Here is a 57,671-nt window from a genome sequence, read left to right as displayed (position 1 = left end):
CTGTTCGAGGAGTTCGGCATCGAGGAGTTCGACGAGGTCCTTGAGGAGGTCCCGAACCCACACTACCTGATGCGCCGAGGCGTCATCTTCGGCCACCGTGACTACCGGCCGGTGGCGGAGGCCCTGCAGAACGACGAGCCGGCGGCCGTCCTTTCGGGCTTTATGCCCACCGGCGATCCCCATATCGGCCACAAGCTGGTCTTCGACGAGATCATCTGGCATCAACAGCAGGGGGCCGACGCCTACGGCCTGATCGCCGACCTCGAAGCCAACGCCGCCCGAGGGATGAGCTGGGCGGAGATCGACGAGCACGCCCGGGACTACCTGCTCTCCCTGCTCGCGCTCGGCTTCGATCCCGAAGAGGGTGAACTCTACCGACAGTCGACCAACCGCGAGCTACAGGACCTCGCCTTCGAACTCGGTGCCGAGGCCAACTTCTCGGAGTTTCAGGCGATCTACGGGTTCGACGGCGAGACCGACGTCTCCCACATGCAGTCGGTCGTCACCCAGATGGCCGACATCCTCTACCCGCAACTCGAGGAGCCCAAGCCGACCGTCATTCCCGTGGGCCCGGACCAGGACCCCCACGTCCGGCTGGCGCGTGACCTCGCCGAACGGATGCGCTTCTTCAAGGTCAGCGAGGCCTACGCCAGTTTCGAACTCGAGCCCGACGAGCGCGCGCTGGTCGCCGCGTTCTACGAGCGACTCGAGCCCGAGGCGTTCGACGACGAGCAACTTCGCTGTGTCCACGTCGCCGAGGCGCTCGAGGAGACGCCACTGTCGGAGATCGAAGCCGATGCGGACACGCTGCGTTCGGTGCTGACGAAGCTCGAAGAGGCCGGCATGGAACCGGTCCGGCCCCGAACCCGCTTTTTCGATCGGCGGGCAACCGACGAGGCCTTCGATGCGCTGATCGACGCCATCGACGGCGAAAAACGGGTCTACGAGAGCCACATCGACGCGTTCGAGATCGACCGCGCCGCGGCGGAGGAACTCGCCCGCGAGGTCGAGGTCGAGACCGGCGGCTACGGCTTCCAGCCGCCCTCGTCGATCTACCACCGGTTCATGACCGGGCTGACCGGCGGCAAGATGTCCTCCTCGATCCCGGCGAGTCACATCTCGTTGCTGGACGATCCCGAGGACGGCTACGACAAGGTGAAAGCGGCCACGACCGGCGGCCGCGAGACCGCCGAGGAACAGCGCGAGAAGGGTGGAAAAGCCGACGAGTGTCCCGTCTACGAACTCTACGCCTACCTGCTGGCCGGCGACGACGACGAGTTCGCCAAGCGCGTCTACGACGAGTGCGTCGGCGGCGAACGCCTCTGTGGCGACTGCAAGGAACAGGCCGCACAACTCATGAAAGAGTTCCTCGCGGAACACCAGGAAAAGCGGGCGGAAGTCGAAGACCTGCTCGAGGAAGCGGACATCGAACTCGAGTCGCCGCGGCGTCGTTAACGCGGAGCCGCTGCGGACCGCCCCGGCGGCGCGTTGGCCATCAACGGGCCGTCGAGAAGCGGACCGAATGGGTTCGGCGGATATGGTAGCGTCTGACGAACATATATACGGGCAGTCGTGGAACCGTGAGCCACGATGGGACCGGCTCGCCGTGGCGCGCCCGACGACCGCCTGGTCTGTGCGGACGTCCTCGGCGCGTTCGGCGTCACGGCGGCGGACGTTCGACGGAACGCGGCCGGCGACGACGATCTCGAGGCGGCGCTGGCCGACGCACTCGCGACGGGCGTCGATCGGACGACGGTGCTTCGCCGGACGATCGCACGGAGCGACCGCGGCCTCGCGTGTGCGGCCCGGTACTCGCGGGCCGACCTGGCAGCCGAACTCGCGGCCGTCTTCGACGCGATCGGCTGGTCGCTCGAGCGATCGGCCACCCGCAACGGGCTGACGCTGACCGCGTCGGACCCCAGCGGCCGGGCGCGGACGGCGACGATCACCTATCCGGAGACGCCGCTCGGGAGCGACAACCTTCCTGCCGTCCTCCGGACGATCAACGACGCGATTCTCGCGGGGACCGACGCGCGATTCGTCCTCCTCTCGTCGGGCGTCGACCGCTGGCGGGCCGCGCTGATCGAGCGAAGCGAGCTCGACGCGCTCCGCGAACGCTACGGCCAGCGACTCGAGGCCGTCGATCGACCGCTGCTGCCGGCGCACGGACTCGCGGCGTACGTTCCCGCCGACGACGTGACCGGGTCGATCGAAACCGACACCGGCACCGACGGCGACGAGCCGTGGCCACCGTGGGCGCTCGAGCGCGGGACGCGTCGCTCGAGGGAGTCGACATCGACCGTCGACTCGCTCATCGACGAAGCCGAACCGTCCGCTCATGTGGACGCAACCGCGGACGCGACGGAGCCGTCCGCGGACCGGGCGAGCGATGCGACGGCCGACGCGTCGGCGATGTCCGGTGCGGCGCGATCGACCGCGGCAGCGCCCGCCGGCGAGCACGACGGCTTCGAACTCCGTGGCTCGCCCGACGTATCGCGGCGACACGACGGCGACACCGACCGGGAAACGGAGCGTGGCGCTGAGACCGCGTCCGATCGATCGGGGTCCGTAGGCTCGAGTCACGGGGGTCGATCGACGGCCGCGGACGAGGAACCAACGGATACGGACGGGTTCGGGACGCTCTCGGGGCCCAGTGACACGGCACGAGTCAGCAACGAATCGTTCGGCACGGACCTCGCCCCGCAGGCCGACGACGAGCGCTACCGCGCGCTCGGTGCGGCGCTGGACGCGGGCGGGACCGTCTCCGTTCGCGGGCTGCTCGAGGACGACGACTTCCTGCCCGAACTGCCGGCCGCCGAGTCCACGGAGACTCGTATCGAGTTCGCCGCGGACTTCGATCCCGCCGCGGTCCCGGAGGCGAAAGCGACTGCGGAGGAGTCGGGGTTCGAGTGGGTCGATTCCGGCTCGCTCGACACGACGCGCGTGTCGAACTCGTAGGGGAGACCGACCACCGATCGGTCCCATGGCCGGCTGCACACTACCGATTCGATCGGTATGTCACCCGCTCGACCGACACCGGTCGAGACCGCAGTGTTACCGTCCCGCAATACTTTTGCTCCCGCCACGATATCGAACGCGTATGGCACCCGAATCCCACGTCCGTGCCAGTCTCGAGACCCAGCCACAGCACCGCCGATCGGGATTCGGCTTCTTCTTCGCCCGGTGACTCGGGCCGGTGGACCCGGGGCCGACCCGATCGGTCGCCCGCGGTGAAACCGTCCGCGAACCGTCGTCGACTCGAGCGTCGGCGTCGAACGGAGTCGGAACCGCTAACTGACCGACCCACGGCAATGCAGGTAAGCGAATGCAACTTCCATCACAACAGGTCGCGGTCTTGGAGGCCGCAAGTGCGGACGAGGGAATGTCCGTCGACGCCCTCGCCGCGGCGACAGACCTCCCGCCCGAAACCGTCACCGGGGCGGTCTTCGAACTCGAGACGGAGGGCCTGGTCGCCGTCAGCGAACGCGTCGACGAAACGGTCGCGCTCACCGACGAGGGGCGCGACTACGTCACCGAGGGACTGCCCGAGGTTCGGCTCTACGAGGCCGCGCTCGAGGCCGGTGCCGACGCCGACCCCGTTTCGATGGGGCGGGTCATCGGCGCATCGGGGCTCGAAGGCGGCGCGGTCGACATCGCGCTCTCGAACTACGCGCGCAAGGGGTACGGCGCGATCGACAGCGGCGAGATCACGGCCGACCCCGACGCGGACCCGGACGCCGACGCGGAGGCGAACGCGCTCGCGGCGCTGGCCGACGTCGAGGACGCGCCGATCGACAGTGTCGACGTGGATTCGGACACCCTCGAGTCACTCGAGCGCCGCGGCCTGCTCGACCGACACGAGTCGACGGTCCGCGAGGCGACGCTCACCGAGCGCGCCGTCACGGAATTGATGGCGGGGATCGAAACCGCCGAAACGGTCGGCCAGGTCACGCCCGAACTGCTGACGAGCGGCGAGTGGGAGGACGTCGAGTTCGCCGACTACAACGTCGAGGCCGACGCCGAACAGTTCGAGGGCGGCAACGTCCACATCCTGCGCCAGACCGCCGAGCGCGTCAAGGACACGCTCGTCGGGATGGGCTTCCAGGAGATGGACGGACCCCACGTCGACGCGGACTTCTGGATCAACGACTGCCTGTTCATGCCCCAGGACCATCCTGCGCGCACGCACTGGGACCGGTTCGCCCTCGAGCAGCCGACCCACATCGACGAGCTCCCCGCGGATCTCGTCGCCCGCGTCGAGCGGGCACACAAGGAGGGCGTGGGCGAGGACGGCGAAGGCTACCACTCGCCGTGGGACGAGGACTTCGCCCGCGCGCTCGCGCTTCGTGGCCACACCACCTCGCTGTCGACGCGCTACCTCTCGGGCGAGGCGGTGGGCGACCTCGAGCCGCCACAGCGCTATTTCAGCGTCGAGAAGGTCTACCGCAACGATACGCTCGATCCGACCCACTTGCTCGAGTTCTTCCAGATCGAAGGCTGGGTGATGGCCGAGGACCTCTCGGTGCGCGATCTGATGGGGACCTTCGAGGAGTTCTACGCCCAGTTCGGGATCGAGGACATCCAGTTCAAACCCCACTACAACCCCTATACCGAGCCCAGCTTCGAGCTGTTCGGCACCCACCCGACGACGGGCGAACTCGTCGAGATCGGGAACTCCGGCATCTTCCGCGAGGAGATGCTCGAGCCGCTGGGGGTCGACTGTGACGTGATGGCCTGGGGACTGGCGCTCGAGCGACTGCTCATGCTGATGTACGGCTTCGAGGACATCCGGGACATCCACGGGACGCTGTGTGACCTGGAACTGCTGCGCAACACGGAGGTGACCTACTGATGCCCACGGTCGATATCGATCCCGACGAACTGCGCGACCTGACCGGTCACGACGAGAAGAGCGACGAAGAGCTACAGGAAGACCTGTTCGGGCTCGGCCTCGAGTTCGAGGGGCGCACCGAGGACGGCGCGTTCGAACTCGAGTTCGCACCGGATCGGCTCGATCGCCTCTCCGTCGAGGGCGTCGCTCGCTCGCTGCGGTACCAGTACGGCGACGCGCGGGGCGTTCACGTTCCCTCGCCGAACTCGCCGGAGTGGACCATCGAAGTGGACGACTCGGTCCCCGACGAGCGCCCGTACGTCACCGGCGCGGTCGTCCGCGACGTCGATCTGGACGAGGAGGGCCTCGAGTCACTCATTCAACTCCAGGAGAAACTCCACGCCACGATGGGGCGCAAGCGGGCGAAGGGCGCGATCGGGATTCACGACCTGACGATGCTGAAGGGTCGCGATGCGCGGAGCGCATCGGAAAACGAGAGTAGCGCGGAACGAAGTTCCGCGAACAGTCGAGCGGCAGAGCCGCGAGACAGCGGCGACGAGCCGCGAGCGAGCCCCGCGGCGGACGGCAATCCGACCATCCAGTACGTCGGCGTCGAACCCGACGGGGACCGGTTCGTCCCCCTCGACTCCGATCGGGAGATGACGCCCGCCGACGTGCTCGAGGACCACGAGACGGGACGGACCTACGCCGACCTGGTCAGTGAGTACGAGCGCTATCCGGCGATCTACGACGATCTCGGGCTGTTCTCGTTCCCGCCGGTGATCAACGGCCGGCGGACGGAGGTCTCGACGGACTCGAGAGACCTGTTCGTCGAGATGACGGGCACCGACCAGTGGACGATCGATAAGATGCTGGCCATCGTCTGCTACGCGCTGTCTGCTCGGGGAGCCACGCTGGAGGAGGTGACGGTCGAGTACCCTGACCACGAACTCGTCCGCCCGGATCTCTCGATGAAGACGAAGACGGTCGCACACGACCGCATCGAGACCATCCTCGGCATCGGGCTCGATCCCGACGAGGTGCTCGACCTGGCCGAGCGGTCCGGACTCGAGGCCGAAACAGAAGAGAGCGAGGACGGCGATCTCGTCTACGAGGTGACGATCCCGCCCTACCGCGTCGACATCCTCCACCCCCTGGACGTCATCGACGACCTCGGGCGGGCCTACGGCTTCAACGAGCTCGACCCTCGCTACCCTGACGTCGGGACCGTCGGCGGCCGCCACGAGCGCTCCCGCCTCGAGAACGCCGCCCGTACCCAGCTCGTCGGACAGGGCTTCGAGGACCTGCTGAACTTCCACATGATCAGCGAGGAAGAGAACTACGACCGGCTCGATATCTCGCCCGGCGACGATATCTACGGGGCCGGCGAGCCGGCGACGATCAAGGAACCGTACAGCGAGGACTTCACCATGCTGCGGACGTGGGTGATGCCCTCGCTGTTGATGGTTCTCGAGCGGAACACCCACCGCTCGTACCCGCAGCACCTCGCCGAGATCGGCTTCGCGGCCGCGGTCGACGAGAGCGAAAACACCGGCGTCGCCGAGAGCCGCCACGTCGGAGCCGTCCTCGCACACCACGAGGCCGGCTACGAGGACGCCAAGGCACGGCTCCAGGCGCTGGCCCGTAACTTCGACGTCGACCTCGAGACGCCGCCGACCGACCACCCGACCTTCATTCCGGGTCGAACCGCGGCGATCGTCATCGATGGCGAGGAAGTCGGCGTGATCGGCGAGCTCCATCCGAAAGTGCTCATCGAACACGACCTCGAAGTACCGGTGTCGGCCTTCGAGTTCGATCTCGAGGCGCTCAGATAGGGCCGCGAGGGAAGCGAACGCGATTCTTCGGGGGTTACCGGATCTCGCCGTAGGTCCGGACGAGGTCGCCATCGAGATAGCGCCGCTGCTCGAACCCGAGGGCGTTACACAGGAGCGTATGGCCCATAAACGAGAGGGAGTAGTCGGCCATGCCGAACGGATGTAGGACCGTCTGCTGTGCGGGCGGCAGGATCGAGCCGAGGACGTTGATCTCGGCGTCACCCGCAGTGAGCGTCCCGACGCTGACGTCATCATCGGTCGTTCCGGCGGCGCGACCGCCGGCAGCGTCGAACGCGTCGCCGTCGACGACCGTCGCCGGCTGGTCGGCACCGGTGGTGTACCCGAGTTGTGGCCCTTTCCACAGCTCCTGTTGTCGCGGGCGGATGCCATCGAGCAGCGGGTGTTCGAACTCCCTGTCCTCGAGGGTCGCGTACCGGACCGTGACGGTCTCGAGGTCGGCGGGATCGATCGCCGCCGCGTCCCCGACGTCGAGCGCACCGAGGAGGTGGACGCCCGTATCGGTCAGGACGAGGTCGCCGCCGGCCGCGACGAACGACTCGATCGCCGCGATGTACCGCGGGTTCTCGAGACCCTCGTCGTGAGAGACGACCAGTTTGTCGTAGTGGCGTTTGCCGGAGTTCCCGCGAAGCAATCGACCGTTACAGACGTCGCGAACCCTGAACGCGTCCATGTCGCCGTCCTCGATGTAATCGGAGAGATCGGCGAAGAACTGCATCGGGTTGACCGTGTACTCGCGTTGCTCGTACCCGAGTACCGCTCGCGGATCGGGATACTCGTCGTCGGTGTCCAGAACGGTCAGCTCCACTTCGATGTCGGCGTCGCTTTCGACTTCGACGTCCCACTGGCCGGCGTCGGGTCGATGGCGGAACCAGCCCTCGAAGTCGTGGGGCCGGGGCGTCGGGTCGTCAGGGTCGGCCTTCGCCGCGAGGTCGATTTCGTGAACGATCGTGCCGTCGGGATCGGTGATACGGATGTGACCGTCGCTGGCGGCCCCGAGGCCGGTAAACCGGACCGACAGCGAGTGGGACGAGCCGGTCGTTTCGGTACCGACGGTCCCGCGGTCGGCCGATCCGGATCGGACGACCTCGTGACGGCTGTGGACCTCGGTCGCGCGGTCCCGGCCGGGCCCGCGACCCTTGCCCGGGTGTTGATCGGTGTACGGCAGATCGGCGGACGACCGCGTGAGCGCGTCCGTCGTCACGTATGCGGTGTCCTGACCGCCGGTCGCGACGGTGGTATCGGTCTCCGCTGCGGCCATCTCGGCGTACTCGCGCATCGAGATCCGGTAGGCGGTGACCAGATGGCGTTCGATGTAGGGTTTCCACTCGATCCGGGCGTCAGGAGTGTGGTTCGCGAAGATGATTTCGGGAACGACCGTGATCGCTCCGAGCCCGCCGAACGCTTCCGGTTGGCCGGCCCACCCCAGAAGCGAGCCGGTCACCTGATAGGCGAGTGAATCGTACACCGTGCCGTAATCGAACAAGCCAGCGGGAACGTAGTCCGAGGCACCGTACTGCTCCTCGCCGGCGCGTTCGATGTCGTCCGCGATCGCCTCGATGTCGCCCCAGTGGGCCTCCATCCCTTCGCCGATGCGGATGTTGACCTCGTCGAGATCGTGGGTTCCGTCGTGACCGAGCGGGGCGTTCGTCTCGAGGTTGAACACCATGTGATCGGCGGCGTACATCCCGTGATAATCACAGAGGTACGTCACGTTCTCGTACTCCCGGAGGTGATCGACGACCGCGAGCGAATCCGGGACGACGTCGTAGTAGTCGTCGGGTGCGCCGTCGGGTTCGGCGGGCCGGAACGCCGGATCGACCCAGCCCATCGTCGGGTACTGCCGGTTGGTGTCGACATCGGCCGCGTTCCCGCGCCGGAAGTTAAGCCGGGTTTCCCCTCGCGGAATGTCGAACTCGGGCTCGCGCGCCACCCACCCGTCGGGGTTCGTGAACACGAAGACGAACGCGATATCGTCGAGCAGGTCCTCGAACCCGTCGGCCTCGCCCCGAGCGAGGTCCTCGAGGAGTCGGGCACCGGTCTCGACGCCCGCGCGCTCGTCGCCGTGGATCGAGAGGGAGTAGACCACCGTCTCCTTGTCGGCGAACGACGCCGCGTCCCGGACGTCGTTCGTGACATCGACGACATAGATGTCCTGTGGGTCGGGGTCCGTTCCGGTGTACCGGTTCGGCCAGCCCGGCGATTCTTCGAGGGTATGGACGCGCACGCGGTCGGGGCAGGCCGCCTCGAGATGGGCGATCCCCTGACAGACCTCGGGGTAGGAGACGAACGATCGGGCCTCCTCGACCGGCGGAAAGACGCCGTCGGCGTACGGGGCCTCGAGTTTCCACCACGGGTTCGCCCCGGGTGAGACGTCCAGTCGCTCGACGCCATCGATTTCGAGGACGGCCGCCACTTCGTCGGCGGTGAGATGCGCATGCGCCGCTGGCGTCGGTGACTCTCGAGTAACTGCCTTCGGTGGCCGGGACAGGTCGGGATCGGGGGTTTCCTCGTAGTCGGCCGCGAACGCCTCGAGTGCGGCTCGGTCGGCGAATTCGATGACGGTCGCCGCCTCGTACCCCTCGGGGGTGTGGTTGACGACGAACTCGAACTCGTCGGTCATCGGTTCGCCGCGGACGTCCGCGGTGGCGGAACCGGGAAGTGCGAGCGCGGCACCCGTCGTCGCGGAGAGCGAAAGGAACGTCCGTCGGTCGATAGGGCTGTCGGCGAACGCGTCGCCGGAACCGCGGTCGGCAGCATCATCGGTCGGACGGTCAGCGGGTTGTCGTGGTTGTGCTTGGTCTGGGCCGTTTGACATTACCGATCGTGGGGGAGGTCCCCGGACACGGACCACAATAGTACGAAATAAATAACATATCGAACGAGAGAATGTCTCTGAGAGACGTAGATTTATGTGCTCGAGGGTGGAGTGGACGAGCCATCGGCGGCCGCTATTCGAACCAACGGAACGGGGACTGCTGGCTCACAGCCGTCGGAAACGTCCGGAAGACCCTCACTGACGGTAGCGAGATAGCAAGCGGCCGGTCGAGACGCGAGGGCAGACGCCCGGACGGTTAGAACTCGTGTTCGACGTCGTCTTCGTCGGCCTTCTGAATGATTATTTTCCCGTCCCGGACCCGGACGAAGACCTCATCGCCGATATCCATGCCCGCGACCTCGAGTTCGTCCTCGTGGAGGTTGAGGTGGACGTTGTGGTAATTCCCGTCGTCGTCTTTCGCACCGCTTGGACTCAGCTTCTTTTTCCGTACCATCGCGGGATTCTATTCCGAACTTCGCCGTAGGATATACTTAAGTGTTTTCGACGACCGAACGACTGACCGCGCGACGGACTCGGTGGCGCGACAATCACGGGACGGCGGCGAGCGAGCGACGCGAATAGTGCAGGAAAATCGCGTTGGCGATACACTTAAATATACCGCCGCAGTCGGTCGATTTGCGGGGATATCTTTATCACTGGTCGTGTGCTGACTTGACACGGAGGCGAAAATCATGGTACGCGAAGACGGGAAACGAAACTTTGCACTGCGCGAATCGGGCGGTGACGAGTCGAGCGTCTTCTCGGGTAACACGCCCCGACAGGCGGCGCTCAAGGCAGCCCGACGGCTCGAGCCCGGCTCGAGCGAGGACGAGGCGGAACGGGTCGAACTGAAACTCCGCGAGAAAGGAACCGACAAGGTTCACATCTACGATGGCTGGGCGTGGGAGGAGACGGCCCCCGACGACAAGCCCGACTGGATGCCCGGCGAGATCACGGAGGCGAACGTCTCGAAGAAAGGCATCGAGCACCTCGACGAGTAAGTCGTCAACTCGACAGATTTCTCCAGCACGAGCCCGTCCGAGAGCGGTGCCATCGCCCGTCTCGAGTGTCGAAATCGGACGGTCGACGGCGAGAGCGTCGAAAAGGGATTCCATCTCGTTCAGTGCCCGATAATAGCACGTTTGTTCGATGACTAGACGGCATAATACGGGATGGGTTTGGTGGGATACTGCCCAAGAGGTGGAAAGACGCTAATAATCAGATTGTATGTGTTTACCCCCAGAAATCGCAGGAAGACAGTAGGTTCAAAATCGGGGAATTCAATTAGAAATCCGTAAAATTCGACCGCCGTCANACTGAGAGATATATAAATCAAATAGAGGGTGCTGTTTTCAGCCGTCTCAGTGGCTCAGCCAGGAACTCTATGGGGGTAAACACATGCATCAGATTTATACGACAGTCGGCGGTCGAGTCGGTACGTATGTGGATGAGCGTCGAGAGAATTCGGGTCTTAGGACCAGTTAATAAAACTAGTTCGGCCATCCCCCGAACATGTGGGCCACTAACGTCGAGAAGAGTACGATCTGATCAACTGGAGCGTCCCAGTATCCTCGTGGGTGAGGTGCCATGATTCCGATGACCAAGTGGCGGACGCTCGGACTGGCGACGATCGGGTTCAATTTCTCGTTTCTGATCTGGTTTTCCTTCGCACCCTTCACGGGGCCGATGGCCGAGGAATTCGGCCTCTCGGTGACCGAAATCGGAATCCTGGCGAGCGCAGCGATCTGGCTCGCGCCGTTCGGCCGGGTTCTGACCGGTTGGCTCTCCGATCGCTGGGGCGCGCCGACGGTGTTCGCAATCGTCTTGGCCTACGTCGGCGTGTTCTCGATCGCGTCGGCGTTCGCCCGATCGTATGCGGTCTTCTTCGTCGAGCGCCTGATCGTCGCGACGGCGGGGATCACCTTCGTTATCGGCATCCAGCACGTCTCGGAGTGGTTCGACGAGGAGGAACTGGGCACCGCGGAAGGGATCTACGCCGGCGTCGGCAACGCCGGTGCCGCTGGCGGAGCGCTCATCCTCCCCCGGGTGTTCACCGACGGGTGGAACGGCCCCCTCTTCGAGAGCAACTGGCGGGCCGCCTTCTTCTACACCGGGATCGTCTCGATCCTGCTGGCGATCGTCTACTACACCGTCGGCGAGGCGGCCAAGACCGAGCAACGTCGTCGGGCGACCGCCGAGAGCGCGACGCTCAGGCAATGGCTTCACACCGCGACCCGGTACGGAACCGTGGTGCTCGCGCTGGCATATGTGATGAGTTTCGGCCTCGAGCTATCGATGAACGGCTGGCTGGCGACCTACTACCGCGAGGGGTTCAACACGGACGATCTCGTGCTCGCGAGCACGTTCGCCGCGACGTTCTCCGTCGCCGCCGGCCTGTTGCGGCCGATCGGCGGCTACGTCAGCGACCTGCTCGCTCGCAGGGAAACGAACATCCTGCCGATCTTTACGGGTCGGTACCGCGAGCAATGGACGTTCGTTTCGCTGTGTTTCATCGTCGTCGCGATGGTCGGGATGACGCTGGCCGGACTGACCGGGCGAGTGCTGCTGGCCGTCGCCGCCGGCTTCGTCGTCGGGATGGGCTGTGCGTTCGCCGAGGGGGCCATCTTTGCTCAGGTACCGGCCATGTTCCCCGACAGTTCGGGCAGCGTCGCCGGCGTCGTCGGCGGCGTCGGGACCGTCGGCGGAATCGTCTACCCGCTGGTGTACGCCGCGCCGGTGCTGCCGACCCTCCATACCGGCTATGCCATCGTCGCGGCCACGATGCTCCCCATCGTCGCGCTGTGTGCGTGGGTCTTCCAACCCCACGTCGCCGCTCGAGCGACCGACGACGGCTTCGTCGCGGCGAGCGAGACGCCGCCGCACACACCGAGCGACGACTGACGCCGCTTGCGCGCGACCGGCCACGCGAGCGAAATTTCGCGGTACCCGACGGTCTTTTGACCCGTTCGTCCCTATCGGTGGGTAATGGCTGCAGTTACGCTCGGCCCCGAAGGGACCTACTCACACAGAGCCGCGAGCGCGATCGCCGACGACGATGAGATCGACTTCCGACAGTCGGTCACGACGATCGTCGACGCCGTCGCGAGCGGGGAGTACGACCGCGGCGTGATTCCGATCGAAAACAGTATCGAGGGCTCCGTGACGGAGAGTTTAGATGCCGTCGCCGACTACGACGTCGCCGTCGTCCGCGAAATCGTCACCCCGATCAGACACGCCTTGCTCGCCCAGGGGCCGACGTTCGACACCGTCGCCAGCCACTCCCAGGCCCTTGCCCAGTGTCGGACCTACCTCGAGCGCGAGTATCCCGCTGCCACCCTGGAGGCCGTCGCGAGCACGGCACAGGGCGTCGAGTTCGCCCGTGACGATCCGTCGGTGGCGGGCATCGGCCATCCGGCTAACGCGGGAGACGGGATCGAGGTATTGGCCGAGGACATTCAGGATCAGGACTCGAACGCGACGCGGTTCTTCGCGCTCGCGCCGGCCGAGCAGCGCTCGAACGGCGGCGGCAAGACCTCGCTGGTGGTCTACTCGAACGCGAACTACCCCGGCCTGTTGCTCGAGTTGCTCGAACCGTTCGCGGATCGCGACATCAACCTGACCCGCGTCGAGTCGCGGCCGAGCGGCCAGCGACTGGGCGACTACGTCTTCCACGTCGACTTCGAAGCCGGCCTCTACGAGTCCCGAACGAGCGACGCGATCGCGGACCTCGAGGCACTCGCCGAGAACGGGTGGGTTCGGCGGCTGGGATCGTACGATACCGAACACGTCGTCGAGTAAGCGTGGTGCTTCGGGACGGCGTCGCGACGAGCGACGGGACGGCCCGCGAACCACGGCCTGGCACCGGCTTCGACGGCGCGGCAGTCCGGGTGCGAGAATCGAACTACGCGTCTCAGCCTGCACAGGCTGAAGGATGACCACTACCCCAACCCGGACACGGACACGGCGCACTCGAAGCGACCACGGCCGACTCCTAATGTACTGGGAGAGTCCTCACGAGCTGTGAATCACGGCGAAATACTTGACGCGGACCGAAACGGGGCTGCGATCAACGGCGCGCAATCGGGTGTCGAGTGGCTCGCTCCCGGACCACAAACGGTTTTGTCGCGTCACCCGGTACCACGAGTATGCCACTCGCTGCAGGCGACGACGCCCCGACCGTGACCGCACCGAATCAGGACGGCGAGGCGGTCACCCTCGCGTTCGAGGAGCCGACAGTGCTGTACTTCTACCCGAAAGACGATACTCCCGGCTGTACGATCGAAGCGACCCAGTTCCAGCGCGAGCGCGAGACCTATCGAGACGCCGGCGTCGATGTCTACGGCGTCTCGACCGACGACGTGGAGTCCCACCGGTCGTTCTGTGACGCCGAAGGCCTCGAGTTCGATCTGCTCGCGGACCCCGACGCGGAGATCGCCGAGGCCTTCGATGTCGAACTGCGTGACGGCGTGACCGCGCGGACCACGTTTTTGCTGGCGGACGGCGAGGTCACGGCCGTGTACGAGGGCGTCGATCCGGACGGACACGCTCGCGATGTCCTGCTCGACGCGCTCGACGACGGACTCGTGACCCTGCCCGAGTAGCCGCTCCTTCTGTCGTCGTCCCGCGGGCAGAATTTATCCCCGTCGGGCACCTACTGCGACGCATGCGAGGCAATCCGTTCGACGAAATCGAAGCAATGCTCGACCGCGTCAGCCGCCAGGTCGAAGAGGGAATGACCGCCGGCGGGCTGCAGGTACCGGGCTCGGTGCCGGTCAACGTCGCCGACATGGACGAAGAGTACGTCGTTACGGCCGACCTGCCCGGCTACGAGACCGACGATATCGAGTTGACCCTCTCGGACGGCACGCTCCGACTCGAGGCCGATCGGATGGACGACGACATCGCCGCCGACGGGACGTATCTCCGGCGCGAGCGGACCAAAACGTCGGCGAGTCGTCGGATTCGACTGCCGGAGCCGGTCGACGAGGAGTCGGTGGCCGCCGGATTCGAAAACGGCGTGCTGACGGTACGGCTGCCGAAAGTCGCGGGCGGCGAGGACTCGAAGCGGATCGATATCGAGTAGCCGTCGCGTCCCGCCGCTCAAGCCCGGTCCGGGGTGACTTCCGTCGCGGTCGCGAAGCGGCCGGACGGGTCGCCGCTCGAGTGCGGTGTCGGACCGACGGCCGCGAGCCCGCGCCGATATGGAACCGTGCCGGAGATCGTTCGGGTATTGTGTTCGGATGATAACTGTCCGGTCATGGTCCAAGTGTTCGCACTCGTCGTCGCCGGGGCGTTTCTCCTGTTCGGGGGCATCGTACTGTCTCGAGCCGGCGACCTCGACGATCGCGAGGAGACGATCGGCGAGCTCGCGTCGGCGACGGACGAACGGATCGAACCGGGCGAGGAGACGACGATCAGCGGCCGGGTCCGCGTTTCCGACCCGGCGACGCCGACGCGGACCGGTCCTGATTCGGACGGGAACGAACCGGCCGCGCTCTGGGCATGGCGGGTCCGCCGGAAGCGGCCCGCGGGGAACGGCACCCGGTGGCGGACCGTCGAGGCCGAACTTGCGGTCGGCGAGTTCGACGTCGATCACAGTTGGGATCGCGTCCGCGTGGACGCGGCGACGCTGGCGACCGACGCGGACGACGACCCCTTCGATTCGTCGGCGCTGTTCCTCGGCGACCCGGCGACGGAGTCCTATCTCGGCGACCTCGGCCCGATCAATCGCTTCCTCGAGCGGACGGGGATGGCGGACGAGGACGGGATCGTCAGCGACCTGGAGGTCACCGTGAGCGTTGGCGGGCGGACCACCATGCCCGACAAGTACCAGGCCACCGTCGTCCGGGACGGCGACGACGTGGTCGTTCGGGGCGAACTGACCGAGACGGCCGACGGCTACGTCCTCCGGGGCACCGACGAAACGCCGCTTGTCATCGCGACCGGCACCCTCGAGACCCACCGGGAGCAGGTGCGATCGGCGAGCCGAGTCCAGCAGGCCGCAGGAGGGCTCCTCGTCGGTCTCGGACTGCTTGTTGCGATCCTCGCCGTCCTCTGACGCCGCGTCTCGAGCCGAGCGACGCTAGTACCAAGCACCGCCCGACGAGACGTTGATATCCTGTCCCGTGACGTGTCGCGACTCGTCGCTCGCGAGGTGGACGGCCAGATCGGCGACCTCCGCGGGCGGCACCAGGTCGTCGAGCATGAGGCTCTCGAGGACCTCCCCTTCGACCGCTTCGACGGGAACGCCCGCCTCCTCGGCTTGCCGTTCGAAGACACTCCGAATGCGATCGCCCTCGACCGGGCCGGGACAGATCGCGTTGACGGTCACCCCGTCGTCGCCGAACTCGGCGGCCAGTGCACGAGTGACTCCGATCAGTCCCATCTTCGAGGCAGCGTAGGGAGTTCGGTTGGCGTACGGCCGCTTGCCGCCGATCGAGGCGATGTTGATGACGCTCCCCTGTGCCGACTCCCGGAGGTGGGGGGCTGCCGCCCGCGTGACGCGAGCGACACCGATGACGTTGACATCGAGGGTCTCGAGCCACTCGTCGTCGCTCGTCTCCTCGAGCGGCGCGGTGGGGCCGGCGATCCCGGCGTTGTTCACGAGGCAGTCCAGCCCGCCGAACGAATCGACCGCCGCGGAGACGGCGTCTTCGACCGACTCGGGATCAGTCACGTCCGTCTCGACCGCCAGCGTTCGATCGGGAGCGTCGATCAGTTCCGCGGTCTCGTATATCCCGTCGCTCCTCGCCGCGAGGACGACGGTCGCGCCCTCGTCGGCAAACGCGACGGCGATTTCGCGGCCCAGACCCTGACTCGCTCCCGTGACGAATACAGTGTCGTCTGCTATCACAGCACGTGATGGATCGGGTCGAAAATAAAACCACCTGTTATCGGACGGTGGGGTCGATATGGTTCTGCATTTCTCAACTGGTGTGTTTCCGTTGAGGGCACTGTCTAGTTCAGCACCCCCTCGACCGGCGTCGTTCCGTCAAGAGCTTGATGTAGTCTCCGACGGTTGTAGTAATGCATGAACTGTTCAAGCCACTCGCGGACGCTTGACCGACTGCCCACCCACGAAGTATGGAAGCGGTCGATCCGCATTTTGAGTGTGTGAAACCTCTTTTCGATGAGGTTCGGTCGGTATAGTTGGCCCGACCGCTCAATCCTAATCAAGCAAGGGCAGTCCGATAGCCGACCTGATTGACGAGAAACGCAGCCTCGGAGAGATCATGGTTCTCGTCGAGTCGATGCAAAGACGCAACCGCCGGAGCAGTGCCATGCCGACCAAATAACGCGATGTCAGGGGTGCAATATGAACAGCGCCGCCCGTCGCCGTTCAGAGGCGGTCTGAACGGTGAACTGATGCCGGTTCGGTGGAATCGCCGTTGCTGTGCGCTCGAGCGTACCACAGATATGCGATCAGTGTCTAGGGATAGCAGTGAGCCGATGCGACTGCTGCTGGAACCGGCTTGTGCGCACACGATTCGAGCGGTCCCGTCAGCGGAATCCAATACCAGGGTGACTTATGTGATTTAGTTTGAAACGTTACGGCGATGCACTTCATCGTCGTCGGGGCAGGGAATGTCGGACGCCTGCTAGTGGATATTGCATCACGATCTCGAAACGACGTGGTGGTCGTCGAGCACGACGTGACGAGAGCGAACGACATCGCGAACGAGTACGATTGCCTGGTCCTCAACGAGGACGCGACGAGGGAGGAGACGCTCAAAGAGGCGGGCGCTGCTCGGGCCGATGCGCTCATCTCGACGCTCGAACTGGACGCAACGAACCTGTTCGTCTGTCTACTCGCAACCGAACTCGGGATTCCGACCGTCGTGTCCGTTCTGCACCAACCCGAACACCGGGAGCTGTTCCGCAAGATGGGCGTCAACGCGGTCAAAAGCCCCGACCAACTCGCCGCCGAATCGCTCTACCGGACGGCACGACAGCCCGCGATTATCGACTACATGCCCGTCGAAGACGATGCGGAGGTCTTCGAGATCGAGGTCTCCGACGCCGCACCGATCGCCGGAAAGACCCTCGAGGACGCCAGATCGGGGGGCTTGATTCCCGACGATGTGCTCGTCGTCGCTGTCGTCCCCCAGGACGGCAGCGGGCCACGGATCGCTCGGTCGACAACCGAAATCGGGGCCGGAGATCGGCTCGCCGTCTACTCCGGACGCGGGACCGATCCGGCGGTGACGGATCTCTTCGGATTCTTCGACGATTACCGATGAGAACCACAGTGGCACCGATCGGACGCGATCTCGGGTGGATGCTGCGGGTTTTCGGGGGGCTGGTCCTGGTATCGATCCTCGTTCCGCTCGTCTGGGGCGAGTACTACGCGATTCCCGGCCTCGTCGTCTCGGGGGTGATACCGGTAACGATCGGGTGGGTGCTCTCGACAGTGTTCGCCGATGCCGCTCCGCCGGACAAACTCCACGGCATGATGATCGCTGCCATCGGCTGGCTCGCCATCGCAGCGTTCGGCTCGCTGCCCTTTCTTACGACCGCCTGGATCGTGACGCTCGCGCCTGCCGGGCTCGAGACACCACCCCCAGAGAGCGTCGACGCACTCGCGAGTCCGCTGAACGCTCTCTTCGAGAGTATGAGCGGGTTCACCGGGACGGGGTTGACTATGATCACAGACGAGGGCTCGCTCCCCCGGACGCTACAATGGTGGCGGAGTATAATCGAATGGGTCGGTGGCGTTGGTGTGATCGTGCTGACGACAGCGATCCTCGCCCGTCCGGGGAGTGGTTCGTTGACAGTGTACGAAGGCGAAGCGCGATCACAGAAGATACACCCGAGTATCGTCTCGACCGTCCGCACTATCTGGTGGATCTTCCTGCTTTTCACGTCGATCGCGATCCTGTCGCTCTGGCTGGCCGGAATGCCACCGTGGCAGGCGATCAATCACGGCATGACGGGTATTTCGACTGGCGGTTTCTCGGTCATCGACGGTTCGATCGGCGCATACGACAGCGTCGTCATCGAAGCCGTTTTGCTCCCGATCATGATCGCTGGCGGCATTGCGTTCCCGATCCACTACCTCGTCCTCCAGGGGGATCTGCGAGGGCTGTACACGGACGTGCAGACGCGATGGTTGGCCGCGGTTCTCCTGCTCGGATCGGCGGCGCTCTGGCTATCGGTCTCGACAGCGTACGATTCGGTCACGGACGCGCTCCGATACGGCGTCTTCCAGTTCGTCTCAGCAGTGACCGCCGCGGGCTTCCAGACGGCAACCGATCCGACGCCCCTCTCGCTGGGGGACTGGCCCACGAGTGCGCTTCTCACGCTGGTCTTCGCGATGGTCGTCGGTGCCGCCGCCGGCTCTACCGCGGGCGGCATCAAACTCATTCGATTGATAATGCTGGTGAAAGGGATTCGATTTCGAGTCTCCTACGTCTTCTACCCCGACAGTACCGTCCATCGGTTTCGGATCGACGACCGCGTCCTCGACGAGGAAGACGGCCCTCGAGAGTTCGGAGAAGCGGCGATCATCGCGCTTCTCTGGTTCGTCTTCCTCGCGGTGAGTGTCTTCGTCCTTTTAGCGACGCTCCCGAGCGGGGCCTATCCGCTGGAACAGATCCTCTTCGAAATCGCGAGTGCACAGGGGAATGTCGGTCTCTCGACCGGGATCACCGGTCCCCACTCGCTGCCGACGGCTGGCAAGGTCGCGTTCATCCTGAACATGTGGATCGGGCGACTCGAGATCATTCCCATCCTCGTGACGCTTCGCGCACTCTTTTGGCGGGGTGGTATCTACGAATGAGTCGGCGTCGCTACCGCAGCCGGCTTCTTACGTGGATCGTCAACGCGGGACCGAGTGATACGGTCTTGAATCTCTATCTGGTTCTCGGCCCGCTCCTGATCGTGCTCGTCACTGTCGTCGGCAGAACTGGAGCGACGACGCTCATCGTTGCGGGCTACGTCGTCGGATTCGTCGGTTACACGATCTACAACGCCCTCACGACGACGGGACGCCCCGACTGGATACGACATCCATGACATCCGCCGCGCCATGAACGGAGCGGTTTCCCGAGCGTTGGGAGAGTATGGTTCGCGAGTTACCTGTTCTTGTGGGGCTACTCGCTCGTCGTAAACGACGGGATTCGCTCGCTGTATTAAGATAGCCCGTGTTGGTCGGAGGGCGAGCCACATCGGCAGCGATTGATCGTCCGTGTGAGAGCGCTCGCGACGACGGTCCGCGGGTCGGCGTCGTCGATGAGGTCACACGCCGATTAGGCCCCAAGTAGTGCTTTGAGCCGCGCGGTGCCGGTCGCATCGGACGTGACACCCCGATCCCAGAGAACCAATGCAGGCGGCAGGGCAACGATGGATGCGGCAAACGAGTAGAACACGCTCAACGCGATCAGGAGCCCGAAGTCACCGAGCACGGGCGTAATCGCGAGCATCAGCGCCCCCGTTCCGATCGATGTCGTGAGCATACTGCCGGTGAGCGCACCGCCGGTACTCGACAGCGTCGTCGTAAGCGCCGATACCGTCTCCGGGTGTGCAGTATACTCGTCGACGAAGCGATGCATGAAGTGGACAGCGTAATCGACGCCGAGTCCGATAGCGAACGACAGGAGTAGCCCCGTGACGGCATTGAGCGGCATATCGAGCAGCCGCATCGTACCGAGAAGACACGACACGGCGATCATGATCGGAAACACGTTGATGAGTCCGATCCACGGTTTCCCCTCGAGAACGCCGTACACGATCACGAGAAAGACCGCCGAGAGCACGATAGCAAGCACCATCCCCTGGATCGATGATTCGAACAGGCTGTTGGTGATCGCGTTGTAAATGAGGGGCGTGCCCGTCGCAGTTGCGGTGTAGCGGAAGGAATCGGCGTGGTCGGCTCCGTCCGCTGCGATTTCGTCGATCGTGGCGTCCGATTCGATGGTGTACTCGACTTGGGCCGCTCGCCGGTCGGGAGTCAGGTACCGCTCCGCCGCTGGCCCTGCCGGCGACGCGAACAACTCGTCGTAGATCCGGTCGAGGTTGCGGTCGGGAATGCCGTTCCCGTCTCGGTCGTTACGGGCGACGAGCGCAGCGAACTCGGGGTCCGCGTCGGCACGGGACTGAATCACGGAGACGATGCTCCGTGATTCCGCCCGTCCGTTCGGCCCGACGGCGAGCGTCTCCGGTGGATCATCGTCAGGGGCCGCCAGTGCCTCGAGCGCGTGGTCTTCCTCGAACGGTCCCTCGACATACATCGTTATCGACTGATCCTGATCGGCCGCGAACCGCCCTTCAAGCAGGTTGAGCGTCTCCGTGGCAGTGTACTCGCCCGGGGCGAACGGTTCCGGGATGGAATCGACGTACCACGCTTCCTCTTCGGGCGGGAGGAAATCCTCCTCCTCGAACGTGGTTTCGACGCCGGTGCCGTACGCACCCATTCCGGCCCCGAAGAGCACGAGGAGAACGACCATGAGGAGCGGAGCCCGCTTTCCGACGGTCGCGGAAACAGCCAGCAGCCGACCGAGCAAGGATTCCTCGGAGGCGATCGGGGTCGAGTTGAACTCCCGGACGTCGTGTCGGTCCCGAAAGCGGTCGGCTTGCAACTTCATCGCGGGCAAGCATCCGCTGAAGATGACGAACGTAAAGATGATTCCGGCGGAAGCCACAAGGCCCATCTCCCGCATCGGCTCGAGTTCGGCGAAGACGTTCGCTCCGAAGCCGAAGACCGCGGTGGCGGTCACGATGAAAAAGGCGGCCGAGAGCTGGCTGGTCGCGGTACGCATCGCGGGGACCGTCTCGTCGCCCCGGATCTTTTCCTCGCGATAGCGGTTGATAATGTGGATCCCGAAGTCGACGCCGACGGCCAACAACAGGACGGGAACGATGATCATCTCCTGTCCGAACGGTATCCCGGCGTAGCCGAGGAACCCGAACGTCCAGATCATCGTCATCAGCAACGCGATCAGGCCGAGTAACAGATCGAACGGGTCTCGATAGGCGACGGCGAGGAAGCCCAAAAGCAGCGTCACGACGACGGGCATGACCATCACGAACGAATCGGTGATGACGTCTTCGAGTTCGGAGTCAACGATACCGCTACCGAACGCGCGGATATCGGCCGGCTCGTCGGCCGCCATCGTATCGATCGTCGTCAGGATGCCGTCCATGTCCTCATCGTCGAACGCGGATGGCACGTCGTGGGAGATCACCGTAATCGACGCCGATGCCGACGCCCCATCGCGGTTGAAGTCCTCCGAGACCAGCCTCGAGAACGACCGCCTCGAGCCGACCTCTCGGACCGCCTGCCGAATTTCGGTCTCCGTCGCCCGTTCGACGGCCCGGCGCTGTTCGGTCGGCGTGTCCGCTCCGGGCTCGAGCGCCTGCGCGACCATCGTCGCGGGGCCATCCGCGGACTCCATTCTGAGCGTCGGCCGATCATCGATTCGCTCGAGCAGGCGGAGAACGTGGAGGAGTTCCTCCCGTGTGAGGACATCGGTCCCGTCGTGGACGAGTCGCGTCGTCTCGTCCTCAGCCGTGAACGGTCCCTGAAAGTCCGCTTCGACGTCGTCTTGTGTTTCTTTGACGTCGAGGCCGTCGGAGTAGCGCTCGCGGAGATCGGTCTCCGTTTCGACCAACGGGATTCCGGCGGCGAAAAACGCGGTCAGGAGTAGGAACACGATCACGATCGTACGCGGGCGGGAAACGATGAGGGCGGTCGATTGCGCGATCGCCTCGTCGATCCAGTGTCCGACCCTAGTCATGGAGACGTGCTGCTCGTTGTTCGACCGACGGCACTGTCACGCTCGCGGGGTCGAGTCTCGAGTACCGTGCGAGCGGTCGCGGATCCCGACGCGATCAAACCGCCACGGCCCGCCACGAATCGGCACCCCGCGCTACCTGCGGGCCGTCGTCCGGCGACGGTAACGTTGCCCCGTGGCGACGGGACCAGTCCGATGGCGCTACGCGGCGGTTGGACGTTCCGTCACCCCCCGTTCACTCGTCCGTTCGAGCCCGAACGAGCGGTGACTCCGGTGCTGGCAACTGTTCGGTCGGATCGTCATGCGTGGTACATGAACATATTAGATCAAAATACTTTCGCCAATATCAGACTGAATGGGAATTTGAGAAAGGCACAAACTCGTTCGTGCGTTCGTTAGAAGGGGTAGAGACACATTCATCACCATTTGAATGTCATTTTAATACGTCGCTCGAGTGATTGCCACAACGCGGGCACGGCGCGGTCATCACGGTCGAACGGACACCGCTGACGGAGGGGGTCGAGGCACTGGCACGGAAGCGGCGACGTGGTATCGGCGAGGGCTCCTGCGGTGCTCGAGGGCGAGCCATAGTCGTCACTGCACATCTGACCGCATGCGGCGTTGGGGCCAGTGCAGGAATCGTTTCAGTGCTACTATATATCGGCCGGCCGACGGACGCAGCCGTCTCGAGGCTGTCATCGGTGGTCCGAGCGAAGCGAGCTAGTGTATGGAAAGGTATAGGGTGGCGTCCCGTTCTAGAGGTATATAAGCAAATGAGCGACGCGGGATACGACCACGCGACGGTCGAACGGCGCTGGCAAGAGGCGTGGGACGACGCGGACGTCTTTCGGACGCCCGACAACGTCGAGGACCCGACGTACGTCCTCGGAATGTACCCGTATCCGTCGGGCAAACTCCACATGGGCCACGTCCGTAACTACACGATCACGGACGCGTACGCTCGCTTCCGGCGAATGCAGGGCGACGATGTCCTCCATCCGATGGGGTGGGACGCGTTCGGCCTCCCCGCGGAGAACGCGGCCAAAGAGCGCGATACGAATCCGCGCGACTGGACCGTCGACTGCATCGAGACCATGACCGAACAGATGGAGTCGATGGGCTTTGGCTACGACTGGGACCGGGAGATCACCACCTGCACGCCCGACTATTACCAGTGGAACCAGTGGCTGTTCTCCCGGTTCCACGAGGAGGGACTGGTCGAGCGCCGCGATGCCGACGTCAACTGGTGTCCCCACTGCGAGACCGTCCTCGCCGACGAGCAGGTCGAGGGCGAGGCCGAACTCTGCTGGCGCTGTGAGACGCCCGTCGAACAGCGCGAACTCGAGCAGTGGTTCCTGCAGATCACCGAGTACGCCGACGAGTTGCTCGAGGACATCGACGACCTGGAGGGGTGGCCCAACTCGGTGCGACAGATGCAGCGCAACTGGATCGGCCGCCAGCACGGGACGGAACTCGAGTTTCACGTCGAGGACTACGGCCCGGTCGAGGCCTTTACGACCCGTGTCGACACGATCCACGGAGCGACCTTCTTCGCGCTCGCGCCGGACCACCCGATCAGCGAGGAATTGGCCGAGGAGGACGACGAGATTCGCCGGTTCGTCGATCACGAGGCCGATCCCGACGGCGACGAACCCAACGGCGTCGAGACCGGCCTGACCGCCACGAACCCCGCGACCGGCGAGGAGATTCCCGTCTACGTCGCCGACTTCGTCCTCTCGGACGTCGGGACGGGCGCGCTGATGGCCGTGCCGGCCCACGACGAGCGCGACCACGCCTTCGCCGAAAAGATGGGTATCGACATCCGGCCGGTCATCGCCCCCGAACCCGACGGTGACGAGGAACCGACCGCGCCCGACGTAAGCGAGTCGGCCTACACCGAGGACGGTGTCCTGATCGACGCCGCCGAGTACAGCGGGCTGGACAGCGAAACAGCCCGCGAACGGCTGACCGCGGACATCGACAGCGCCGAGGAGGCCACCCAGTATCAGCTGCGCGACTGGGGAATCTCCCGGCAGCGTTACTGGGGGACGCCGATCCCGGTCGTCCACTGCGACGACTGTGGCCCCGTGATGGTCCCCGACGAGGACCTGCCGGTCGAACTCCCCGAGTTCATCAACACGACCGGGAATCCGCTGGACGCCGCCGAGGAGTGGCAACGGACCACGTGTCCGGAGTGTGGGGCCGACGCGACCCGCGAAACCGACACGATGGATACCTTCGTCGACTCCTCGTGGTACTTCCTGCGGTACGTCTCGCCGGACCTCGAGGACGCCCCCTTCGACCGCGAGCGGGCCAACGACTGGATGCCGGTCGACCAGTACGTCGGCGGCATCGAACACGCCGTGATGCACCTGCTCTATTCCCGGTTCTTCACGAAGGTGCTGGCCGACAACGAGGGCCTCGAGCACCGCGAGCCGTTTACGGACCTGCTGGCACAGGGAATGGTTCAGTTGGAGGGCGAGAAGATGTCCAAATCCAAGGGGAACGTCGTCTCCCCCCAGCGGATCGTCGAGGAGTACGGCGCGGACACCGCACGCCTGTTCATGATGCAGGCCGCCCAGCCCGAACGCGACTTCGACTGGAGCGAAGAAGGCGTCCAGTCGACGTACGCCTTCCTCGAGCGGTTGCAGGGGTTGGTCGAGGAGTACGCGGCCGAGACGCCCGACGGCGACGACGACGCGATCGCGAGTTACGTCGACGCGGAGATCGACGCGACGATCGCCATCGCCACGGCGGAGTACGACGACCTGACGTTCAACAAGGCGCTGCGGGAAACGCAGGACCTCGTGCGAACGCTGCGCCAATACGCCGACTACACCGAGCCCCACGCCGAGACCTACGAACGCGGACTGTCGGCCGTGGTCCGTTTGCTCGCGCCGGTCGCGCCCCACATCGCGGAGGAACTGTACGACGAACTGGGCGGCGATGGGTTCGTCGCCGAGGCCGCGTGGCCGACCGCCGAGGTCGACCGCGACTACGTCGCCAAACGCCGTCGGCTGGTCGAGAACACCCGCGAAGACATCCGCGACATCGTCGACGTCGCCGGGATCGAGGACCCCCTCGGAATCGACGTGGTCGTCGCGCCCGAGTGGAAGTACGACGCCTTGGAGATCGCGATCGAGAGCGACGCGGATAACCTGATCGGCGAACTCATGCAGGAGGGTCATATCCGCGAACAGGGCGACGCCGCGGCCGATTACGGCCAGGACCTGCAGGCCGAGCGCGAGGCGCTGTCGATGACGCTCGAACCGGACGCCGAGTACGCGGCCCTCGAGTCCGCGGCGTGGCTGATCGAGCGCGAGTTCGGCGCTCCGGTTCGCGTCGTTCGCGCCGCCGAGGCCGACGAGGACGTGCTCGCGAACGCCGAGCCCGGACGACCCGCGATCGAAATCGACGACTGACGGCACGCCGATCGAACCGCTATCGGAACCGACAGCAGGCGGTCCGATTTATACCCCGGCTCGTGGTGGGAGCGCGACAGCACCGGATGGCTTCGAGAATGAACGCATACCGTAAGCTCCCGTTCGAGGGCCGGTCGTGGATGGTACGTCGCCGACCAGCCCACACCTTCGATGACGTGGCGTGACCGGCTGTTCACTCACTGGCCGGTCACCCCCGACGCGCTTCGCCCGCACGTCCCCGGTTAGGTGACGCTCGAGACGCGGGACGCCGTCGGTCACGCGGCTGGCCGTCGGCGAACTCAACGGTCGACCTCCGTCAGGTATTGGGGCCATCCGGGCCTGTTTTTTTAGCATCGATGTCGGAAACTCGTTCGTCGCGGCGACCGTCGGCCGGGCGACGAGAGTGCCCGTCTACCGTGCCCGGATGCAGGTCGGGGCCACCGAAGCGAATTACGTAGCGTTTCGCAGGAACGACAAACGGGTGAGACGGCGCACGACGCTCCCGCCCGATTCGACGCCGACCGGCGACCCGACCACTGACCGTGCTCCGACGGAAAGCCACGGCCACCCGGTACGGGACCGTCGATGGGCCGTCAGACCGCCGAAACGGTCCCGTACCGCGTCTCGAGCACGAACGTCACAGACCTGTCGTGTGTGGACGGGCATCGTTAGGTTTGTTAACTACGGTATGAAACAATATTTCCACATAGTATCGATGTCAATGACACGCACAGGAACGACCGGCAACGATCGGAATTCGTTCATCTACGTCGTCGCGGCGTTGGCCGCGCTCAACGGGCTACTGTTCGGGTTCGACACCGGCGTCATCTCCGGCGCGATGTTGTACATTCGAAACACGTTCGAACTGGCGACCGTCTTCGGCTATTCGATGAACGCCTCGCTGATCGAAGGGATCATCGTTAGCGGGGCGATGATCGGTGCGATCATCGGGGCGGCGCTGGGCGGCCGACTCGCGGATCGACTCGGTCGACGACGACTCATCCTCGTGGGTGCCGTCGTCTTCTTCGTCGGGTCGCTCATCATGGCGATCGCGCCGACCGTCGAGATACTGATCGTCGGTCGAATCGTCGACGGGATCGGCGTCGGATTCGCCTCGGTCGTCGGTCCGCTGTACATCTCCGAGATCTCGCCGCCGAAGATCCGCGGCTCGTTGGTCTCGCTCAACCAACTGACGATCACCAGCGGCATCCTCATCGCCTACCTCGTGAACTTCGCGTTCGCCGGCGGCGGCGAGTGGCGCTGGATGCTCGGCCTCGGCATGGTCCCCGCCGCGGTCCTGTTCGTCGGCATGCTGTTCATGCCCGAGAGCCCCCGCTGGCTCTACGAACACGGCCGCGAAAGCGACGCCCGCGAGGTGCTCGCCAGTACCCGCGTCGAGACCCAGGTCGAGGACGAACTGCGCGAGATCAAAGAGACGATCCACACCGAGTCCGGGACGCTCCGCGACCTCTTCGAGCCGTGGGTGCGACCGATGCTGATCGTCGGCGTCGGCTTGGCGGTGTTCCAGCAGGTGACCGGCATCAACACGGTCATGTACTACGCGCCGACGATCCTCGAGTCGACCGGCTTCGCGAACACCGCCTCGATCCTGGCGACTGTCGGTATCGGTGTCGTCAACGTCACCATGACCGTTGCCGCGGTGCTGTTGATCGACCGTACGGGCCGCCGTCCGCTGTTGCTCCTCGGACTGGCCGGGATGAGCGTCATGCTCGCCGTCCTGGGCATCGCGTTCTACCTGCCCGGTCTCTCGGGTGCGATCGGCTGGATCGCGACCGGGAGCCTGATGTTGTACGTCGCGTTCTTCGCGATCGGACTGGGACCGGTCTTCTGGCTGCTGATCTCCGAGATTTACCCGACGGAGATCCGCGGGACAGCAATGGGCGTCGTCACCGTCGTCAACTGGGCCGGCAACCTGCTCGTGTCGCTGACTTTCCTGCGACTGATCGACATCGTCGGGCAGACGGGGACGTTCTGGCTGTACGGCGCACTCTCGGTGCTCGCATTGCTCTTCTGTTATCGGCTCGTGCCCGAGACCAAAGGGCGGTCGCTCGAGGAAATCGAAGCCGACCTCCGCGAGACGGCGTTCGGAGCCGACGCCGGCGAGCGTCCACAGGTCACGAAGACGGACGACTAACGGTCGAAAACGGCGTTCCGATCGAAAAGGATCGCAATCGCGACAACCGGCGAGTCGGCGTCTACTGGTCGGTATCGATCAGTCCGAAGTCGGTGCCGGCACCGTCCTCGCGGGCGGTTTCGTAGACGACCCGCGCGGCCGCGACGTCCTGAATCGCGAGCCCGGTCGAATCGAAGACCGTAACGCCCGTCTCCTCGGTTCGTCCCGCCTTCGAGCCGACGACGACTTCGCCGATTTCGCCGTGGATGTCCGCGTCGGTCAACACGCCCTCGTGGTAGGGGACGTTGATCTCGCCCGAGTGAGTACACTGCTCGTGGTCGTCGATGACGATCCGCGCCGCGTCCAGCAGTTCGTCGTGCAGTTCGTGTTTCCCCTCGGCGTCGGCCCCCATCGCGTTGATGTGTGTGTGCTCGCCGACGTCGGAGCGTCCCACGATCGGATCCTCGACCGGCGTCACGGTCGAACACACGTCGCAGTGACCGGCTTCGGAAATCGAGCCGCTGCGGATATCGAAGCGGTCCTCGTAGGTCTCGACGAACCGCTGTACGCGCTCCTCGTCGGGATCCGAAACGATGACTTCCTCGATCGGTCGAATCTCGCTGATCGCCTCGAGTTGCGTGTACGACTGGACGCCGGCCCCGATGAGTCCGAGGCTCGAGGCGTCCTCGACGGCGAGATAGTCGGTGGCGACGGCGGCCGCTGCACCGGTTCGTTTCATCGTCAGTGCCGTCCCGTCCATGATGGCAAGCGGGATCGCGGTCTCGGGATCGGAGTAGATCATCGTCCCCAGTACCGTCGGGAGATCGTGATCCGCGGGGTTGTCCGGATGGACGTTGACCCACTTCAGGCCGGCCGCGTCCCAGTCGCCCGTATCGAGGTAGGCGGGCATCGATCGGAAGTCACCGTTGTACTGCGGGAGATCGATGTAGGACTTCGCGGGCATCTGTGTGGTGCCGCGCTCGAACGCACCGAAGGCCTGTTCGATCGCATCGATGACAGCGGACATTCGTGCGCGCTCGTTGACATCATCGCTATCCAACAGAAGCGTATTCATATCCGCGGATATTGCGGGCTACTACTTAGTTTATCGTGGTTCAAGGGGCGTATGCGGTATGGGAGCATTATGTACACTAAGCAACACTAATGGGCAGTGGTAATAGGCCCCACGGGACAGGGTATCGGTGTATCGGCACGTCGAGCGCAGGTGTCGTGTCGGAGCGACGGCGTTCGTCGTCCGTAGATAGTATCGTGAAAATATATGAGCGTTTCGAGACGGCCGGTCACGAGTGATCGCCCATCGAGAGGCCGAGCGCAGCGACTCGAGGATCGGATTCGGGAGCGAGACGAAACGGGAACTGGAGACGGGCCGACTCGAAACGGCGGACAGAGCGGGCCGACCGGTAGTGTCTTCCACCGATTGTCCCCGCGAGGACCGCCGACCCGAGCGGGCTGACGGTCGACGCGGAGGGACGAAAAGCGTCCCGGAACGAAGAGTGGTATCGGGCCGACTTCCCGTTCCGTGATGGCGTCCCGCCCCGGAACGGGAAGTCGGTTTCTGGCTCGTGGCGTCGTCTCGAGGTCGCTGGTGTGCTCGGACCTCGGTTACATCATGCCGCCCATGCCGCCGCCCATACCGCCCATACCGCCGCCCATGCCACCGGGGCCACCGGCAGGCATGTCTTCGTCGTCGTCATCGTGGGAGACCGCGAGGTCGCCCGCGGCGATGACGTCGTCGATGCGCAGCAGCATGACGGCCGCCTCGGTGGCGGACTCGATGGCCTGGGTCTTCACGCGAAGCGGCTCGTAGACGCCCTCGGCGTCCATATCGATGGTGTCGCCGGTGTAGGCGTCGAGCCCGGCGGCGGTGTCGCCGCCGTCGTGGGCACTGCGAAGCTCGACCAGCGAGTCGATGGGATCGAGACCCGCGTTCTCGGCCAGCGTACGCGGGATGACCTCGAGCGCGTCCGCGAATGCTTCGACGGCGAGTTGCTCGCGGCCGCCGACGGAGTCGGCGTAGTCGCGCAGCGAGAGCGAGATATCGATCTCGGGTGCGCCGCCGCCGGCGAGCACCTTCCCGTCCTCGACGGTCGTCCGGACGACGCCCAGCGAGTCCTCGACGGCGCGGTCGATCTCGTCGATGACGTGCTCGGTACCGCCGCGGAGGATCAGGGTGACGGCCTTGGCGTCGTCGACGTCCTCGACGAAGATACGCTGGTCGCCGGCGATCTCCTTCTGTGCAACGCTACCGGCAGCGCCGAGGTCGTCCTCGGTCAGGTCGTCGACGCTCGAGACCGGCGTTGCGCCGGTCGCGCGAGCGAGCTGAGCCTGGTCGCTGGACTTGACGCGACGGACGGCGATGATGCCCTCCTGTGCGAGGTAGTGCTGGGCCATGTCGTCGATGCCGCCATCGACGAAGACGACATCGGCACCGGCGTCAGCGACCTGTTCGGCCATCTCGCGCAGCTGTGCTTCCTCCTGTTCGAGGAACTGCTCGAGCTGGTCGGGGTCGGTGACGTTGACCTCGGCGTCGATCTCGGTCTCTTTGATCTCCAAGTCGCCGTCGACGATCGCGATGTCGGCGTCCTCGGCGAAGTACGGCATGTTCTCGGAGACGCGCTCCTTGTCGACGATGACGCCCTCGACGAGTTCGGAGTTCTCGACGGAGCCGCCGACGACCTTCTCGACTTTGATGTTGTCCGTGTCGACGCCGTCGTCGTCGGCGACCGCGCGAACGGCCTCGACGATGAGCCCCGAAAGCAGGTCCTTGGCGTTCTCCGCGCCCTTGCCGGTCATCGCCGTCGCGGCGATCTGCTCGAGGATTTCGGTATCGTCTTCGTCGACATCGATGGCGATCTCTTCCAGGGCCTCGGTGGCCGCTTCGGCGGCCTCTCGGTATCCCTGGGCGAGGGTGGTCGCGTGGATGTCCTGGTCCAGCAGGTCCTCGGCCTGGCTGAGGAGTTCGCCGGCGACGACGACGGCGCTCGTCGTTCCGTCACCGACTTCCTCTTCCTGCGTCTCGGCGACTTCGACGATCATGTCGGCCGCGGGGTGATCGATCTCCATCTCCGAGAGCAGCGTGACACCGTCGTTCGTGACGATGACGTTGCCCGAGGAGTCGACGAGCATCTTGTCCATCCCCTTCGGGCCGAGCGTCGTCCGAACCGACTCGGCGACGGCCTTCCCGGCCTGCACGTTCATCGACTGCGCGTCCTCCCCGGAGGTTCGCTGGCTGTCCTCCGAGAGTACGATAAGGGGCTGGTTGCCCATCTGCTGTTGAGCCATAGTCACTCGAAGGATTGATTGTGATTCTATATAAACCTTTCCCAATTAATCGGGCAGGGTGGCTCGAGGTACTCCCTGTCGTGCGTTTTCGATCCGACTGCTCGCCGGGTATATATAGTCACACTGTGTGAGAATCGGCAGGTAGATACCGCGTCACTGGGGATTCGGCGGAGAGTCGACGACCGATGGAAAAGCGGTTCGGACGATGGGCTCACATCGGGGAGCAGAGAACGAAACGACGCTACCGAAACAGGTCCGAGGTCAGGATTGGCCGCCGGGGAACCGGTGGTACTCCATCCCCTTGTGTTTCATCTCGTTGTGCTTCTCCTCGAGGAAGGAGTAGACCGCGCCGTGGGGCGCACCATCGAGGAGCATCTCGGCGGCGGTGCGGACGGCGTCGACCTCCTGTGGTGCGCCGATGGCCCCGAGCGTCGAGCCGTAGATGACGACGTCGGCCCCGGTCAGTTCCTCCATCAGTTCGCGGGTCCGGCCGCCCTCGCCGATCAGCCGCCCCTTCTTGCGTTTCATGTCGTTTTTGTTACGCGCGGCGGCGTCGATGTCGACGACGTCGAACAACATCATGTCGTCCTCGAGCAGCCGCAGGGCGTCCTCGGGCGCGAAGCCGCGGCCGATCGCGCGAACGATCTCGGGGCCCTTGAGGCCGAGCACGGGATCGCCGACCGTTTCGACGGCGACGGAGCCGTTCTCCGAGTCGATATCGAGTCGTACTTCGGCCGCCGCCTCGATCTCGCGCATCGTCTCGCCACCTTCGCCGATGAGAACGCCGATGCGGTCCTGCGGAATCTTCACGTGCTGCATATAGTCCGCTACTGGCTGGGTGAGGTTAAGCGCTTGGTCCGCGAGCACGGGTGCGTCGTGACATCGTCGCACGCACCGTCTCGAGTCGCGGCGGCGGTTCGGACGGGCCGGCGCGAGACGACGGCACGATCGAAGTCGGCGTCGCCACTCGAGGGTGGCGATCGCAGAGGACCGGAGCGCGTGTTTCCGACCGATTGCGGGCCGAGTTCAGTCCCGCGAGGGATCGGGCTCCGGGCTCGTGACGAACTCGAGGAGGTCGTCCGCCGTCACCTCGAGCCCTTGCCGGGAGAAAAAGCCCGCCACGTTTCGACAGTCCCGCTCGAGGAAGTCGCGGCTGTTCGGGTGATGGACCGTCACGGCCTGCCCGAGGTCGATAAACACGAGTTGGCCCTCGGTCTCGTCGAAGACGACGTTGTACTCGCTGAGATCGCCGTGGATCAGGCCGGCCGAGTAGAGCCGGCGCATGTATTCACGCATGACCTCGTAGGCGGTCTGCGGGTTCTCGATGTGGACCTCGCCGAGCCGTTTCGCGCGGCCGTCGTCGGTCCCGATGTACTCCATGACCAGGACGTTGCGTTCGGTCGCGATTGGCTCCGGAACCCGAACCCCGGCAGCCTGTGCTCGCCGGAGGTTCGCCAGTTCCTTTTTCGTCCACGCGAGGACGACGTCTTTCTTCTTGCCGCCTAAGCCCTCGAATCGGGGATCGCCCTCGAGGTACTCCCGCATCTGGGTGAAGTTCGAGGCGTTGATCCGGTAGATCTTGACCGCGACCTCGCGGTCGTCGCCCAGCGCGTGGTAGACGTTGGCCTCCTTGCCCGTCGAGAGCGGCCCGCCGAAGGCCTCGACGTAGCCGTCCTGAACCAGTTTGTACAGCGCCGCGAAGGTCGCGTCATCGAACACCGACTGCTCGACCTTGAACTGGTCGGCGTCCTTGATGCGCTCCTCGAACTGCTCGAACTCCCGGTCGCGCTTCCGTGCGATTCGATCGGCCTCGGTCTCCGAGATATCGATCTCCTCCCACTCGTCACCCGGGGTGTCGGCTTCCTCGAGGTCGACCAGTCCGAACTCCGTTCCCTGTCCCATCTGTCAGGCCCTACGCGCCGGGTGCGGGTAAATACTGGGACTTGGTCGATCGGGCGCACCGACGGCGGGCGACTGGACACGTCCACTCTTTTTTCCCTGTCCGTCGTATACCCGACCGTGAGTTCCACGACCGAGCGGCGACCGACAGCCGAGGGCCACCGATGACGAACTACGACGTGACACTCGAGTGGACCGACGGCCGGACGCGGACGATCGACGTCGACGAGAGCCAGACGGTACTCGAGGCAGCCCAGCGGCTCGGCGTCCGGTTGCCGTACGACTGCCGAGCCGGGACCTGCATCACCTGCGTGGGCCGATTGCTCGCGCTCGAGGACGACGATGAATCCGGCGACGACGGGACGGACCGGCCGCTCGACGTTGCGGACGCGTTCGGCTATCAGCGGCCGCCACAGGCACTGACAGACGACGAACAGGACGACGGCTACGTCCTGCTGTGTATCGCCTCCCCTCGAGCCGACTGCCGCATCGAAGTCGGACCGCGGGTCCGTGCCGAAGTCGGCGATAGTCCATGGAGCGATAGTTTCGGCTGAAAGGCAGGACGAACCGATCGAACGGCGGTTCTCGGTCGTCTGTCTTACGACTCTTTCCGGTCGAATTTCCGTCTATCGGGCGGACTGCTGCCGTCATCTCCGAACGGGTTGTCGAATCGTCTCGAGGCTGCCCGACCTCGGCGGACGAGCGACGTCCTGACTACGCACCGGGACAGCGAGAAGAGGTGTGGAACAGAGCGAAAGGTCCTAATGGTATTGTATTCTGTGCAGTCGACGAGGTACCGCTTGATCGGGATGATTGGTGTATGGGGCATAAGCCGGAGCGTGAGTACCGGTACCTGGTTGAGTACTATTTGAGAGGAATCATTACCCGTGAAGAGTTCTTAGCGGAGTATAGAAATCCTGACCATTATCAACCAGAATGCCCTCACGCGAGCAGTTCCGGAAAGCATGAAGAGATGGGTGAATACTGGGAAGAAAAATGGGGACCTCTGGAGTGAGAACCTATGAGTAATGATAAAGGATCCGACGACCTGTACAGTAGAACCGATATTGAGTCAGCGATCGTACAGGGCGATAGAGAGACATTTGATGAGCTGATTAATGATGCCGATCTAAGCCATCGATCTGATAATGGAAGTACTCTCTTGCATCACACGGCTGGCCGTGATCGTCCAGAAATGGCGAGAGAGCTGATTGATCGGGGGATTGATGTGGATGCTCAGAATGATGGGGGTCATACTGCGTTGCTGAAAGCTGTGGAACTTGAAAGCTATGACACAGTCGAGGTGTTGCTTGAGGGTGGTGCTGATCCGAATATCTTCGATAACAATGGGAGATGTCCGCTTTCGGTGGCAGTTACGCGGGGCCGAAAGGATCGGACAATCGTGAAAATGCTCCTTGAACACGGTGCTGATCCGACGGCGTCGGATGAGTCCGGGGAATCTGTGTTAGAGTGGGTGAGAACGCACGGGATAACAGACGTCGCGGAACTGATGGAATCCTACGTCGAAGAGTAGATCCGCTGGCTCACAGTAGAGCAGATTAATCGATATCAGGGGCACAAGCCCAGCATGAATATCTGTCTCTCAGAGAGTACTACCTACGTGGAATCATCTCATATGAGGAGTTCATAGACGGATTTCAGAAACCTCGATCACTATCGGCCAGAATCTCGTCGCGCGAGCAGTTCCGGAGAGCATGAAAAAGAAGGTCAGCATTGGGAGGAGAAGTGAGGTCAACTGGAGTGAGAACCTATGAGTGAAGACAACGGACCTGACGATCTGTACAGTAGCACCGACATCGAGAATGCGATTATCCAGGACGAAAAAGAGAAATTCGACGACTTCATCGACGACGCTGACCTGACGCATCGAGCTGATAATGGGAATACGCTCTTACATGAGGCGGCTGGCTCAGGTCGTCCAGAAATAGCGAGGGAGCTGATTGGTCGAGGAATCGACCTTGATGCTCAGAACAATGGAGGTCTTACCCCGTTGCTTACTGCTTTGGAAGTTGAAAATTATGACACAGCTGAGGTGTTGCTTGAGGGTGGTGCTGATCCGAATATCTTCGATAACAGCGGGAGATGTGCACTTTCGATGGCGGTGACGAGAGGACAAAGAGGTGGAAAATTAAAAATGCTCCTTGAGCATGGTGCTGATCCAACGGCATCGGATGAGTCTGGAGAATCGGTGCTGGAATGGTTGAGAAGGATTAGGAAAACGGACGTAGCAGAGCTAATGGAATCCAATGTCCAAGAGTAGATCGGCTGGTACACTGTAGAGCGGACTAATTGGTATCAATGGCACAAGCACCACCGTGAATATCTGTCTCTCAGGGAGCAGTATTGACGGAGAATCTATCATATGAGGAGTTCGTGGACGAGTTTCGGAAACCTAGTTCACTATCGCCTAGAATCTCGTCGCGTAAGTCGTTCCGGAGAGCACGAAAAAGATCAGTATTAGGTGGAGAAGTGAGGGCCACTGATGTATGAGTAGTGATAACGGATCCGACAACCTGTACAGTAGAACCGACATTGAATCAGCGGTAGTAGAGGGTGATAGGGAGACGTTCGATGAGCTCGTCGACAACGCTGACCTGACTCATCGATCTGACAATGGAAGCACCCTCTTGCATCAGGCGGCTATTTCGGGTCGTCCAGACATAGCGAGGGAGTTGATTGATCGCGGAATTAATCTGGATGCTCAGGACAGTGGTGGTAATACACCGTTGCTGACTGCGTTAGAAGTTGAGAACTATGATGTGGTCGAAGTGTTGCTTGATGCGGGTGCTGACCCGAATATCCTCGATAACAAGGGCCGGTATCCGCTTGCAATGACGGTTATAAACGGGCAGAGTGATCGGAAGTATATGGCATGTGTTTACCCCCATAGAGTTCCTGGCTGAGCCACTGAGACGGCTGAAAACAGCACCCTCTATTTGATTTATATATCTCTNGTCGAATTTTACGGATTTCTAATTGAATTCCCCGATTTTGAACCTACTGTCCTCCTGCGATTTCTGGGGGTAAACACATACAGTATATGAAAATGCTCCTCGAGAACGGGGCGGATCCGACTGCGACGGATGAGACCGGTCAATCTGTGCTGGAGTGGGTGACGGAACTCGGATATACGGACGCCGTGGAGTTGATGGAGGCCTACGTCCAGGAGTAGATCGTTCCAATCACAACAACGATGCCCTCGCGTTTAGTCGTTACCTGAATCAAACAGCAGACCAGCGCCGCGATCAGCATGATGCCCCAGGAGGGGCAGAGGTAGAAATTGATCCCGATCCGCGACTCGAGCGCGAAGCCGACGGGGCAACTCTCGAGTGAGCTACCGCTGAGTCAACTGTCGTCCGACGAGGATGCCAGCGGGAGCGAGTCAACTACCCCTGACCGATCGATGCGTGCCAGACTTATTACCCCGGTTGTGGTACTGGCCACCATGAGTGACGCCGACACAGAATCGGCAGGCGATGAATCGGCACATGAACACCAGTCCGATACCGCCCACGACCACGAGCACCACCACGAAGGGCCCGGCTACGCGACGCCGCAGGCCGCCATCGAAGAAGGCGAGCGAGAGAAACTGGCCTACGTGATGAGCCTCTACGTCGGCACGGACGTCGACGCGTCGGACTTCGTGGCGGTCGTCGATCTCGATCCGAACTCGGACACCTACTGCGAGATCGTCGATCGGATCGAGATGCCCGAACGCGGCGACGAGCTCCACCACTTCGGGTGGAACGCCTGCTCCTCGTCGTGTCACATGGAGGGCCTCGAGCGGCGACACCTGATCGTCCCCGGCCAGCGCTCCTCGCGGATCCACGTGATCGATGCCAAAGACCGGCGGAATCCCGAACTGGAGACGGTAATCGAACCCGAGGAGGTCTTCGAGTACGACCTCTCGGCACCGCACACCGTCCACTGTATCCCCGACGGGGAGATCCTGATCAGCATGCTCGGCGACGCCGACGGCGAGTTACCGGGCGGCTTCCTCGAGTTGAACGAGGACTTCGAGATCGAAGGGCGGTGGGAGCCGCCGGGCGAGATCGAGATGAACTACGACTACTGGTACCAGCCTCGCCAGAACGTGATGGTCTCCACCGAGTGGGCCGCGCCGAAGACCTACTATCCGGGCTTCGATCTCGACGACGTCGAGGCCGGCAACTACGGACGGCGGCTCCACTTCTGGGACTGGGAGAGCGGTACCGTCGAGCAGACGATCGATCTCGGTGAGGAGGGACTGATTCCGCTCGAGGTGCGATTCCTCCACACGCCCGAATCGACCCATGGGTTCGTCGGGACCGCGCTCTCGTCGAACATGTTTCACTTCTGGTACGACGGGGGCGCAAACGATGGGGACGGGGCGTACCGCGCCGAGAAGGTGATCGATTTCGAGAGCCGAGAACACCCCGACTGGGAGATGCCCGTGCCGGGGCTAACGACGGATATCCTGATTTCGATGGACGATCGGTACCTGTTCGGCTCGAACTGGCTCCACGGCGAGGTCTGGATGTACGACATCTCGGATCCGTCGAACCCGCGGCGGGCCGACTCGCTGTCGGTCGGCGGTACCTTCGGCGACGTGCAGGAAGTCCAGGGCCGCGAACTGAACGCCGGCCCACAGATGATCCAGCTCTCCCTCGACGGCGAGCGCCTCTACTGGACCACGTCGTTGTTCTCGTCGTGGGACGACCAGTTCTACCCCGAGGAGGGTGAGCAGGGATCGGTGATGCTGAAAGCCGATGTCGACCCCCGCAACGGACGGCTCGAGCTCGACGAGGACTTCCTCGTCGACTGGGGTGAGTGCCCCGACGGACCCGCCCGCGCCCACGAGATCCGGTGGCCCGACGGCGACTGCACGAGCGACGTCTGGCAGTGAGCGGACACTCGAACGACCGGCCGCCGAGCCACGCGGTTACCCTCGAGTGGCCCGGCGATCGGACGCGGACGGTCGCGGTTCGCGAGGACGAGACGGTGCTGGACGGGGCCGAACGGGCCGACATCGCGCTCCCGTTCGGCTGTCGGACCGGTGCCTGCGGAACCTGTACGGGACGACTGCTCGCGGTCGACGGAGCGGAGCCGGAACCCGATAGCGGCGATGCCGAGGGCCACGGCATCGAGACAGCCATCGCCTATCCCCGTCCGCCCCGGGCACTGAAGGATCGACACCTGTCGGACGGCTACGTCCTGCTGTGTATCGCCTCGCCGCGAGCCGACTGTCGGATCGCCGTCGGCTCGAGCGTCCATACCGAACTGGTAGATAACCCGTGGAAATAGCGCGTCCCGGCCCGATCCGGCGCGAATCGGTCGGTATCGGGTGCGCCGCGGTCAGTAAGGTTAACGGGGGCGGGCAGTTACCCTCGAGCAATGCCAGTCGTCGACGAGAACGAGGAAAACCCGTACCTCCGAGACCCGCCGACCGACTTCGGGCCGGTCGAAGCGCTTTCGGAGACGGCGGCCCGCGAGCAGGTCGAGCGACTCCGCGAGGCCATCCGCGAGCACGATCGGCGGTACTACGTCGAGAGCGAGCCGCTCATCGCCGACCGAACGTACGACGCCCTGTTCGGCCGCCTGCGCGAACTCGAGGTGGAATTCGATCTCTCCCATCCGGACAGTCCCACCCGAAGCGTCGGCGGCGAGCCGGTCGAGGAGTTCGAGACGGTCGAGCACGTCGCGCCGATGCTCTCGATCGAGGGGAGCGGCGACGTCGAGGACGTCCGCGAATTCGACGACCGCGTGCACCGAGACGTCGGCGACGTCCGGTACGTCTGTGAGCCCAAATTCGACGGCGTCTCCATGGAGTTCGTCTACGAGGAGGGGCGTCTCGAGCGCGCGGTCACCCGCGGAGACGGCCGCGAAGGCGACGATGTCACGCGCAACGCGCGCACGATCGGTGCCGTCCCGCAGCACCTCCACGGCGACTATCCCGACTTCCTCGCGGTCAGAGGCGAGGTCTACATGCCCAAAGACGCCTTCCAGGCGTACAACCGCGAGCGCATCGAGCGCGGCGAGGAGCCGTTTGCCAACCCGCGAAACGCCACCGCCGGCACGATCCGACAGCTCGATCCCGCTGTCGTCGCCGAGCGTCCCCTCGCGGTCTTCTACTTCGACGTGCTCGCGGCCAGCGAACTCGCAGACACCCAGTATGCCGAACTCGAGCGGTTGCCCGACTGGGGGCTGCGGATCGCCGACCACGTCGAACTCGCTACCGACATCGACGAGGCCATCGACTACCGCGACCGCATGCTCGAGGGCCGTGACGAACTGGACTACGAGATCGACGGCACCGTGATCAAGGTCGACGACCGCGAGGCCCGCGAGGAACTCGGCCGGACGGCTCGTCACGACCGCTACGCCTTCGCCTACAAGTTCCCGGCCCGCGCGGAAGTGACGCCCATCGTCGACGTGGCGGTTCAGGTCGGCCGAACCGGCCGACTGACCCCCGTCGCCCTGCTCGAGCCGGTCGACGTCGGCGGCGTCACCGTCTCGCGGGCGAGCCTCCACAACCCCGAGGAGATCGCCGAAAAAAACGTCAATATCGGCGACACGGTTCGGGTCCAGCGCGCGGGCGACGTAATCCCGTACGTCGAGGAGGTCGTCGAGAAAGACAGCGAGGGCCACTACGAACTCCCCGACGCGTGTCCCGTCTGTGACAGCCCGGTCGAGCGCGACGGTCCGATGGCGTTCTGTACCGGCGGCCTGGGCTGTGACGCGCAACTGCGCAGGTCGATCGAGTACTACGCCAGCGACGACGGCCTCGATCTCGAGGGGCTCGGCGAGCGAAGCGTCCGCCAACTCGTCGACGCCGGATTGCTCGACTCCGTCGCGGACCTCTACGAACTCGACCGGGCGGACCTCACCGATCTCGAGGGCTGGGGCGAGACCAGCGCCGAGAACCTGCTCGCGGAGATCGACGCCAGCCGCGAGCCGCCGTTGCCGGACTTCCTCTCCGCGCTGGGCATCCCCCTCGTCGGCCCGACGACGGCTCGCGAACTCGCCCGCGAGTTCGGGACCGTCGAGGCGTTCCGCGAGGCCGCCGAAACCGATCCCGAGCGACTCGAGCGCGTCAGCGATGTGGGCGACACGGTCGCCGAGACGATCCACGAGTTCTTCCTGAGCGAGGCCAACGCCGCCGTCGTCGACGACGTGCTCGAGCACGTCTCACCGCAGGCGGTCGCGATCGACACCGGCGACGAACTCGCGGGTCTGACGTTCGTCTTCACCGGCTCGCTCGAGGACATGACCAGAGGCGAAGCACAGGACCTCGTCGAGACCCACGGCGCGAACGCGACGAGCAGCGTCTCGGGCAACACCGACTACCTCGTCGCCGGCGAGAACCCGGGGGCGACGAAGCAGGAAGACGCGCGGGACAACGATGTCCCGATTCTCGACGCCTCCGAGTTCCGAACGCTGCTCGAGGAAAACGGGATCGACCACGAGTGACCGCTCCGATCGACCCGACCGAGCCATCGTCGGCAATCCGACCACGCCGAAGCGGCGCAGGCTATTTGATCCGGACGAGCCGCCCACCCCAACATTCCTGACAGGTCATCTCGTTGGTCTCGTACGTACACCCGCAGTTCGAGCAGCGATAGATTCGCTGTTCCATTTTCACCCGATACAACCACCGCAAGTACTTCTCGAGGCGCTTCACGTGGATCAGTAGCGTGCCAGCTACGACCGCGAACAGTCAGTGTCGGAGTATAAGTTTCGTGGTTATTGTATAATATCCCACAATACTTGCCGAGAGGAGATCACGATATGCGGGTGGCCGATAACCGAAGTACAACGACGAACGATGGGGGCATGCTCTCGCCGGTCCCGCTACGCGGAACGATGACGGCACTCTCTTACCAGGACTGACGACGACCGCGGCCTCACTCGCGACGGCTGAGAACCACGGCGACAGCGATGCCTGCGGCGACGACGCCGATCAACGTCGGGACGAGCCGTCCGGAGCCCCATTCCCAGCCGAGGACCTGCGTGCCGACGATGGCGACGAGCGCGACGGCGACGCCGATCCACGTAACGATCGGAGACGAGTTCCGGCCGAGCGGGAGCGACATACTGAAACGCAGACCGTCGAACGACATAATTCCAGTGCCGAAGCCGGCTCGGTCGCTCAGGCCGGCACCCGCTCGGCGATCACGGCCAGCGACTCGCGTCCCCCAACTTCCCCCTCGAGTTCGGGAAGCGTCACGATCTCGAGGTCCGGAAACGTCGATCGAACCTCCGCGAGCCGAGCCTCGTGGCGCTCCCGACGCGACCGACAGCGCGGACAGCCCTCGTGGGGTGCCTCGAGGACGCGGTTCACGATCAGCCGTTCGACCGGCACGTCGGCCTCGCGGAGTCGATCGACGAGCCGGGCGGATTCCGAAATCGCCATCGATTCCGGCGTGAGGACCACCCGAAACTCGGTCCGTGCCGGATCGACGAGGAGGTCGCGGGCGCGCTCGAGGCGGGCCTGAAACGCCTCCAGACTCTCGTCTTCGTCGTCGCTGTTGCCAGTCATCATCGACATCGGCCCCAGGACGGCCGTTCGGGCGGCGTTGCCGATCCGCTTTGCCTGCCCGCGAAGCGACCGCGCCGTCTCGAGTGCCAGTCCCATCATCTCGGGGGTGTCGAACAGCCGGAGGGTGTGCCCCGTCGGCGCGGTGTCGAAGACAACGGTGTCCCACTCGTCCGCGTCGACGTACTCGACCAGTAAATCGAGCGCCGCGATCTCGTCGCTGCCGGCCGGCGCACTCGTCGCGAAGAGCCGTTCGACCTCCGCATCGGACAGACTGATCCCGGCACGCCGGAGGTCGGCGGCCAGCGCCCGCGCCAGTTTCTCGTACCGCTCGCGTTGGGTCTCGGGATCGATTTCGACGGCCCACAGGCCGCCCGCCGGGTCCGTCTCCGCGGCGGGTGCCGTCGCAGTGTCACCCCGATCGTGGGCGACGGGTGCCGCGAGTTCGGTCGGTTCCGAACCGATATCGGCCTCGAGCGAGTCGGCGAGCGAGTGCGCTGGATCGGTCGAAACGACGAGCGTCTCCCGGTCGGCGGCGGCGAGTTTGAGAGCGGTCGCGGCCGCGCAGGTCGTTTTACCGACGCCGCCCTTGCCGCCGTAGAAGATGCAGTCGGTCACGGCCGCGCGTACGACGGCTGTGACCGTAAACGGAGTCCCCTGCGGAAAACGGGTCACCGACGCGTGCCGGGGACGAACTGCGATGGCTCCGCGATCAGATGTCACCGCGATCGAACAGGTAGAGCGCGACGGCGATCGGGACGACGATCCAGAACAGCAGGATAACGAGGGAGAACCAGTCCTGCAGATAGAACGGAAGCCCGTTGGAGAAGGCGGCCTCGTTGAACGTCGTCCCGATGTCCTCGCCCGAGAGGCCGCTGAACAGCGTGATGGTGTTCTGATACGCGGTCCCCGGGTCGATCATATCGATGAACAGCGCCCAGTCGGGCAACCGAGTCAGCTCTTGTTGCTGGCCGGTGAAGGTCGTCCCCATGTAGCTGACACCGTCGATGTACCCTCGCCGCATCAGGAGTCTCAGTGCGGACTGGATCGAGTTCCAGACGATGTAGAACAGAACGAAGACCCCGAACATCGCCGCACCGGCCATCGTCGTCGACCGCGTCACCGACGAGAGCGAGACGGCGATGCTCATGTACGCCAGTCCGTACAGGATCGTCATCGCCAGGAAGGCGACGTACGCGGGGAACGAGAACTCGGTGACGGCGAACGCGACGGCGAGCATCCCGATGACGAAGCCGATGCCAAGCGACAGCGAAAGCACCGCCGTTCGGCCCAGCAGCTTGCCGACGAGGACGTCCTTTCGGGAGTGTGGCAGCGACAGCAAGACCTTGATGCTGCCCGTCTCGCGTTCGCCGGCGATCGACTTCCAGCCGAGCACGAGCGCGATCAGCGGAATGACGAGCTTACACACCTGGCTGATGAGGCCGATAAAACCGAGCGTCGTCAGTTCCTCGGGCTGCGCCCACGCGATAAAGCCGGCCAGCGCGGCCATCAACGTGAAGAAGAACACGCTCAGCCCCCAGAACAGCCACGACCGGATCGAATCCTGGAAGTCCTTCTTCGCGATCGCGCGGACGCTCTCGAGGGCGAGCGAACTCGAGGCCGAGCCGTCCGCGGCCGCTGCTTCGGCTCCGGTCCCGGTCTCGGAGCTCATCGCGCGTGCACCTCCGTGTCCGTCGTGTACGACTGGAAGACGTCTTCGAGCGACGCTTCGGTGGTCGAGAAGTCCCGGACCTCGATGCCGCGGTCCTCGAAGGTCGAGAGGACGGCGGTCTTCGAGCCGTCGACCGTGACGACGATAGTCGGCGGCGTCCGGTCCTCGACGGTGGCGTCGGCGACGTCCGGCAGCGATCGGACCGCCTGCAGGGCGTCGTCGTCGATTCGGTCGACGGTGACGCGCAGCGTCGTGCCGCCCTCGACGGAGTCGCGCAGACCCTCGACGGAGTCGACGGCGACCATCTCGCCGTCGCGCAGAATGCCGACGCGGTCACAGACCGCCTCGACCTGCTCCATGATGTGACTCGAGAAGAAGACGGTCGCGCCCCGTTCGTTCTCCTCGCGGACGATCCGGCGCATCTCGCGGGCCCCGTTGGGGTCGAGGCCAGTCGAGGGCTCGTCGAGGATCAGCAGATCGGGGTCGCCGACCAGCGCCATCGCGAGCATGAGCCGCTGGGCCATCCCCTTCGAGTAGCCGCCGGCTTTCTTGTCGATGGCGTCGACGAGGCCGACGCGCTCGAGCAGCCGTTCGGGGTCGGCAGCCGCGTTTTTCGAGTCGATAACGAACTCGAGGTGTTGGCGGGCGGTCAGGCGGTCGTACAGGTCGACGCCTTCGGGGAGGACGCCGGTTCGGCGCCGGATCGCCCGGCTGTGTCGCCGGGCGTCCATCCCGAGGACGCTGACATCGCCGGTCGTCGGGCGGGCGAAGTCGAGAACGATGTTGATCGTCGTCGACTTGCCGGCACCGTTGGGACCGAGGAAACCGAACACTTCGCCCTCTTCGACCTGGAAGGACAGATCGTCGAGTGCAAGGGTCTGACCGAAGGATTTGGTCAGATTGTCGACTGTGATAGCGGGCATAGCTGTGTGGTCGCAGCGTTGCCCGAAAAGGGTTGTGACATCACCACTAACGGAGTGAGCCCCGAAATCGGCCATTTCGATGCCCCTGGGCCGTTATTTCTCCGTGCTATTCGCGGATAAAATCCCTATATCGGATCGTCCGGATCGTACCGCTGTGCGGTCCGATCGACTTCCTCGGCGTATCGTTCCCGGGTTTCCGCGTCGGGCACCGGCTCGAGTTCGGCTTCCGGAATGTCGGTCGCCGCGGTTACCGCAGACCCGGTCCGCAGCGCCGTCGACGACCGCTGGCGCTGCTGGAATCGCGACCCGTCCGGGGTCGCGTAGACGAGCGTCACGAAGTCCCGATCACCCAGTTCCCGTTCGACGAGCCAGCACTGTACCGTCGAGTCGCTCATACCCAGCGGGTTGGCAGTCGAGCACCGAGAATGTACCGAGTCGGTTCCGCACGAAGGCAGAGCTTACTCGGTCGAACGGGTACCGACGTACTTGGCGATCGGCGTCGGAGGGGTGACGACCACCGATGGCCCGAACCCGACGCGAGCGCGTCGAGCAGTGGCGCGATCACGTCGACGAACTCTGCCACGAGGGGGAGCACGTCGAACACCGGACGGACCTCGCGGACGCCACCGTCGCCGTCACGAACCAGCGCGTGCTGGTGTTGACGGCCGACTCGAGCGACGGGGCCTTTCGCCACGTCGACCGGCCGAACGTCGGGACCGTCACCGTCGAGACCAGCGCGCGGTTGCGCCACCTCTGTGCGGGACTCGCCGCGGCGTTCGTCGGGGTCGGCGTCCTCGGGGTGGCGACGAACGGCAGCGTCGCGACGCCGGGTCCGGCCATCGATCTCGAAGGCGTTTCGGTTCCGGGGCCGAACGCGCTGACGCGGCTCGCCGAGCGCGCGGTCGCGGCCGTCGAAACGATCCTGGTACTGGTCGAGTGGAGCGTGCTCCTGGTCGGCGTCGCCGCGCTCGCGCTCGCCGTCGGCCTCGTCGGCTCCTATCTGCGCTCTCGGTCGCGACGGCTCGTACTCCGGGTGAGCGGCGGCGATGACCTCGTGTTGCCGGTCGCGAACGTCGAGTTGGACGACGGAGCCGTCGCCGACCTCGAGCGGGCGATTCGGCCGGGTTCGGCGTCGGAACTCGCGGGCGCGGGCCGGAGCGACGGTGATCGAGCGGGCGAGGAGCGGCGCTCCGATATCGACCGGACGACCGGTGGCGGGGTCGAGGCCGATGAGTCAGGCTGAAGCCTCCCGCCGCCGTAGGCCCGCCGATGAACGCCGATGGGGTTCGCGAGCGCGCCGGATCGTTGCCCCGCGAGCCGGGGGTCTACCAGTTCCGAGACGAAGGGACGACCCTCTACGTCGGAAAGGCGGTCGATCTGCGCGATCGGGTTCGATCCTACGCCGATCCCCGCAGCGCGCGGATTCGCCGGATGGTCGACCGCGCCGACGACGTGGAAATCGCCGTCACGGACACCGAGACCCAGGCCCTGTTGCTCGAGGCGAACCTGATCAAGCGCCACCAGCCCCGCTACAACGTCCGGCTCAAGGACGACAAGTCGTATCCGATGGTGCAGGTGACAGACCACGACGCGCCCCGGATCGAGATCACCCGCGACCCGGACGAGTCCGCGACCGTCTTCGGCCCCTACACCAGCAAGACGCAGGTCGAGACCGTCGTGAAGGCCCTGCGGGAAACGTACGGGGTCCGTGGCTGTTCGGACCACAAGTACGCTGGTCGTGAGCGGCCGTGTCTGGACTACGAGATGGGGCTGTGCACCGCGCCCTGCACCCGCGAGATCGACCTCGCAAGTTACGGGGAGGACGTGACCGCCGTCAAACGGTTTCTTGAGGGCGAAACGGGGGTGCTCGCGGACCCGCTACGCCGGGAGATGGAGGCCGCGGCGCAGGACCGAAACTTCGAGCGCGCGGCGAACCGCCGGGATCGGTTGGAGACCGTCGACGCATTTCACGGCGAGGGCGGCGAAGCGGTCCAGTCGATCGGCGACGAGCGGGGCGTCGATGTCCTCGGCGTCGCCATCGAGGGCGCGGACGCGACCGTCGCCCGACTGCGCGCCGAGAACGGCAAGCTGGTCGATCGGGATCGGCACACGCTCGAGGCACCCGGCTCCGCCGGAACGGGGGCCGACGCGGCTGGCCGGACGGACGGCGTGCCGGCCGTGCTCGCCGCCTTCATCGTGCAGTACTACGCCGAGCGCGAACTGCCGGATGCCCTGCTCCTGCCGGAACGCCACGGCGACGAGGAGGTCGCGACCTGGCTCGCGACAGAGGGCGTCTCGGTCCGGGTCCCGGGTGCGGGTCGAGAGGCGAAACTCGTCGAACTCGCGTTGAAAAACGCCCGCCGCAACGTCGGTCGGCGTGACGAGTGCGGCATGCTCGCGGACGCCCTCGAGATCGAGTCGGCCCGGCGGATCGAGGGGTTCGACGTGAGCCACGCGCAGGGGAAGGCAGCGGTCGGCAGCGATGTCACCTTCGTCGACGGGGGCACCGAAAAGAGCGACTACCGCCGGAAGAAGCTGCCCGATCAGAACGACGATTACGACAACATGCGCGCACTGCTCGAGTGGCGCGCCAGCCGCGCCGTCGAGGGGCGCGACGACCGACCCGACCCCGATTTGCTCCTGATCGACGGCGGCGAGGGGCAGCTCGAGGCGGCCCGCGACGCGCTCGAGGCGGTCGGCTGGGACGTGCCGGCGGTCGCGCTGGCGAAGGCCGAGGAGCGCGTGGTCACGCCCGAGCGGTCGGTGTCGTGGCCCAGCGACGCGCCGCACCTGCATCTCCTCCAGCGCGTTCGCGACGAGGCCCACCGGTTCGCCGTACAGTACCACCAGACCGTCCGCGACGAAGTCACGACCGTGTTAGACGACGTACAGGGGGTCGGCCCCGAAACGCGCAAACGGCTGTTGGGGCGCTTCGGCAGCGTCGAGAACGTCCGCGAGGCGAGCGTCGCCGACCTCCGGACCGTCGAGGGGGTCGGCGAAAAGACGGCGGAAACGATCAAGTCCCGACTCTAGCGGGCCGTCGAGGACGCCGCCGACGGCGACCGAGGTCACAGCCGCTCAATCACGCGCACGTGCGGAAAAATATTGGTTGGTCCGCACCGTTGGTGGTACCGACATGGACGACAATGTGCCTCGGCGACGCCTGCTCGGTGCCGCCGGCGCGGTCGCGGTCGCCGGCTGTCTCGACACGGACGGTTCGAGAGAAACAGACGACTCGAGGGATACGGGCGACGAGATGTCCGGGCATGAGGAGGGCGGCGACGGCGCGGAGACGACTGAGTCGACTGCGAACGAGTCGGACGGCACCGCGGCAACGGTTCACGAGGGCTACGAGACGACCGTGGTCCGGGCCGTGGAGGCCGACGGCGACGAACTCGGGAAGGTGACGGCGGCGATCGCCGACACGGATGATCTCCGGTATCTCGGACTCAGTGACACCGACGAACTGCCGCCCGACCGGGGGATGCTGTTCGTCTACGGAGCGGTCGCGGAACGGACCTTCGTCATGCGGGAGATGGACTTCGGCATCGACATCGTCTACGCCGACGCGGACGGGACGATCACCGGTATCCATCACGCGCCGGCACCCGGTCCGGACGAGAACGGGAACGACCAGCACTACCCCGGACGGGGACAGTACGTACTCGAGGTCGCCTACGAGTGGACGAGCGATCACGGCGTCAGCGAAGGGGATGTCCTCGAGTTCGCTCTCGGGGAGTGATCGGTCCAGCCGGCGGAGCAGCCACACCGACCGTTGCGAACGCAAGGAGAGGGCTATCCGACCGCCCACCCTATGCCGCGGCATGGCAGATGATGACGAACTCGACGAGCTGCTCGACCAACTCGACAGCCAGGGCGACCTCGAGACCTCCCAGCAAGTCCTGTCGGTCCGGACGGAGAGTCGTCGGTACGACAAGCCGGTGACGATCGTCGAGGGGTTTGACCTCGGGCCGGACGAGATCAAATCGATCGCGTCCGAACTCAAGCGGTCCATGGGGACGGGCGGGACCGTCGACGAGGATCGGATCGAACTACAGGGCGATCACCGAGACCGGGTGCCTGCTCTCCTTCGCGAGCAAGGGTTCGACGTTCGCGAGTGACCGGTGGTCGACGGACGCGCCATCCGACCGCGAGGGCGCTCGCTCGAGTCCCGATCGCCGTCCGATTCCACGAGCCCGTGTCGGCGAGTTATTTATGTCTCACGTTCAATGATGAGGTATGAACGTTCGATCCGCGACGGCCGAGGACTTCGAGGGGATCACGGCCGTCGCTCGTGCCACCTGGCACGATACCTACGACGAACTCGAGGCGGACGTGATCGACCGGACCGTGGATACCTGGTACACCGACGACTCGATGCCGCTCGAGGCCTCCTCGACGGTCGTATTCGTCGCCGAACGAGCGGGCGACCTCGTCGGCTTCACCCACGCGGTCGCTCAGGGCGAGACCGCCGACATCCTCCGGATGTACGTCCATCCCGAGTACCAGGGTGAGGGGATCGGGAGCGAACTCCACGAGCGACTGATGGCGGCCCTCGAGACGACCGATGCCGAGCGGGTTCGGGCGTTCGACTTCGCGTTCAACGACACGAGCCGCACCTTCTACGAGGGGTTGGGCTTCGAGCGGACCGACGAGGGAACCGTCGAGATCGACGGCGAGGACTACCCCGAGGCGGTCTACACGCTCGAGATCGACTGACCGGCCCCGCCGGACGGCACCTAACTGAGACGGTGGAACTACTTTGGTACCCAATGACATAGCATGGCGTATGGAAATCAGACCGGCCAACCGCGACGACCGCGAACGGATCAGGAGCGTCGCCCGCGAAACGTGGCACGAGACCTACGACGAACTCGACGGCGAGACCATCGATCGGACCATCGACGAGTGGTACGGCGACGAGGCGCTCGAGACGGCGCTCTCGAAGCCGGGTACTGCCTTCCTCGTTGCCGAGGTTGACGGGGAGGTCGTCGGCTTCACCCACGGCGTCGTCACTGTGGACGAAGGTGACGTCCTCCGCATGTCCGTGCATCCGGCCCACCAGGGCGAAGGGATCGGGACGGCGCTGTACGAACGGCTCCGCGAGGACCTGCGGGACTTCAACATGGAGCGGATCCGGGCGATCGACCTCGCCTCGAACGAGGGGGGGCGGGAGTTCTACGAGGCACACGGGTTCGAGCCGACGGACGAGGACGAGGTCGAGATCGGCGGCGAGCAGCGGCGGGAAGTGGTCTACACGCTCGAGTTGTGAACCCGTCGTACTGAGCGGACCGGCTCGACGGGCACCGTCGCACGGGATTGGATAACCGGTGTTCGGGTTCGGAGACGTCGTTCAGGGGCGGAGAGGGCGGCGCGCTCGGGCGCGAGTGGGAGATCGGTCGGCGGCGACCTGGACCTTGCAAATTCAGTGCACGGACGCAAGTGAGCGGCCGATGTGTTCCTCCGTAGCACGATGGGGACGAAAACGCCGAGCGAGGCCGATATCTTGCGGCCGATCGGAGCAGTGTCGAAAACGTACATCGCGATGGTCGGGATCGCGGGGCTGGCGCTCGTCGCGTTCCTGATCGGGTGGGCCTACCAACTCCAGCAGGGGTTGGCCGTCACCGCTCTCGGCGACTGGGGCAGCGGCGGCGGCGTGACCTGGGGGGTGTACATCGGCGCGTTCATCTGGTGGGTCGGCATCGCCCACGGCGGGATCATCCTCTCGGCGGCAGTCAGGCTCCTGGGAATGGACCGGTACATGCCCGTGGCGCGACTCGCGGAGTTACTGACTATCGGCGGCCTCTCCGCGGCGGGCTTCTATATTATCGTCCACCTCGGTCGGCCGGACCGGATGGTCACGAGCGTCATCGGCCACTATCATATCACGATTCACAATTCCCCGCTGGTGTGGGACGTGACCGTCATCACGGCCTACTTCGTGTTGACGGCGACCTATCTGTCGCTGACGCTGCGCTACGACGTCAGCCGACTGCGTGAGCAACTCCCCGACCGTCTCGGGCCGCTGTACAGCCTCCTGACGATCGGCTACACCGAGACGGAAGACCGCGTCGTCGAACGGATGGTCTGGTGGCTCGCGCTGGCGATCATTATCATGGCCCCGCTGTTGCTCCACGGCGGAGTTATTCCGTGGCTCTTCTCGGTGCTCCCGACGATGCCGACCTGGTTCGGTGGCGTCCAAGGGCCGCAGTTCCTCACCATCGCGCTCACCTCGGCCATCAGCGGGGTGATCATCCTCGCCTATTCGTTCCGGGCCGCCTACGACTGGGATCACATTTTCACCGACGACATCTTCCGCGGATTGCTCCTGTGGCTGGGCTTTTTCTGTCTGCTCTTCCTGTGGCTCCAACTCCAGCAGAACATCACCGGCCTGTTTCAGGCCCCCGTGGACCTGACCCACGCCGCCGTCGCTCGAGCCACCAACCCGATCTATCTCACCTCGATGGCGCTGGTCTTCCTGACGCTATCGTACATCTTCGCGCAGTCGATCCGGCCGTCCCTGTTCACCAAGAAGCGGGCCGTCATCTCCGGGTTCGCCGTCCTCACCGCGACGATCATGGAGAAAGTACTGTTCGTCGTCGAGGGATTCCTTCACCCTACCTTCGACATCTACGCCGCGACGCCCGGCAGCTACGTTCCGAGTCTGATCGAGATCCTGTCGATCATCGGAACCATCGGCATGGTGACGCTCCTCTTCCTCACCGTGTCCAAGGTCGTCCCGGTGGTCGAACTCCACGCGATCGAGCACCTGCGCGACGAGCACGAGTAGCGACCGGCCGATTCCGACTCGAGCGGATCGCAAACATCGTCCGGGTCACTCCCTCGAGCACTACGGTCCGTCCGTCCCGACAGCCCCGTTCACCAACCGACTTCGCCATTTTCAGCCGCTAGACGATCGCTCCGGTTGGATGCGTCCGCGACAGTCGTCATCAGCAACTATTTACCTTATGCTACTAAACCTATTTTTAGAGATGTCTAAACCTCGGTTCGATCGGACTCGAGCATCGGGTGATGGCCAATGAACGACCTCCTCGTAGTTCTTCTCGAGTCGTTGCGGGACGGCTATGTTCAAGTGAGTGCGTTCGTTGCGGTCACGGTGCTGGCGTTCGGACTGCTTCAGTACTGGACCGACGGCGCAGTGATCGGCGCGATCGAGGGCAACGAGCGGTTACAGGTGCTGTTCGGCGGGCTCCTCGGACTGACACCCGGCTGTGGCGGCGCGATCGTCGTGATGCCGTTGTACATCCGCGGCACGGTCAGCTTCGGGACCGTCGTCGCGACGCTCGGCGCGACTGCGGGCGATTCGGCGTTCGTTATCCTCGCACTCGCACCCGAGGCCGCGCTGTACGCCTACGCCATCGCCTTCGCGGCCTCGGTCGCGACCGGCTACCTCGTCGACTCCGTCGGACTCGGCGTCTCCCGCATTGACGCCGCCGTCGCACAACTCTCGCCCACCGCGACGCCCGACGGCGGGACCGCAGTCGACGGCGGTATCAGGCCGAACCCGACGCACGACTACGGCGGCCCGGCCCCGACCCACGCCCACGAAACGGGGCCGGATCGCCACTCGCGAGTGCTCACCCCGTTCTCCCATTTCGCACACGTCCTGTGGTGGCTCACCGCCGTCGCGGGGCTCGTCCTCGGAACGCTCTACCTGCTCCGCGGCGGACCGGAGGTCGCGCTGGCCGCCGACCTCGGCTTCGACGGACTGTTCACGATCACCGGCATCGCCGGCGCGGTGCTGTCGCTGTACCTCTACGCGGTCGGCCGCCACTACGTCGGCGAGGGCGAAATCGCCCGGGCTCGAGACTCCTTCGCGTCGGCCTACGATACGCTTACCCACGCGGCGATGGAAACGAGTTTCGTCACCGTCTGGGTACTCGTGGCCTTCCTCGTCTACGAGTACGTCGTCCTCCTCAGCGGGGTGAACGTCGCGACCCTCGCGGCGACGGCGGGCGTCCTCGCCCCGATCGGCGGCGCGGTCGTCGGGATCATTCCGGGCTGTGGCCCGCAGATCCTGCTGGCCAGCGTCTACGCCGAGGGTGGACTGCCGTTCTCCGCGTTGACCGCGAACGCGATCTGTCAGGACGGGGATGCCCTGTTCCCGCTGCTCGCGGTCGACGCCAAGGCAGCGATCGTCGCGACGATTTATAACTTCCTTCCCGCGGTCGTCGTCGGCGTCGCGTTGCACCTCCTGTGGGGTCCCGTCTTCGGCATGGCGGAGTTCGGGTTCGGCGTGTTGTGACGCGGCCATAGAAGCGCCGCTTCGGGAGAGAACACGAGTACGCGATCGAGGCGCTACGGAGAGTACCAGCCGCTTCGATCGGCTAATGAAGGGGCGTTCAATTAAGCAACGGCTCCGCGATCTCCCACTGTGACTGGAAGAGTCGGTCGAATTCGTTCACGACCGTCGAATCTTTGATTCCCACTGTGCCGAGCCTGTCGTCACTGGACAGTGGATGCGGAATGTCGATCGTCGTCACCAGGCTGTCAATCACGTCGAACGACAAGACAGGGTCGGGAATCGTCCTGACGGTGACGTCGATCGGTTCGTCCTCCAGTAGTTTCGGGAAGGTTTCCGGGAGCGTCGTAAGTACTGGTTCACTCAAAATGAGGGAGAGGGAGACATCGGGAGCAATGCCCTCGAAAAACGCCTCGAACTCCGGTTGCAGTCTCTCCCAGGAGGCGTCATCGTAGGGTTTGCCGAGCGTCGCGTAGACGTCGCTCTCTGCGGTGCCGATATGTTGTTGCAGCGCCAACGCCATCTCTTCACTCCCGAGTGAGCCGAGCCAGAGGCTACTCTCGCTCGGTGGTGAGGGAAAAAGGTCAGAACGGACTGTCTCGGCCAGCCGCCGATAGCGGTCCCACTCCTGCGTGAGTTCGTACGCCCGTTCGGCCAGGAGTCGGTCCACGACGGTTTGGGGTTCTTCAGCGACGTACTGTTGTGGATTGGTCGATTGCAAGCGAATCAGTTTGCGGGCACTGAGGCCGTTGAGTACGTCATAGATTCGGCCTTTCGGAACACCACTGATATCGGATAGTTCGGTTGCGGTGACTGCTCCCGTTACGAGTAGTGTTCGGTAGGCCTTTTCCTCGTAACTCGAGAGACCGAGTTCGCCTAGCTCCGTCATGGACAGCTGTTGGTCACTTGATGGTAAATATATGGCCGGTATGTGACCGGGACAAGACGGAGGAGATACCGGCTCGGTTCGACGGGGGGCGAGTGAACGCAAACCCGTCTTCGGGAGAAAAACGAACCGGAAGTGGCGTGTTATTTCAATAAGCGCATAGGAGCGGGCACCGCGTTCTGTCGACATGAACCCGTACGTACTGCTAGCAGGTGCGATAGTCGCCGAACTCGCCGGAACGACGGCCCTCAAACTCTCGGACGGATTCTCACAGCCGATCCCCGCCCTCGGCGTCGTACTAGGATACGGCCTCGCGTTCTATCTCGTCTCACTGACGTTGAAGGAGTTGCCGATCGGGGTCGTCTACGGAACGTGGGCTGCACTGGGTATCGTCGGCGTCGCAGCTATTGGTGTCGTCGTATTCGACGAGTCAATAGATCTTGCCGGGACTATTGGTATCGTGTTAATCGTCGGTGGCGTATACTGTATCAACGTCGTTTCACAGATGTCCACACACTAACCGGAAACGGATTCCATTGTTGTCGAAACTAACTGAAAGTGGTGGTGTATTTCACTATCTTTACCCTTCTCTCGTTCGACTCCAAGAGCCATGTCCGAACGGTACGATGTGGCTATCGCCGGTGCAGGCCCAGCGGGAGCGCAGTGCGCGCGGGATCTCGCCGACCGTGGGTACGAGGTGATAGTTTTGGAAACCGAGACCGAGGAGGAGTTCCCAGCACGAAGCAACAAGTCCACCGGCGGGACGTTCGCGTCGATGATGACCTTCTTCGGCATTCCAGATGACGTGGTCGCGCACACGACCGATTCCGTCGTTCTCGAGTCACCCAACGACTTTCTCATCCAGAACCAACCGGGGTTCGTTCTCGAATTCGATGCGTTCAAAGAGTTCCTCGTCAGGGACGGTCGTAAGAAGGGGGCGGAGTACCGTTTCGACGCCCGCGTGAGGGAACCGATCGTCAGGAACGGGGAGACCGTCGGTGTCCGGTACAATGGCGACGAGGAACTTTGCGCCGAGATCGTCATCGATGCGACGGGCCCAGCTGCGACGTTGGCCACCGCCCTCGGCCTCGTCGATCTCGAGCGCAAAAACCACGCGATCGGCATCGAGTACCAGTTCGAGGGCGTCACCCTCGATCGTCGTGGGTATGCCGATCTCACTGACGCAATGATGCTGAGACTGGATCACGAGTACGCTCCCGGCGGCTACTCCTGGCTCTTCCACACCGGCGCGGACACGGCGAAAGTCGGCGTTTGTTTCATCCAAAACGAACGGTACCGGGAGCATGCCTCCCGAGATCTGACCGTAGACGGCTACCTCGAACACTGGCTCGAGACCGACCCACGCTTCGAGAACGCCGACCGACTGCCGGAGACGGAAATCCGCGGTTCTGCGCACGTTCAGTCCCCGGGAGCAATAAGTACGGCGGCGTTCATGGCGATCGGTGATACCGTACCATCGGTCGATCCCGTCTGGGGCGAGGGCGTGGATAACTGTATGAAGTCGGGGCGTGCGGCCGCGATGACCGCCGACCGCTGTCTCACTGGTCCGGTCGATACGTCCGCTCGAGAGATGGCAGTCTACGACGACCGCTGGCACGAGCGGGTTGCGTCCCGTCAAGATCGTCGCCTACTGATGACGAAGCTGCTGTATCTCGCATCAAACGAACGATACGATCAACTCATGCGGGATCTAAACGAGGCGGACCGGGACACGCTCTCAGCGATCAACGACGGAAATAAACGCGAGATCAGCAAGTTGTTTTCCCTCAGTGACCTGCCGCTGCTCTGGAAATACTGGCGAGAAACGTAACTGAGACGCGCCGTTCGCTTCGGTAGTGAACGATCACCGGCTCCGTGCGGGCGCTGGTTCGGTGAGCGCGAACCCCGGTTCAGCCACGCTTCCGGACTCGGCGTATCGTCGGACTCGCCGGATGCGCTCTGCCGTCGACGGGCAGCAGGCCTCGAGAAATCCGTGGTAGTTTTCGGTACCCATTCATTCGGACGTGGGACTCGAGGCACTTCTCGAAGCCATCGCGAGCGTATGCTGTTGCTGCGGCGTCGTACTCTCCGCGATCTGCAAGCTTGAACGGCGTTTCGTTGGTCATGAACGTATTACTGGAGTGGCGATTGAGCCGTGTATCACTCGGACACGGCCTATCACGCCCGATCCCCGCTCAGAACTCCTCGGTCGGCGGCGCGATCCCTTCGTCTTCCTCGCCCGCAAGATCGAACTCCTCGCGCACCTCCCGAATGCGGTCGCGAATATCGGCCGCCAGTTCGAACTCGAGGTTGTTTGCAGCCTCCTGCATCTGGGCCTCGAGGTCGTCGATGTAGCGGGCGGCGTCGTCCTCGTCCGCGAGTTCCCTGCCGGAGACCTCGCTGGTGTCGGTCTTGCTGCCCGGCAGGTTCGTCTCGCCGATTTCCTTCTGGATCGTCGTTGGTTCGTTGCCGTGTTCCTCGTTGAACGCCTGCTGGATCTCGCGGCGGCGCTGGGTCTCCTCGATTGCGGACTCCATGGCGTTCGAGGGCTCGTCGGCGTAGAGAACGACCTCGCCGTTGACGTTCCGGGCCGCCCGCCCCATCGTCTGGACGAGCGTCGTTTCGCTCCGGAGGAATCCCTCCTGATCGGCGTCCAGAATAGCCACCAGCGAGACCTCGGGGATGTCAAGCCCCTCCCGCAGGAGGTTGATCCCGACGAGCACGTCGATCTCGCCCAGCCGGAGCGAGCGGATGATCTCGTGGCGCTCGAGCGTGTCCGTCTCGTCGTGCATGTACGCGACATCGACGCCGGCCTCCTCGAGGTACTCGGTGAGGTCCTCGGCCATCCGTTTGGTCAGCGTCGTCACGAGCGTGCGCTCGTCGCGCTCGATCCGCTCGTCGATGCGATCCATGAGATCGTCGACCTGACCGGTCGCGTCCGAAACCTCGATCGCCGGGTCGACGAGGTGGGTCGGCCGAACGATCTGTTCGACGATCTGGCCGCTCGCCTCGCGCTCGTAATCGCTCGGCGTGGCGCTCACGTAGAGGGTCTGGTCGGTCTTCTCCTCGAACTCCTCGAAGGTGAGCGGCCGGTTGTCGTAGGCGGTCGGCAGCCGGAACCCGTTCTCGACCAGCGAGTCCTTGCGGGATTTGTCGCCGGCGTACTGTCCGCGGACCTGCGGCAGCGTGACGTGGGACTCGTCGACCACGGTCAGGAAGTCGTCCGGGAAGTAGTCCAGCAGCGTATAGGGAGCCTCTCCGGATTCGCGATCGGAGAGGTAGACCGAGTAGTTCTCGATCCCCGAACAGTAGCCCGTCTCCTGCATCATCTCGAGGTCGAACGTCGTCCGCTCCTCGATGCGCTGGGCGGCGATCATGTCGCCTTGCCGCTCGAAGTACGAGATACGCGAGTCCAGATCGTCCCGGATCTCGTCCATCGCCTCCTCGAGTGTCGTCTCCGGAATCGAGTAGTGCTCCGCGGGGTGGACGAGGACGGCCCGTTGCTCGCCCTGGGTCGTCCCCTCGAGCGGGTCGACCTTGACCATGCGGTCGATCTCGTCGCCCCAGAGTTCGACCCGGACGGCGTAGCGGCCGTACATCGGATAGATTTCGATGGTGTCGCCCCGCACCCGAAACGTGCCCTGAGTGAAGTCGACATCGTTGCGCTCGTAGTTCAGGTCCACCAGTTGGGCCAGCAATTCGTCACGGCCGATCTCCTCGCCGACCTCGAGCCGCAGCGACATGTCGATGTAGTTGCGCGGGTCACCCAGCCCGTAGATCGCGGAGACGCTCGCGACGACGATGACATCCTCGCGGGTCAGCAGCGACCGCGTGGCGGAGTGGCGGAGACGGTCGATTTCGTCGTTGATCGAGGCATCCTTGTCGATGTAGGTGTCGCTCTGCTCGACGTAGGCCTCGGGCTGGTAGTAATCGTAGTAGGAGACGAAGTACTCGACGGCGTTGTCCGGGAAGAGGTTCCGAAACTCCTCGTAGAGCTGGGCCGCAAGCGTCTTGTTGTGGGCGATCACCAGCGTCGGCTTCTGGATTTCCTCGACCACCCACGAGACGGTGTTGGTCTTACCCGACCCGGTCACCCCGAGCAGGGTCTGTTTGTCCATCCCCGACTGGAACCCGTCGACGAGCTGCTCGATCGCCTCGGGCTGGTCGCCGGCCGGCTCGAACGGTGCGTCGACTTCGAACGGTCGGTCGACGTCCGGCCGGTCCGGCTGGAGAGGCCCTTGCGCGTCACTCATTATCGGAGTCAGGGGTTCGAGCCACTTTACGCGCTCGCATACGGACCGCGACTGTGAGGCGTCAGACGGACCGCGACCGTCCGGTCCGACCGACTCCGATCGAGACGTCGCTCGGGCCGGCAGTCCTTATGTGCCGCCGTCGTCGGC

The 57,671-nt window shown here is 64.3% G+C and carries 51 protein-coding genes and 1 pseudogene (2 of these 52 cut by a window edge); 35 read left to right on the top strand and 17 right to left on the bottom strand.

Annotated features, from left to right (window positions below; all coding sequences use genetic code 11):
• The 4 genes from C487_RS08000 to pheT form a co-directional block, all read left to right on the top strand.
• Positions 1 to 1,455: the 3' portion of a tryptophan--tRNA ligase gene (locus tag C487_RS08000; RefSeq protein WP_006185216.1), read on the top strand. 141 nt of this gene lie to the left of the window's left edge; only the last 1,455 of its 1,596 coding nucleotides appear in the window; its start codon lies off the left edge, out of view; the stop codon is at positions 1,453 to 1,455.
• A gap of 135 nt (positions 1,456 to 1,590) precedes the next feature.
• A complete protein-coding gene (locus C487_RS07995) occupies positions 1,591 to 2,958 on the top strand; it encodes a hypothetical protein (RefSeq protein WP_006185215.1) in 1,368 nt (455 codons plus the stop codon).
• A gap of 367 nt (positions 2,959 to 3,325) precedes the next feature.
• Positions 3,326 to 4,852, top strand: coding sequence for a phenylalanine--tRNA ligase subunit alpha (gene pheS, locus C487_RS07990; protein ID WP_049908020.1), 1,527 nt, complete (start codon positions 3,326 to 3,328; stop codon positions 4,850 to 4,852).
• The gene (gene pheT, locus C487_RS07985) at positions 4,852 to 6,666 is read left to right on the top strand and encodes a phenylalanine--tRNA ligase subunit beta (protein WP_006185213.1); all 1,815 of its coding nucleotides are present in this window, start codon (positions 4,852 to 4,854) and stop codon (positions 6,664 to 6,666) included. The genes pheS and pheT overlap by 1 nt, the downstream gene beginning before the upstream one ends.
• Positions 6,667 to 6,700: 34 nt before the next feature.
• On the opposite strand, the gene C487_RS07980 is transcribed toward pheT, so the two are convergent.
• A complete protein-coding gene (locus tag C487_RS07980) occupies positions 6,701 to 9,502 on the bottom strand; it encodes a M14 family zinc carboxypeptidase (RefSeq protein ID WP_006185212.1) in 2,802 nt (933 codons plus the stop codon).
• A gap of 256 nt (positions 9,503 to 9,758) precedes the next feature.
• On the bottom strand, positions 9,759 to 9,956 hold the full coding sequence (locus tag C487_RS07975; RefSeq protein WP_006185211.1) for a SymE family type I addiction module toxin: 198 nt from the start codon (positions 9,954 to 9,956) through the stop codon (positions 9,759 to 9,761).
• Positions 9,957 to 10,194: 238 nt separating this feature from the next.
• Here C487_RS07975 and C487_RS07970 point away from each other — a divergent pair, with 238 nt between their 5' ends.
• The 6 genes from C487_RS07970 (at position 10,195) to C487_RS07945 (ending at position 15,560) form a co-directional block, all read left to right on the top strand.
• On the top strand, positions 10,195 to 10,503 hold the full coding sequence (locus C487_RS07970) for a non-histone chromosomal MC1 family protein (protein ID WP_006185210.1): 309 nt from the start codon (positions 10,195 to 10,197) through the stop codon (positions 10,501 to 10,503).
• A gap of 595 nt (positions 10,504 to 11,098) precedes the next feature.
• Positions 11,099 to 12,403, top strand: coding sequence for an MFS transporter (locus C487_RS07965; RefSeq protein ID WP_193787925.1), 1,305 nt, complete (start codon positions 11,099 to 11,101; stop codon positions 12,401 to 12,403).
• 84 nt (positions 12,404 to 12,487) lie between these two features.
• A complete protein-coding gene (pheA, locus tag C487_RS07960) occupies positions 12,488 to 13,300 on the top strand; it encodes a prephenate dehydratase (protein ID WP_006185208.1) in 813 nt (270 codons plus the stop codon).
• Between the two features lie 347 nt (positions 13,301 to 13,647).
• A complete protein-coding gene (locus C487_RS07955; RefSeq protein ID WP_006185207.1) occupies positions 13,648 to 14,103 on the top strand; it encodes a peroxiredoxin in 456 nt (151 codons plus the stop codon).
• A gap of 62 nt (positions 14,104 to 14,165) precedes the next feature.
• Positions 14,166 to 14,585, top strand: coding sequence for an Hsp20/alpha crystallin family protein (locus C487_RS07950; RefSeq protein WP_006185206.1), 420 nt, complete (start codon positions 14,166 to 14,168; stop codon positions 14,583 to 14,585).
• 174 nt (positions 14,586 to 14,759) lie between these two features.
• A complete protein-coding gene (locus C487_RS07945) occupies positions 14,760 to 15,560 on the top strand; it encodes a hypothetical protein (RefSeq protein ID WP_006185205.1) in 801 nt (266 codons plus the stop codon).
• A 24-nt stretch (positions 15,561 to 15,584) separates the two neighbouring features.
• Here C487_RS07945 and C487_RS07940 read toward each other — a convergent pair whose 3' ends face one another.
• Together C487_RS07940 and C487_RS19440 are read right to left on the bottom strand one after the other, a co-directional pair.
• Positions 15,585 to 16,355, bottom strand: a complete 771-nt coding sequence (locus C487_RS07940) for an SDR family NAD(P)-dependent oxidoreductase (RefSeq protein WP_006185204.1) — start codon at positions 16,353 to 16,355, stop codon at positions 15,585 to 15,587.
• A 104-nt stretch (positions 16,356 to 16,459) separates the two neighbouring features.
• A pseudogene (locus C487_RS19440) lies at positions 16,460 to 16,806 on the bottom strand (integrase core domain-containing protein); the annotation flags it as partial.
• Between the two features lie 252 nt (positions 16,807 to 17,058).
• Here C487_RS19440 and C487_RS07935 point away from each other — a divergent pair.
• From C487_RS07935 to C487_RS07925, 3 genes are read left to right on the top strand one after another with little or no spacing between them, the layout of a single operon-like run.
• Positions 17,059 to 17,742: a potassium channel family protein gene (locus C487_RS07935; RefSeq protein ID WP_083864555.1), complete on the top strand. Its 684-nt coding sequence runs from the start codon at positions 17,059 to 17,061 to the stop codon at positions 17,740 to 17,742.
• Entirely contained in the window at positions 17,739 to 19,280 is a 1,542-nt protein-coding gene (locus C487_RS07930) for a TrkH family potassium uptake protein (protein ID WP_049908019.1), read from the top strand. Before C487_RS07935 ends, C487_RS07930 begins: the two co-directional genes overlap by 4 nt.
• Complete coding sequence (locus tag C487_RS07925) at positions 19,277 to 19,516, top strand: hypothetical protein (RefSeq protein ID WP_006185200.1); 240 nt, start codon at positions 19,277 to 19,279, stop codon at positions 19,514 to 19,516. The genes C487_RS07930 and C487_RS07925 overlap by 4 nt, the downstream gene beginning before the upstream one ends.
• 233 nt (positions 19,517 to 19,749) lie before the next feature.
• On the opposite strand, the gene C487_RS07920 is transcribed toward C487_RS07925, so the two are convergent.
• The gene (locus tag C487_RS07920; RefSeq protein WP_006185199.1) at positions 19,750 to 22,236 is read right to left on the bottom strand and encodes an efflux RND transporter permease subunit; all 2,487 of its coding nucleotides are present in this window, start codon (positions 22,234 to 22,236) and stop codon (positions 19,750 to 19,752) included.
• Positions 22,237 to 23,006: 770 nt separating this feature from the next.
• Between C487_RS07920 and leuS the strand changes: the two genes are divergently transcribed.
• The 3 genes from leuS to C487_RS07910 all read left to right on the top strand — a co-directional run bounded on the left by leuS (position 23,007) and on the right by C487_RS07910 (position 27,810).
• Positions 23,007 to 25,655, top strand: a complete 2,649-nt coding sequence (gene leuS, locus C487_RS07915) for a leucine--tRNA ligase (protein ID WP_006185198.1) — start codon at positions 23,007 to 23,009, stop codon at positions 25,653 to 25,655.
• A gap of 171 nt (positions 25,656 to 25,826) precedes the next feature.
• Positions 25,827 to 25,901: a DUF2071 domain-containing protein gene (locus C487_RS21990; RefSeq protein WP_394295584.1), complete on the top strand. Its 75-nt coding sequence runs from the start codon at positions 25,827 to 25,829 to the stop codon at positions 25,899 to 25,901.
• A gap of 469 nt (positions 25,902 to 26,370) precedes the next feature.
• Positions 26,371 to 27,810 (top strand): sugar porter family MFS transporter, encoded by a 1,440-nt coding sequence (locus C487_RS07910; protein WP_049908018.1) that lies wholly within the window; start codon positions 26,371 to 26,373, stop codon positions 27,808 to 27,810.
• Between the two features lie 61 nt (positions 27,811 to 27,871).
• On the opposite strand, the gene C487_RS07905 is transcribed toward C487_RS07910, so the two are convergent.
• The 4 genes from C487_RS07905 to rio1 form a co-directional block, all read right to left on the bottom strand.
• Complete coding sequence (locus C487_RS07905) at positions 27,872 to 28,864, bottom strand: ornithine cyclodeaminase family protein (RefSeq protein ID WP_006185196.1); 993 nt, start codon at positions 28,862 to 28,864, stop codon at positions 27,872 to 27,874.
• A gap of 548 nt (positions 28,865 to 29,412) precedes the next feature.
• Entirely contained in the window at positions 29,413 to 31,077 is a 1,665-nt protein-coding gene (thsA, locus tag C487_RS07900; protein WP_006185195.1) for a thermosome subunit alpha, read from the bottom strand.
• A gap of 276 nt (positions 31,078 to 31,353) precedes the next feature.
• Positions 31,354 to 31,911: a KH domain-containing protein gene (locus C487_RS07895; protein ID WP_006185194.1), complete on the bottom strand. Its 558-nt coding sequence runs from the start codon at positions 31,909 to 31,911 to the stop codon at positions 31,354 to 31,356.
• 207 nt (positions 31,912 to 32,118) lie between these two features.
• Positions 32,119 to 32,994 carry a serine/threonine-protein kinase Rio1 gene (rio1, locus tag C487_RS07890; RefSeq protein WP_006185193.1) on the bottom strand — a complete coding sequence of 292 codons (876 nt, stop codon included), beginning with the start codon at positions 32,992 to 32,994 and terminating at the stop codon, positions 32,119 to 32,121.
• 161 nt (positions 32,995 to 33,155) lie between these two features.
• Between rio1 and C487_RS07885 the strand changes: the two genes are divergently transcribed.
• From C487_RS07885 to ligA, 9 genes are all read left to right on the top strand, one after another.
• The gene (locus tag C487_RS07885; RefSeq protein WP_006185192.1) at positions 33,156 to 33,545 is read left to right on the top strand and encodes a 2Fe-2S iron-sulfur cluster-binding protein; all 390 of its coding nucleotides are present in this window, start codon (positions 33,156 to 33,158) and stop codon (positions 33,543 to 33,545) included.
• Positions 33,546 to 33,730: 185 nt separating this feature from the next.
• Positions 33,731 to 34,006 carry an HNH/ENDO VII family nuclease gene (locus tag C487_RS19430; protein WP_202978781.1) on the top strand — a complete coding sequence of 92 codons (276 nt, stop codon included), beginning with the start codon at positions 33,731 to 33,733 and terminating at the stop codon, positions 34,004 to 34,006.
• A gap of 6 nt (positions 34,007 to 34,012) precedes the next feature.
• Positions 34,013 to 34,525, top strand: coding sequence for an ankyrin repeat domain-containing protein (locus C487_RS07880; RefSeq protein WP_049908017.1), 513 nt, complete (start codon positions 34,013 to 34,015; stop codon positions 34,523 to 34,525).
• A gap of 237 nt (positions 34,526 to 34,762) precedes the next feature.
• Positions 34,763 to 35,272 (top strand): ankyrin repeat domain-containing protein, encoded by a 510-nt coding sequence (locus tag C487_RS19425; protein WP_006185189.1) that lies wholly within the window; start codon positions 34,763 to 34,765, stop codon positions 35,270 to 35,272.
• Between the two features lie 226 nt (positions 35,273 to 35,498).
• Positions 35,499 to 35,915, top strand: coding sequence for an ankyrin repeat domain-containing protein (locus C487_RS07870; RefSeq protein WP_006185188.1), 417 nt, complete (start codon positions 35,499 to 35,501; stop codon positions 35,913 to 35,915).
• Positions 35,916 to 36,052: 137 nt separating this feature from the next.
• Positions 36,053 to 36,184: a hypothetical protein gene (locus C487_RS21690; protein ID WP_275039933.1), complete on the top strand. Its 132-nt coding sequence runs from the start codon at positions 36,053 to 36,055 to the stop codon at positions 36,182 to 36,184.
• A 273-nt stretch (positions 36,185 to 36,457) separates the two neighbouring features.
• Complete coding sequence (locus C487_RS07865; RefSeq protein WP_006185186.1) at positions 36,458 to 37,897, top strand: selenium-binding protein SBP56-related protein; 1,440 nt, start codon at positions 36,458 to 36,460, stop codon at positions 37,895 to 37,897.
• On the top strand, positions 37,894 to 38,295 hold the full coding sequence (locus C487_RS07860) for a 2Fe-2S iron-sulfur cluster-binding protein (protein WP_006185185.1): 402 nt from the start codon (positions 37,894 to 37,896) through the stop codon (positions 38,293 to 38,295). Before C487_RS07865 ends, C487_RS07860 begins: the two co-directional genes overlap by 4 nt.
• A 90-nt stretch (positions 38,296 to 38,385) precedes the next feature.
• A complete protein-coding gene (ligA, locus tag C487_RS07855; RefSeq protein ID WP_006185184.1) occupies positions 38,386 to 40,461 on the top strand; it encodes an NAD-dependent DNA ligase LigA in 2,076 nt (691 codons plus the stop codon).
• Between the two features lie 434 nt (positions 40,462 to 40,895).
• On the opposite strand, the gene C487_RS07850 is transcribed toward ligA, so the two are convergent.
• The 5 genes from C487_RS07850 to C487_RS07830 all read right to left on the bottom strand — a co-directional run bounded on the left by C487_RS07850 (position 40,896) and on the right by C487_RS07830 (position 44,517).
• On the bottom strand, positions 40,896 to 41,084 hold the full coding sequence (locus tag C487_RS07850) for a hypothetical protein (RefSeq protein ID WP_049908024.1): 189 nt from the start codon (positions 41,082 to 41,084) through the stop codon (positions 40,896 to 40,898).
• Between the two features lie 56 nt (positions 41,085 to 41,140).
• Entirely contained in the window at positions 41,141 to 42,145 is a 1,005-nt protein-coding gene (locus C487_RS07845; RefSeq protein ID WP_006185181.1) for an ArsA family ATPase, read from the bottom strand.
• Positions 42,146 to 42,239: 94 nt separating this feature from the next.
• Complete coding sequence (locus C487_RS07840; RefSeq protein ID WP_006185180.1) at positions 42,240 to 43,199, bottom strand: ABC transporter permease; 960 nt, start codon at positions 43,197 to 43,199, stop codon at positions 42,240 to 42,242.
• Entirely contained in the window at positions 43,196 to 44,122 is a 927-nt protein-coding gene (locus C487_RS07835; RefSeq protein ID WP_006185179.1) for an ABC transporter ATP-binding protein, read from the bottom strand. The genes C487_RS07840 and C487_RS07835 overlap by 4 nt, the downstream gene beginning before the upstream one ends.
• Positions 44,123 to 44,247: 125 nt before the next feature.
• Positions 44,248 to 44,517: a hypothetical protein gene (locus tag C487_RS07830; protein ID WP_006185178.1), complete on the bottom strand. Its 270-nt coding sequence runs from the start codon at positions 44,515 to 44,517 to the stop codon at positions 44,248 to 44,250.
• 125 nt (positions 44,518 to 44,642) lie between these two features.
• Between C487_RS07830 and C487_RS07825 the strand changes: the two genes are divergently transcribed.
• The 8 genes from C487_RS07825 (at position 44,643) to C487_RS07790 (ending at position 52,388) form a co-directional block, all read left to right on the top strand.
• Positions 44,643 to 45,365, top strand: a complete 723-nt coding sequence (locus tag C487_RS07825) for a hypothetical protein (protein WP_006185177.1) — start codon at positions 44,643 to 44,645, stop codon at positions 45,363 to 45,365.
• Positions 45,366 to 45,391: 26 nt separating this feature from the next.
• Positions 45,392 to 47,155, top strand: coding sequence for an excinuclease ABC subunit C (locus C487_RS07820; protein WP_006185176.1), 1,764 nt, complete (start codon positions 45,392 to 45,394; stop codon positions 47,153 to 47,155).
• Between the two features lie 103 nt (positions 47,156 to 47,258).
• Positions 47,259 to 47,864: a DUF192 domain-containing protein gene (locus C487_RS07815; protein ID WP_006185175.1), complete on the top strand. Its 606-nt coding sequence runs from the start codon at positions 47,259 to 47,261 to the stop codon at positions 47,862 to 47,864.
• A gap of 82 nt (positions 47,865 to 47,946) precedes the next feature.
• Complete coding sequence (locus C487_RS07810; protein ID WP_006185174.1) at positions 47,947 to 48,243, top strand: translation initiation factor; 297 nt, start codon at positions 47,947 to 47,949, stop codon at positions 48,241 to 48,243.
• A gap of 118 nt (positions 48,244 to 48,361) precedes the next feature.
• The gene (locus tag C487_RS07805; RefSeq protein WP_006185173.1) at positions 48,362 to 48,841 is read left to right on the top strand and encodes a GNAT family N-acetyltransferase; all 480 of its coding nucleotides are present in this window, start codon (positions 48,362 to 48,364) and stop codon (positions 48,839 to 48,841) included.
• A 70-nt stretch (positions 48,842 to 48,911) separates the two neighbouring features.
• Entirely contained in the window at positions 48,912 to 49,394 is a 483-nt protein-coding gene (locus tag C487_RS07800; RefSeq protein ID WP_006185172.1) for a GNAT family N-acetyltransferase, read from the top strand.
• Between the two features lie 201 nt (positions 49,395 to 49,595).
• Positions 49,596 to 50,912, top strand: coding sequence for an NrfD/PsrC family molybdoenzyme membrane anchor subunit (gene nrfD, locus C487_RS07795; protein ID WP_006185171.1), 1,317 nt, complete (start codon positions 49,596 to 49,598; stop codon positions 50,910 to 50,912).
• A gap of 249 nt (positions 50,913 to 51,161) precedes the next feature.
• A complete protein-coding gene (locus C487_RS07790; protein ID WP_006185170.1) occupies positions 51,162 to 52,388 on the top strand; it encodes a putative manganese transporter in 1,227 nt (408 codons plus the stop codon).
• A 97-nt stretch (positions 52,389 to 52,485) separates the two neighbouring features.
• Here C487_RS07790 and C487_RS07785 read toward each other — a convergent pair whose 3' ends face one another.
• Positions 52,486 to 53,274: a TrmB family transcriptional regulator gene (locus tag C487_RS07785; protein ID WP_006185169.1), complete on the bottom strand. Its 789-nt coding sequence runs from the start codon at positions 53,272 to 53,274 to the stop codon at positions 52,486 to 52,488.
• A gap of 184 nt (positions 53,275 to 53,458) precedes the next feature.
• On the opposite strand from C487_RS07785, the gene C487_RS07780 reads away from it, so the two are divergent.
• Together C487_RS07780 and C487_RS07775 are read left to right on the top strand one after the other, a co-directional pair.
• Positions 53,459 to 53,791, top strand: coding sequence for a DMT family transporter (locus tag C487_RS07780; protein WP_006185168.1), 333 nt, complete (start codon positions 53,459 to 53,461; stop codon positions 53,789 to 53,791).
• A gap of 90 nt (positions 53,792 to 53,881) precedes the next feature.
• Positions 53,882 to 55,102: an NAD(P)/FAD-dependent oxidoreductase gene (locus tag C487_RS07775; protein ID WP_006185167.1), complete on the top strand. Its 1,221-nt coding sequence runs from the start codon at positions 53,882 to 53,884 to the stop codon at positions 55,100 to 55,102.
• Between the two features lie 364 nt (positions 55,103 to 55,466).
• Here C487_RS07775 and uvrB read toward each other — a convergent pair whose 3' ends face one another.
• Positions 55,467 to 57,524, bottom strand: a complete 2,058-nt coding sequence (uvrB, locus tag C487_RS07770) for an excinuclease ABC subunit UvrB (protein WP_006185166.1) — start codon at positions 57,522 to 57,524, stop codon at positions 55,467 to 55,469.
• A gap of 126 nt (positions 57,525 to 57,650) precedes the next feature.
• A protein-coding gene (locus tag C487_RS07765) for a DUF4397 domain-containing protein (RefSeq protein WP_006185165.1) crosses the window boundary here: on the bottom strand, positions 57,651 to 57,671 show its end. The gene runs 693 nt beyond the window's last position; the window shows 21 of its 714 coding nt (coding positions 694–714); its start codon lies off the right edge, out of view; the stop codon is at positions 57,651 to 57,653.

The organism is Natrinema pallidum DSM 3751, from assembly GCF_000337615.1.
GTDB classification, from domain to species: Archaea; Halobacteriota; Halobacteria; order Halobacteriales; family Natrialbaceae; genus Natrinema; species Natrinema pallidum.
The sequence above is the reverse complement of the archived record's forward strand: the minus strand, read 5'-3'. Positions and strand labels throughout refer to the sequence as shown.

Excerpts from the sequence above, each read along its gene's own strand:
- pheT (WP_006185213.1), top strand. The coding sequence starts at position 4,852 with ATGCCCACGGTCGATATCGATCCCGACGAACTGCGCGACCTGACCGGT.
- C487_RS07950 (WP_006185206.1), top strand. The coding sequence starts at position 14,166 with ATGCGAGGCAATCCGTTCGACGAAATCGAAGCAATGCTCGACCGCGTC.
- C487_RS07780 (WP_006185168.1), top strand. The coding sequence starts at position 53,459 with ATGAACCCGTACGTACTGCTAGCAGGTGCGATAGTCGCCGAACTCGCC.
- thsA (WP_006185195.1), bottom strand. The coding sequence starts at position 31,077 with ATGGGCAACCAGCCCCTTATCGTACTCTCGGAGGACAGCCAGCGAACC.
- C487_RS07785 (WP_006185169.1), bottom strand. The coding sequence starts at position 53,274 with ATGACGGAGCTAGGCGAACTCGGTCTCTCGAGTTACGAGGAAAAGGCC.
- ligA (WP_006185184.1), top strand. The coding sequence starts at position 38,386 with ATGCCAGTCGTCGACGAGAACGAGGAAAACCCGTACCTCCGAGACCCG.
- C487_RS07825 (WP_006185177.1), top strand. The coding sequence starts at position 44,643 with ATGGCCCGAACCCGACGCGAGCGCGTCGAGCAGTGGCGCGATCACGTC.
- C487_RS07910 (WP_049908018.1), top strand. The coding sequence starts at position 26,371 with ATGTCAATGACACGCACAGGAACGACCGGCAACGATCGGAATTCGTTC.
- C487_RS07895 (WP_006185194.1), bottom strand. The coding sequence starts at position 31,911 with ATGCAGCACGTGAAGATTCCGCAGGACCGCATCGGCGTTCTCATCGGC.
- C487_RS07955 (WP_006185207.1), top strand. The coding sequence starts at position 13,648 with ATGCCACTCGCTGCAGGCGACGACGCCCCGACCGTGACCGCACCGAAT.
- C487_RS07790 (WP_006185170.1), top strand. The coding sequence starts at position 51,162 with ATGAACGACCTCCTCGTAGTTCTTCTCGAGTCGTTGCGGGACGGCTAT.
- C487_RS07820 (WP_006185176.1), top strand. The coding sequence starts at position 45,392 with ATGAACGCCGATGGGGTTCGCGAGCGCGCCGGATCGTTGCCCCGCGAG.
- C487_RS07775 (WP_006185167.1), top strand. The coding sequence starts at position 53,882 with ATGTCCGAACGGTACGATGTGGCTATCGCCGGTGCAGGCCCAGCGGGA.
- C487_RS21690 (WP_275039933.1), top strand. The coding sequence starts at position 36,053 with ATGAAAATGCTCCTCGAGAACGGGGCGGATCCGACTGCGACGGATGAG.
- C487_RS07800 (WP_006185172.1), top strand. The coding sequence starts at position 48,912 with ATGGAAATCAGACCGGCCAACCGCGACGACCGCGAACGGATCAGGAGC.
- C487_RS07970 (WP_006185210.1), top strand. The coding sequence starts at position 10,195 with ATGGTACGCGAAGACGGGAAACGAAACTTTGCACTGCGCGAATCGGGC.
- C487_RS07905 (WP_006185196.1), bottom strand. The coding sequence starts at position 28,864 with ATGAATACGCTTCTGTTGGATAGCGATGATGTCAACGAGCGCGCACGA.
- C487_RS07880 (WP_049908017.1), top strand. The coding sequence starts at position 34,013 with ATGAGTAATGATAAAGGATCCGACGACCTGTACAGTAGAACCGATATT.
- C487_RS07975 (WP_006185211.1), bottom strand. The coding sequence starts at position 9,956 with ATGGTACGGAAAAAGAAGCTGAGTCCAAGCGGTGCGAAAGACGACGAC.
- nrfD (WP_006185171.1), top strand. The coding sequence starts at position 49,596 with ATGGGGACGAAAACGCCGAGCGAGGCCGATATCTTGCGGCCGATCGGA.
- C487_RS07850 (WP_049908024.1), bottom strand. The coding sequence starts at position 41,084 with ATGTCGCTCCCGCTCGGCCGGAACTCGTCTCCGATCGTTACGTGGATC.
- C487_RS07865 (WP_006185186.1), top strand. The coding sequence starts at position 36,458 with ATGAGTGACGCCGACACAGAATCGGCAGGCGATGAATCGGCACATGAA.
- C487_RS07935 (WP_083864555.1), top strand. The coding sequence starts at position 17,059 with ATGCACTTCATCGTCGTCGGGGCAGGGAATGTCGGACGCCTGCTAGTG.
- C487_RS07840 (WP_006185180.1), bottom strand. The coding sequence starts at position 43,199 with ATGAGCTCCGAGACCGGGACCGGAGCCGAAGCAGCGGCCGCGGACGGC.
- C487_RS07965 (WP_193787925.1), top strand. The coding sequence starts at position 11,099 with ATGACCAAGTGGCGGACGCTCGGACTGGCGACGATCGGGTTCAATTTC.
- C487_RS07815 (WP_006185175.1), top strand. The coding sequence starts at position 47,259 with ATGGACGACAATGTGCCTCGGCGACGCCTGCTCGGTGCCGCCGGCGCG.
- C487_RS07920 (WP_006185199.1), bottom strand. The coding sequence starts at position 22,236 with ATGACTAGGGTCGGACACTGGATCGACGAGGCGATCGCGCAATCGACC.
- C487_RS07925 (WP_006185200.1), top strand. The coding sequence starts at position 19,277 with ATGAGTCGGCGTCGCTACCGCAGCCGGCTTCTTACGTGGATCGTCAAC.
- C487_RS07810 (WP_006185174.1), top strand. The coding sequence starts at position 47,947 with ATGGCAGATGATGACGAACTCGACGAGCTGCTCGACCAACTCGACAGC.
- leuS (WP_006185198.1), top strand. The coding sequence starts at position 23,007 with ATGAGCGACGCGGGATACGACCACGCGACGGTCGAACGGCGCTGGCAA.
- C487_RS07885 (WP_006185192.1), top strand. The coding sequence starts at position 33,156 with ATGACGAACTACGACGTGACACTCGAGTGGACCGACGGCCGGACGCGG.
- pheA (WP_006185208.1), top strand. The coding sequence starts at position 12,488 with ATGGCTGCAGTTACGCTCGGCCCCGAAGGGACCTACTCACACAGAGCC.
- C487_RS07870 (WP_006185188.1), top strand. The coding sequence starts at position 35,499 with ATGAGTAGTGATAACGGATCCGACAACCTGTACAGTAGAACCGACATT.
- rio1 (WP_006185193.1), bottom strand. The coding sequence starts at position 32,994 with ATGGGACAGGGAACGGAGTTCGGACTGGTCGACCTCGAGGAAGCCGAC.
- C487_RS07945 (WP_006185205.1), top strand. The coding sequence starts at position 14,760 with ATGGTCCAAGTGTTCGCACTCGTCGTCGCCGGGGCGTTTCTCCTGTTC.
- C487_RS19425 (WP_006185189.1), top strand. The coding sequence starts at position 34,763 with ATGAGTGAAGACAACGGACCTGACGATCTGTACAGTAGCACCGACATC.
- uvrB (WP_006185166.1), bottom strand. The coding sequence starts at position 57,524 with ATGAGTGACGCGCAAGGGCCTCTCCAGCCGGACCGGCCGGACGTCGAC.
- C487_RS07995 (WP_006185215.1), top strand. The coding sequence starts at position 1,591 with ATGGGACCGGCTCGCCGTGGCGCGCCCGACGACCGCCTGGTCTGTGCG.
- C487_RS07930 (WP_049908019.1), top strand. The coding sequence starts at position 17,739 with ATGAGAACCACAGTGGCACCGATCGGACGCGATCTCGGGTGGATGCTG.
- pheS (WP_049908020.1), top strand. The coding sequence starts at position 3,326 with ATGCAACTTCCATCACAACAGGTCGCGGTCTTGGAGGCCGCAAGTGCG.
- C487_RS07835 (WP_006185179.1), bottom strand. The coding sequence starts at position 44,122 with ATGCCCGCTATCACAGTCGACAATCTGACCAAATCCTTCGGTCAGACC.
- C487_RS07980 (WP_006185212.1), bottom strand. The coding sequence starts at position 9,502 with ATGTCAAACGGCCCAGACCAAGCACAACCACGACAACCCGCTGACCGT.
- C487_RS07805 (WP_006185173.1), top strand. The coding sequence starts at position 48,362 with ATGAACGTTCGATCCGCGACGGCCGAGGACTTCGAGGGGATCACGGCC.
- C487_RS07830 (WP_006185178.1), bottom strand. The coding sequence starts at position 44,517 with ATGAGCGACTCGACGGTACAGTGCTGGCTCGTCGAACGGGAACTGGGT.